At 71.9% G+C, this 55,923-nt stretch carries 53 protein-coding genes (2 of these 53 only partly in view); 25 read left to right on the top strand and 28 right to left on the bottom strand.

All coding sequences use genetic code 11. The features are described 5' to 3' along the window. The 5 genes from ACFYR0_RS00925 to ACFYR0_RS00905 all read right to left on the bottom strand — a co-directional run. Window positions 1-2,291 carry the 5' portion of a S8 family serine peptidase gene (locus ACFYR0_RS00925; protein WP_389320177.1) on the bottom strand. It extends 1,009 nt beyond the left edge of the window, so 2,291 of the gene's 3,300 nt are visible here — the first part of the coding sequence; its start codon is at window positions 2,289-2,291; its stop codon lies beyond the left edge, outside the window. A 185-nt stretch (window positions 2,292-2,476) separates the two neighbouring features. Further along, a complete protein-coding gene (locus ACFYR0_RS00920; RefSeq protein ID WP_389320174.1) occupies window positions 2,477-3,160 on the bottom strand; it encodes an ABC transporter ATP-binding protein in 684 nt (227 codons plus the stop codon). 207 nt (window positions 3,161-3,367) lie between these two features. Continuing rightward, on the bottom strand, window positions 3,368-4,831 hold the full coding sequence (locus ACFYR0_RS00915; RefSeq protein ID WP_389320172.1) for an ABC transporter permease: 1,464 nt from the start codon (window positions 4,829-4,831) through the stop codon (window positions 3,368-3,370). Between the two features lie 182 nt (window positions 4,832-5,013). Continuing rightward, entirely contained in the window at window positions 5,014-6,276 is a 1,263-nt protein-coding gene (locus ACFYR0_RS00910) for an Ig-like domain-containing protein (RefSeq protein ID WP_389320169.1), read from the bottom strand. A gap of 210 nt (window positions 6,277-6,486) precedes the next feature. Beyond that, window positions 6,487-6,894 (bottom strand): hypothetical protein, encoded by a 408-nt coding sequence (locus ACFYR0_RS00905; protein ID WP_389320166.1) that lies wholly within the window; start codon window positions 6,892-6,894, stop codon window positions 6,487-6,489. A gap of 110 nt (window positions 6,895-7,004) precedes the next feature. Between ACFYR0_RS00905 and ACFYR0_RS00900 the strand changes: the two genes are divergently transcribed. After that, window positions 7,005-7,307, top strand: coding sequence for a hypothetical protein (locus ACFYR0_RS00900; protein WP_389320164.1), 303 nt, complete (start codon window positions 7,005-7,007; stop codon window positions 7,305-7,307). 46 nt (window positions 7,308-7,353) lie between these two features. Then, entirely contained in the window at window positions 7,354-8,139 is a 786-nt protein-coding gene (locus ACFYR0_RS00895) for a hypothetical protein (protein WP_389320162.1), read from the top strand. 73 nt (window positions 8,140-8,212) lie between these two features. Here ACFYR0_RS00895 and hutH read toward each other — a convergent pair whose 3' ends face one another. The 3 genes from hutH to ACFYR0_RS00880 form a co-directional block, all read right to left on the bottom strand. Then, complete coding sequence (gene hutH, locus ACFYR0_RS00890) at window positions 8,213-9,751, bottom strand: histidine ammonia-lyase (RefSeq protein WP_389321077.1); 1,539 nt, start codon at window positions 9,749-9,751, stop codon at window positions 8,213-8,215. 117 nt (window positions 9,752-9,868) lie between these two features. Beyond that, on the bottom strand, window positions 9,869-11,011 hold the full coding sequence (locus ACFYR0_RS00885; RefSeq protein ID WP_389320159.1) for a diguanylate cyclase domain-containing protein: 1,143 nt from the start codon (window positions 11,009-11,011) through the stop codon (window positions 9,869-9,871). Window positions 11,012-11,079: 68 nt separating this feature from the next. After that, window positions 11,080-11,883 (bottom strand): enoyl-CoA hydratase/isomerase family protein, encoded by an 804-nt coding sequence (locus ACFYR0_RS00880; protein WP_389320156.1) that lies wholly within the window; start codon window positions 11,881-11,883, stop codon window positions 11,080-11,082. Between the two features lie 299 nt (window positions 11,884-12,182). On the opposite strand from ACFYR0_RS00880, the gene ACFYR0_RS00875 reads away from it, so the two are divergent. After that, window positions 12,183-12,806: a hypothetical protein gene (locus ACFYR0_RS00875; RefSeq protein WP_389320154.1), complete on the top strand. Its 624-nt coding sequence runs from the start codon at window positions 12,183-12,185 to the stop codon at window positions 12,804-12,806. Here ACFYR0_RS00875 and ACFYR0_RS00870 read toward each other — a convergent pair. Together ACFYR0_RS00870 and ACFYR0_RS00865 are read right to left on the bottom strand one after the other, a co-directional pair. Beyond that, window positions 12,781-13,911, bottom strand: a complete 1,131-nt coding sequence (locus ACFYR0_RS00870; protein WP_389320151.1) for an adenylate/guanylate cyclase domain-containing protein — start codon at window positions 13,909-13,911, stop codon at window positions 12,781-12,783. The two genes, ACFYR0_RS00875 and ACFYR0_RS00870, sit on opposite strands and share 26 nt — an antisense overlap. Before the next feature lie 195 nt (window positions 13,912-14,106). Beyond that, window positions 14,107-14,964 (bottom strand): biotin--[acetyl-CoA-carboxylase] ligase, encoded by an 858-nt coding sequence (locus tag ACFYR0_RS00865; protein WP_389320149.1) that lies wholly within the window; start codon window positions 14,962-14,964, stop codon window positions 14,107-14,109. A 110-nt stretch (window positions 14,965-15,074) separates the two neighbouring features. Between ACFYR0_RS00865 and ACFYR0_RS00860 the strand changes: the two genes are divergently transcribed. The 4 genes from ACFYR0_RS00860 to ACFYR0_RS00845 all read left to right on the top strand — a co-directional run bounded on the left by ACFYR0_RS00860 (window position 15,075) and on the right by ACFYR0_RS00845 (window position 18,181). Then, a complete protein-coding gene (locus ACFYR0_RS00860; protein WP_389320146.1) occupies window positions 15,075-16,670 on the top strand; it encodes an acyl-CoA carboxylase subunit beta in 1,596 nt (531 codons plus the stop codon). Between the two features lie 21 nt (window positions 16,671-16,691). Beyond that, the gene (locus ACFYR0_RS00855; RefSeq protein WP_389320143.1) at window positions 16,692-16,901 is read left to right on the top strand and encodes an acyl-CoA carboxylase epsilon subunit; all 210 of its coding nucleotides are present in this window, start codon (window positions 16,692-16,694) and stop codon (window positions 16,899-16,901) included. A gap of 504 nt (window positions 16,902-17,405) precedes the next feature. Beyond that, window positions 17,406-17,534 (top strand): morphogenic membrane protein MmpB, encoded by a 129-nt coding sequence (mmpB, locus tag ACFYR0_RS00850; RefSeq protein WP_389320140.1) that lies wholly within the window; start codon window positions 17,406-17,408, stop codon window positions 17,532-17,534. 38 nt (window positions 17,535-17,572) lie between these two features. Beyond that, window positions 17,573-18,181, top strand: a complete 609-nt coding sequence (locus tag ACFYR0_RS00845) for a Maf family protein (RefSeq protein WP_389320137.1) — start codon at window positions 17,573-17,575, stop codon at window positions 18,179-18,181. 92 nt (window positions 18,182-18,273) lie between these two features. Here the strand turns inward: ACFYR0_RS00845 and ACFYR0_RS00840 are convergent, their stop codons facing one another. Then, entirely contained in the window at window positions 18,274-18,744 is a 471-nt protein-coding gene (locus ACFYR0_RS00840) for a hypothetical protein (protein WP_389320134.1), read from the bottom strand. Between the two features lie 380 nt (window positions 18,745-19,124). Between ACFYR0_RS00840 and ACFYR0_RS00835 the strand changes: the two genes are divergently transcribed. After that, window positions 19,125-20,897 carry an acetyl/propionyl/methylcrotonyl-CoA carboxylase subunit alpha gene (locus ACFYR0_RS00835; RefSeq protein WP_389320130.1) on the top strand — a complete coding sequence of 591 codons (1,773 nt, stop codon included), beginning with the start codon at window positions 19,125-19,127 and terminating at the stop codon, window positions 20,895-20,897. Window positions 20,898-21,223: 326 nt separating this feature from the next. Here the strand turns inward: ACFYR0_RS00835 and ACFYR0_RS00830 are convergent, their stop codons facing one another. After that, window positions 21,224-22,177 carry a DeoR/GlpR family DNA-binding transcription regulator gene (locus tag ACFYR0_RS00830; RefSeq protein ID WP_389320127.1) on the bottom strand — a complete coding sequence of 318 codons (954 nt, stop codon included), beginning with the start codon at window positions 22,175-22,177 and terminating at the stop codon, window positions 21,224-21,226. A 206-nt stretch (window positions 22,178-22,383) separates the two neighbouring features. Beyond that, window positions 22,384-23,832, bottom strand: a complete 1,449-nt coding sequence (locus tag ACFYR0_RS00825; protein WP_389320125.1) for an NAD(P)H-quinone dehydrogenase — start codon at window positions 23,830-23,832, stop codon at window positions 22,384-22,386. Window positions 23,833-23,949: 117 nt separating this feature from the next. Between ACFYR0_RS00825 and ACFYR0_RS00820 the strand changes: the two genes are divergently transcribed. From ACFYR0_RS00820 to ACFYR0_RS00805, 4 genes are all read left to right on the top strand, one after another. Next, window positions 23,950-24,387 (top strand): gamma-glutamylcyclotransferase, encoded by a 438-nt coding sequence (locus ACFYR0_RS00820; RefSeq protein WP_386377524.1) that lies wholly within the window; start codon window positions 23,950-23,952, stop codon window positions 24,385-24,387. A gap of 52 nt (window positions 24,388-24,439) precedes the next feature. Beyond that, window positions 24,440-24,724, top strand: coding sequence for a hypothetical protein (locus tag ACFYR0_RS00815; RefSeq protein WP_389320122.1), 285 nt, complete (start codon window positions 24,440-24,442; stop codon window positions 24,722-24,724). A gap of 105 nt (window positions 24,725-24,829) precedes the next feature. Next, window positions 24,830-25,654: a purine-nucleoside phosphorylase gene (locus ACFYR0_RS00810; RefSeq protein WP_389320119.1), complete on the top strand. Its 825-nt coding sequence runs from the start codon at window positions 24,830-24,832 to the stop codon at window positions 25,652-25,654. Between the two features lie 84 nt (window positions 25,655-25,738). Then, window positions 25,739-27,370, top strand: a complete 1,632-nt coding sequence (locus ACFYR0_RS00805; RefSeq protein WP_389320116.1) for a phospho-sugar mutase — start codon at window positions 25,739-25,741, stop codon at window positions 27,368-27,370. Window positions 27,371-27,547: 177 nt separating this feature from the next. On the opposite strand, the gene ACFYR0_RS00800 is transcribed toward ACFYR0_RS00805, so the two are convergent. Together ACFYR0_RS00800 and ACFYR0_RS00795 are read right to left on the bottom strand one after the other, a co-directional pair. Continuing rightward, window positions 27,548-29,224, bottom strand: coding sequence for a hypothetical protein (locus tag ACFYR0_RS00800; protein ID WP_389320113.1), 1,677 nt, complete (start codon window positions 29,222-29,224; stop codon window positions 27,548-27,550). A gap of 81 nt (window positions 29,225-29,305) precedes the next feature. Then, entirely contained in the window at window positions 29,306-29,938 is a 633-nt protein-coding gene (locus tag ACFYR0_RS00795; protein WP_389320111.1) for a PH domain-containing protein, read from the bottom strand. A gap of 567 nt (window positions 29,939-30,505) precedes the next feature. Here ACFYR0_RS00795 and deoC point away from each other — a divergent pair. The 3 genes from deoC to ACFYR0_RS00780 are packed head-to-tail and all read left to right on the top strand — an operon-like array spanning window position 30,506 to window position 33,787. Next, window positions 30,506-31,465 (top strand): deoxyribose-phosphate aldolase, encoded by a 960-nt coding sequence (gene deoC / locus ACFYR0_RS00790; RefSeq protein WP_389321073.1) that lies wholly within the window; start codon window positions 30,506-30,508, stop codon window positions 31,463-31,465. Continuing rightward, complete coding sequence (locus ACFYR0_RS00785) at window positions 31,465-32,901, top strand: aldehyde dehydrogenase family protein (RefSeq protein ID WP_389321069.1); 1,437 nt, start codon at window positions 31,465-31,467, stop codon at window positions 32,899-32,901. Before deoC ends, ACFYR0_RS00785 begins: the two co-directional genes overlap by 1 nt. Beyond that, window positions 32,894-33,787 (top strand): aldehyde dehydrogenase family protein, encoded by an 894-nt coding sequence (locus ACFYR0_RS00780; protein WP_389320108.1) that lies wholly within the window; start codon window positions 32,894-32,896, stop codon window positions 33,785-33,787. The genes ACFYR0_RS00785 and ACFYR0_RS00780 overlap by 8 nt, the downstream gene beginning before the upstream one ends. Before the next feature lie 183 nt (window positions 33,788-33,970). On the opposite strand, the gene ACFYR0_RS00775 is transcribed toward ACFYR0_RS00780, so the two are convergent. Then, entirely contained in the window at window positions 33,971-34,405 is a 435-nt protein-coding gene (locus ACFYR0_RS00775; RefSeq protein WP_389320105.1) for a hypothetical protein, read from the bottom strand. 124 nt (window positions 34,406-34,529) lie between these two features. On the opposite strand from ACFYR0_RS00775, the gene ACFYR0_RS00770 reads away from it, so the two are divergent. Beyond that, window positions 34,530-35,165, top strand: coding sequence for a uridine kinase (locus ACFYR0_RS00770; RefSeq protein WP_389320102.1), 636 nt, complete (start codon window positions 34,530-34,532; stop codon window positions 35,163-35,165). Window positions 35,166-35,536: 371 nt separating this feature from the next. Here the strand turns inward: ACFYR0_RS00770 and ACFYR0_RS00765 are convergent, their stop codons facing one another. Next, window positions 35,537-36,319 (bottom strand): SigE family RNA polymerase sigma factor, encoded by a 783-nt coding sequence (locus ACFYR0_RS00765; RefSeq protein ID WP_389320099.1) that lies wholly within the window; start codon window positions 36,317-36,319, stop codon window positions 35,537-35,539. Between the two features lie 283 nt (window positions 36,320-36,602). On the opposite strand from ACFYR0_RS00765, the gene afsQ1 reads away from it, so the two are divergent. The 5 genes from afsQ1 to ACFYR0_RS00740 all read left to right on the top strand — a co-directional run bounded on the left by afsQ1 (window position 36,603) and on the right by ACFYR0_RS00740 (window position 40,733). After that, a complete protein-coding gene (gene afsQ1, locus ACFYR0_RS00760; protein WP_073940367.1) occupies window positions 36,603-37,280 on the top strand; it encodes a two-component system response regulator AfsQ1 in 678 nt (225 codons plus the stop codon). After that, complete coding sequence (locus ACFYR0_RS00755) at window positions 37,277-38,848, top strand: ATP-binding protein (RefSeq protein WP_389320096.1); 1,572 nt, start codon at window positions 37,277-37,279, stop codon at window positions 38,846-38,848. The genes afsQ1 and ACFYR0_RS00755 overlap by 4 nt, the downstream gene beginning before the upstream one ends. After that, window positions 38,845-39,444 (top strand): hypothetical protein, encoded by a 600-nt coding sequence (locus ACFYR0_RS00750; protein ID WP_389320094.1) that lies wholly within the window; start codon window positions 38,845-38,847, stop codon window positions 39,442-39,444. Before ACFYR0_RS00755 ends, ACFYR0_RS00750 begins: the two co-directional genes overlap by 4 nt. Window positions 39,445-39,895: 451 nt before the next feature. Next, complete coding sequence (locus tag ACFYR0_RS00745) at window positions 39,896-40,471, top strand: VanZ family protein (protein WP_389320091.1); 576 nt, start codon at window positions 39,896-39,898, stop codon at window positions 40,469-40,471. A gap of 61 nt (window positions 40,472-40,532) precedes the next feature. Further along, window positions 40,533-40,733 (top strand): PspC domain-containing protein, encoded by a 201-nt coding sequence (locus tag ACFYR0_RS00740; RefSeq protein WP_389320088.1) that lies wholly within the window; start codon window positions 40,533-40,535, stop codon window positions 40,731-40,733. Window positions 40,734-40,809: 76 nt separating this feature from the next. Here the strand turns inward: ACFYR0_RS00740 and ACFYR0_RS00735 are convergent, their stop codons facing one another. Further along, window positions 40,810-41,136 carry an ATP-binding protein gene (locus ACFYR0_RS00735; RefSeq protein WP_389320085.1) on the bottom strand — a complete coding sequence of 109 codons (327 nt, stop codon included), beginning with the start codon at window positions 41,134-41,136 and terminating at the stop codon, window positions 40,810-40,812. 141 nt (window positions 41,137-41,277) lie between these two features. Continuing rightward, window positions 41,278-42,441 (bottom strand): adenosine deaminase, encoded by a 1,164-nt coding sequence (locus ACFYR0_RS00730; RefSeq protein ID WP_389320082.1) that lies wholly within the window; start codon window positions 42,439-42,441, stop codon window positions 41,278-41,280. Between the two features lie 114 nt (window positions 42,442-42,555). Here ACFYR0_RS00730 and ACFYR0_RS00725 point away from each other — a divergent pair, with 114 nt between their 5' ends. Then, window positions 42,556-43,320 (top strand): alpha/beta hydrolase family protein, encoded by a 765-nt coding sequence (locus ACFYR0_RS00725; protein WP_389320080.1) that lies wholly within the window; start codon window positions 42,556-42,558, stop codon window positions 43,318-43,320. 27 nt (window positions 43,321-43,347) lie between these two features. Here ACFYR0_RS00725 and ACFYR0_RS00720 read toward each other — a convergent pair whose 3' ends face one another. Then, window positions 43,348-44,301, bottom strand: coding sequence for a LysR substrate-binding domain-containing protein (locus ACFYR0_RS00720; RefSeq protein ID WP_389320077.1), 954 nt, complete (start codon window positions 44,299-44,301; stop codon window positions 43,348-43,350). Window positions 44,302-44,364: 63 nt separating this feature from the next. Here ACFYR0_RS00720 and ACFYR0_RS00715 point away from each other — a divergent pair, with 63 nt between their 5' ends. Both ACFYR0_RS00715 and ACFYR0_RS00710 read left to right on the top strand, forming a co-directional pair. Further along, window positions 44,365-45,639: an MFS transporter gene (locus ACFYR0_RS00715; protein WP_389320074.1), complete on the top strand. Its 1,275-nt coding sequence runs from the start codon at window positions 44,365-44,367 to the stop codon at window positions 45,637-45,639. A 614-nt stretch (window positions 45,640-46,253) separates the two neighbouring features. Further along, window positions 46,254-47,267 (top strand): sigma-70 family RNA polymerase sigma factor, encoded by a 1,014-nt coding sequence (locus ACFYR0_RS00710; protein WP_389320071.1) that lies wholly within the window; start codon window positions 46,254-46,256, stop codon window positions 47,265-47,267. Here the strand turns inward: ACFYR0_RS00710 and ACFYR0_RS00705 are convergent. After that, on the bottom strand, window positions 47,151-47,495 hold the full coding sequence (locus ACFYR0_RS00705) for an STAS domain-containing protein (protein ID WP_389320068.1): 345 nt from the start codon (window positions 47,493-47,495) through the stop codon (window positions 47,151-47,153). The genes ACFYR0_RS00710 and ACFYR0_RS00705 overlap by 117 nt on opposite strands. Before the next feature lie 180 nt (window positions 47,496-47,675). On the opposite strand from ACFYR0_RS00705, the gene ACFYR0_RS00700 reads away from it, so the two are divergent. Further along, window positions 47,676-48,596: an AEC family transporter gene (locus tag ACFYR0_RS00700; protein ID WP_389320065.1), complete on the top strand. Its 921-nt coding sequence runs from the start codon at window positions 47,676-47,678 to the stop codon at window positions 48,594-48,596. A 69-nt stretch (window positions 48,597-48,665) separates the two neighbouring features. Here the strand turns inward: ACFYR0_RS00700 and ACFYR0_RS00695 are convergent, their stop codons facing one another. The 7 genes from ACFYR0_RS00695 to ACFYR0_RS00665 form a co-directional block, all read right to left on the bottom strand. Then, the gene (locus ACFYR0_RS00695; RefSeq protein WP_389320062.1) at window positions 48,666-49,943 is read right to left on the bottom strand and encodes a thymidine phosphorylase; all 1,278 of its coding nucleotides are present in this window, start codon (window positions 49,941-49,943) and stop codon (window positions 48,666-48,668) included. An 81-nt stretch (window positions 49,944-50,024) separates the two neighbouring features. After that, complete coding sequence (locus tag ACFYR0_RS00690) at window positions 50,025-50,414, bottom strand: cytidine deaminase (protein WP_386377497.1); 390 nt, start codon at window positions 50,412-50,414, stop codon at window positions 50,025-50,027. Then, window positions 50,411-51,676, bottom strand: a complete 1,266-nt coding sequence (locus tag ACFYR0_RS00685) for an ABC transporter permease (RefSeq protein WP_389320059.1) — start codon at window positions 51,674-51,676, stop codon at window positions 50,411-50,413. The genes ACFYR0_RS00690 and ACFYR0_RS00685 overlap by 4 nt, the downstream gene beginning before the upstream one ends. Further along, the gene (locus ACFYR0_RS00680) at window positions 51,676-52,800 is read right to left on the bottom strand and encodes an ABC transporter permease (protein ID WP_389320056.1); all 1,125 of its coding nucleotides are present in this window, start codon (window positions 52,798-52,800) and stop codon (window positions 51,676-51,678) included. Before ACFYR0_RS00680 ends, ACFYR0_RS00685 begins: the two co-directional genes overlap by 1 nt. Then, window positions 52,800-54,347 (bottom strand): ABC transporter ATP-binding protein, encoded by a 1,548-nt coding sequence (locus ACFYR0_RS00675; RefSeq protein WP_389320053.1) that lies wholly within the window; start codon window positions 54,345-54,347, stop codon window positions 52,800-52,802. The genes ACFYR0_RS00680 and ACFYR0_RS00675 overlap by 1 nt, the downstream gene beginning before the upstream one ends. Before the next feature lie 210 nt (window positions 54,348-54,557). Continuing rightward, window positions 54,558-55,607, bottom strand: a complete 1,050-nt coding sequence (locus ACFYR0_RS00670) for a BMP family protein (RefSeq protein ID WP_389320051.1) — start codon at window positions 55,605-55,607, stop codon at window positions 54,558-54,560. A 286-nt stretch (window positions 55,608-55,893) separates the two neighbouring features. Further along, window positions 55,894-55,923: the 3' end of a BMP family protein gene (locus ACFYR0_RS00665; RefSeq protein WP_389320048.1), read on the bottom strand. It continues 1,017 nt past the right edge of the window; only the last 30 of its 1,047 coding nucleotides appear in the window; its start codon lies off the right edge, out of view; it ends in the stop codon at window positions 55,894-55,896.

The following is a 55,923-nucleotide window of genomic DNA, read 5'->3' as shown; positions in this document are numbered from 1 at the left end:
CCGGTGCCCTTGGTCCACTGGCCGTTCCAGGTCTGGTTCAGACCGGTGACCGTGGGGCCGAGGTGGGCCATGCGCAGGTCGGCGAAGGACGGACCCATGAAGCCGATGCCGAAGCCGCCGGTGTCGTAGGAGTAGTTGATCGTCGCCGACAGCGGCTTGGCCGTGGCGTCGGGCACCGTGATGTCCGCCGCCTTGCCGGTACGGGCGTCGAGCGTCAGCGTGGCGTTCCTGGTGACGCTCAGCCTCGGCTGGACCAGCCAGTCGAGGCCGCCCTCGAAGGTGACGAAGTCCTTCACGATCCAGGCGTCGAGGCCGTACGTGCCGCGGGGCAGACGCAGGGTGGTGACACCGGACTCGGCCTGCGGGACGTCGACGACACGGCCGGAGCCGACGCCGCTGTAGCCGAGCAGGACGGTGCTGTACTTCGACGTCGGCAGGCCGTCCCTGCCGATGTGCTTGACGGTGACGTCGTAGGACTCGATCTCACGGTTGACCGCGGCGGCCGTGCGGACGGTCTGCCCGCCGCCGGTCGCGACCACGTACGCGGAGTACGCGCCGTCGACGGTGCCGCCGAGGCGGGTGTCGGCGGTGACGTTCACGGAGGCCGTGCCGCCCGCCGGGACCGTCACGGTGGAGGCGCTCAGCTTGAAGAAGCCGGCCGGGGCCGCGGCGCCGTTCGGGTTGGTGGCGGTGGCCTTGAGGGCCAGCGTCACGTCCGTGGTGCCGAGGTTGCGGTACGTCAGCGGCTTGGTGACCGGCGTGTCGTCGGTGTGCGGCCACTGCTGGGTGCCGAGGCTGACCGACACCGGCTCGGCGACGACGGTCTGCTTGAGGGCCTTGTCGATCTGGATGCGGCCCGAACCCTGCTGGAACGCGGTGTACTTCCCGCCCTTGGTGGAGGCGGTGAGCGCGCCCTTGATCTGGGTGTACGTCCAGGTCGGGTGCTGCTGCTTGAGGATCGCGGCGGCGCCCGCGACGTGCGGGGTGGCCATCGAGGTACCGGAGATGGTCAGGTAGCCGGCCGGGTTCTCGCCGACCTCCTGCGCGATGACGCTGCCCTTGGCGGACGCGGCGGTGATGTCCACGCCCGGACCGGTGACGTCCGGCTTGATGGCACCGTCGCCGGCGCGCGGGCCGGTGGAGGAGAACGGGGCGAGCACGTCCGCGTCGTCGACCGCGCCGACGGTGAGCGCGGAGTCCGCGCTGCCCGGCGAACCGACCGACTCCGGGCCGGAGTTGCCGGCCGCGATCGCGAACAGGATGCCCTTCTCGGCGGAGAACTTGTCGACCGCCGCCTCCAGCGGGTCGACACCGGGTCCGTCCGGGCCGCCGAGGCTGAGGTTGACGACGTCGGCGCCTTCGGCGGCGGCCCACTCGATGCCGGCGATGATGCCGGAGTCGTCACCGGAGCCGGAGTCGTCGAGGACCTTGCCGTTGAGGACGGTCGCGCCCGGCGCCACCCCCTTGTACTTGCCGCCCGACTTGGCGCCGGTACCGGCCGCGATGGACGCGACGTGGGTGCCGTGGCCGAACTTGTCGGAGGCGTCGGCGGCGGGCGTGAAGTTCTTCGACGCCGTCACCTGGGTCTTCAGGTCCGGGTGGGTGGTGTCCACACCGGTGTCCAGCACGGCGATCTTGACGCCCTTGCCGGTGTACCCGGCGGCCCAGGCGACGGGAGCGCCGATCTGCTTGGTGGACTTGTCGAGCGTGACCCGGCGGACGCCGTCGAGCCAGACGTGCGCGACACCGGCGGCGGTCTTGTCGCCGTTGGTGACCGCGTCCCACAGCTCGGGGGTGTCCGACTCGGGGGTCTGCACCGCGTCGGCGTTCAGGGTGCCGAGGCTGCGGCGCAGGGTGCCCGCGTCACGGACGTCGGCCTTGGCGGCCGAGGCGGCCCCCTTGTAGCCGACGATGACCTTCAGGCCGTTCCTCTGGGACTTGCGGGTGGCGGACTTGTTCAGTTCGGTGATGTCGAACAGCCGCTGGTCCAGCTTGCCTTCGGCGACCAGACGCGCCGCGTCGGCGGGGATGACCAGCGTGTGGCCCTGGAACTTGCGAACCGACACGGGTATGTTCTCGCGGCCCTCGGCGCGCTGGAGGCCGACGATCCGGCCCTTGGCGTCGACGGAGACACGGTCACCCGTGATCAGCGTGATGCGGTGGTGAGCCGTCAGCTTGGCCGCGGCCTCCCGGTGCTGCGACTCGGCGTCGGCCGCCGCCGGGCTGGTCAGACCCGCGGCGAGCGCAACGGCCGCGGCGCCTGCGACAGTTGCCGCACCGACCTTTTTCACTTGTCTGCGCAAGACTCCCCCTGGGAGATCGAATGCCGGGCGAATTCCCCGTTCACCCGGCCGGGGGCCATCCCGTACACACGCGCGTACACCCCCCGGAGGACGAAGTATGCCGGGAGGTGATCAGCGGCCTCAACAAGGGGTCTGTCACGAGTCCGTCATAAAAGCGGGTGACAGCAGCGATTTCAGGACACAGCGCGCTCGGTGACCGTAATGGCCCCCTTGCGGATGGTCGCGAGCCGGGGTGCCCGCCCGGCGATGGCGGAGTCGTGGGTGACCATCACGAAGGTCAGCCCGTGCTCCTTCCACATCGTCTCCAGCACGTCCATCACCTCGTCGCGCATCGACTCGTCGAGGTTGCCGGTGGGCTCGTCGGCGAGCAGCACCTTGGGGCGCTTGACGAGCGCGCGGGCGATGGCGACGCGCTGCTGCTGGCCGCCGGACATCTCCCCGGGCAGATGCCCGAGACGTTCGCCCAGGCCGACCGACTCCAGTGCCCCGGCGGCGCGTTCGCGGCGCTCCTTGGCCTTCACGCCGAGCGGGACGAGGGCCGTCTCCACGTTCTCCTGGGCGGTGAGGGTGGGGACGAGGTTGAAGCTCTGGAAGACGAAGCCGATGTTCTCGCTGCGTACGCGGGTGAGGCGGGCCTCGGGCAGGGCGGCGAGGTCGGTGCCGTCGAGGACGACCTGGCCCGAGGTCGGGCGGTCGAGACCGCCGAGCATCTGGAGCAGGGTGGACTTGCCGCCGCCGGTGGGACCCTGGATGACGAGGCGGTCCCCGTCGGCGATGGTGAGGTCGATGCCGGCCAGGGCCTTCACGGTCTCCTTGCCTCGCGTGTAGTGCTTGGTCACTGCGGTGAGGTCGTACATGGTGTTCCTTCGTCTGCGGGATTTCGGTGGCTGGTCGCGCCCACGCGGCGCAGCCGTACGTCGGTACGGCCCCGCCCCCTGGGCCGGGCGGTCGGACCCCCCTCACGGCAACAGGGCACGCGCCGGACCGTGCCGCGCCCACGCGGCGCAGCCCCACGTCGGTACGGCCCCGCGCCGCTGAAAGCGGGGCGGCTGCGGCCCCGCCCGTCACTCGACGCGGCGGAGGGCGTCGGCGGGGCGCAGCCGCGATGCCCGCCAGCCTCCGAAGGCGCCCGCGATCAGGCCGCCGGTCACCGCGAGCCCGACCGCGAGGGCGATGGTCGTCAGGCTGACCGGCGCGGTCAGGGCGACTTCGAGGGACCTGCCCGCGGACTGGGGGCCGCCGGGGCCGCCCAGCACCAGGCCCGGTCCGCCCTGGCCCGGGCCACCGCCGGTGGCGCCGCCGAGGTCGGCCTCCAGCGTCGGGCTCACCGCCGTCACCGCGTACGCCCCCGCCAGGCCGAGGGCGATGCCGAGGGCGCCGCCCACCAGGCCGTTGACGACGGCCTCGCCGACCACCTGGCCGGTGACCCGGCCCGAGCGCCAGCCGAGGGCCTTGAGGGTGCCGAACTCCCGCACCCGGCGGGAGACCGCCGAGGAGGTGAGCAGTCCGGCCACCAGGAACGCGGCGACCAGGACCGCGACGGACAGCCACTTGCCGACCTTCGTGGCGAGGCCGGAGGCGGTGGACAGGGAGCCGGACACGGTGTCGGCGAGGTCGGCGGACGTCGTCACCGTCGTGCCCGGGACGTTCTTGCTGACGGCGGACTTGACGGCGTCGATCCGCTGGGAGTCGGTGGCCTTGACGTAGATCGTGGTGACCTTGTTCTTCGCGCCGGCGAGGGTCTGGGCCTGTGTCAGCGGGATGTACAGGTTGGCCGCGGAGTCGCCGCTGTCGGCGGTCGCGACGCCGATCACCTTGTACTCGACGCCCTTGACGGTGACGGTCGAACCGACCTCGTACTTCTTCTCCTTGGCGTACGCCGAGTCGACCACGGCGACCCTGCTGTTCGTCTCGGTGGTCTTGAAGGTACGGCCGCTGGTGATCTTCGAGGAGGTCAGCGGGCCGAGGGCGGGCTCGGTGACGTCGGTGCCGTAGACGGAGAAGTTGTTGACGCCGAAGTCGGCGCCGCCGCCCTCCACCCGGCCCTGCGGGGCCTGCTGCCCGGCTTCGGGGCCGCCGCCCTGGCCGCCGCCCTCCTGCTGCTGGAACTGGCCGCGGGTGAACTCGCCGCTGACCCTGATGACCTGGAGGCTGAGCCCGCCGACCGCGTCCGCGACACCGTCCTGGTCCGCGACCTTGCCGACGGTGGAGGAGGCGAGGGTCTGGAAGCCCTGGACCATGACGCGGTCGCTGCTCTGCTCGTCCTCGGAGTCGTCGTCGCGGGCGTCGAAGCGGAAGCGGGGGCCGCCGCCCTGCTCGCCGGTCCGGGCCGCGGCGGCCTTGGTGACCGTCATGTCGGTGCCGAGCCCGTACAGCGACTGGAGGACCTTGTCCTGCGCCCTGCTCATGCCGGAGGACACGGAGGTGACCACGATGACGAGCGCGATGCCCAGCGCGAGGCCGGAGGCGACGACGAGGGCCGCCTTTCTGCGGCGGCGCAGTTCGCGCCTCAGGTAGGTGAAGAACATGCGCCGCAAGCTAGAGAGGCACCCTGATGGACTGATAAGTGCCGCATAAGAGGAGTATGAGAACCCCTGACGGAGCGTCACAGCAACCCCACAGCACGCACCCGGAAGGGGCGAGCCAGGAAGGCCGGAAAACGCCGATGCCGCCCTCGGGGAGGGCGGCATCGGCAGGGCTTCGTGCGGGATCAGACGGCGGAGCCGGCCTTCCACTGCGCCCAGTCCAGGTTCCAGCCGTTGAGGCCGTTGTCCGGGGAGACGGTCTTGTCGCCGGTGTTCTGCACGACGACCACGTCACCGACGATCGAGTTGTTGAAGAACCACGCGGCCTCGGTGTTCGGGTCGCCGGCACCCTTGGTGTCGTTCAGGCCGACACAGCCGTGGCTGGTGTTGACGTTGCCGAAGACCGAGTCGGCACCCCAGTAGTTGCCGTGGATGAAGGTGCCCGAGGTGGTCAGGCGCATGGCGTGGGGCACGTCCTTGATGTCGTACTCGCCCTTGCCGTCGTCGTCGGTGAAGCCGACGGTGGCGCCGTTCATCCGGGTCTCCTTGAACTTCTCGGAGATCACCATCTGACCTTCGTAGGTCTTGTTCTCGGGCGAGCCGGCGGAGATCGGGATGGTCTTGACGACCTTGCCGTTCCGCGTGATCTTCATCTGCTTGCTGTTGGCGTCGACGATCGAGACCTGGTTGCGGCCGATCTTGAAGGTGACCGTCTTCTGCTGGACACCCAACACACCGTCCGCGCCCTCGACACCGTCGAGCGCGAGCTTCAGCGTGACGGTGGAGTTCTCGGTCCAGTAGTTCTCGGGGCGGAAGTCCAGGCGGTTGGCGTTGAACCAGTGGCCGACGACCTCCTGCCCGCTGCTGGAGCTGACGGTGATGCCCTTCTGGACGTCCGCCTTGTTGGTGATCGCCTTGTCGAAGTTGATCGAGACCGGCATGCCGACGCCGACGGTGGAGCCGTCCTCGGGCGTGAAGCTGCCGATGAAGCTGTTGTCCGGGGAGACCGTGGTGAAGGAGGCGTTCTCGTGGGCGTCACGGCCCTTCGCGTCCTTCGCGGTCACCGCGATCTTGTAGGTCGTCGAGCGCTCGAGCTGGGCGCTGGGCTTCCAGCTGGTCTTGTCGGCGGATATCTCGCCGGAGACCTCCGTGCCGTCCGAGGTGGTCATCGACACCTCGGTGAGCGTGCCCTTGCTCACGGTGACAGCGGCGGAGTTGTTGATGGAGGCGTTGGCCGTGCCGTCCTTGGGCGTGATCTTGATCTGGGCCTCGGAGGTCTTCTGCGCCGCCGCCTCGTCGACCTTGGCCTGCGAGGTGTCGCCACCCCCGTCGGCCTTGGCCTCGTCGCCGCCGGAGCAGGCCGAGAGCACCAGAACACCGCCGAGCAGTGCGGACGCGACCGTCAGGCCCCTGCGCCGCTTACTGTTCGTCATCACACGCTTCTCCATCGTTGCCGATTCCCCAGTAACCCCGGGAGTTCCCCGCCGTGAGCTATCAACGCTACGACCGGTTCGTCCCGTTCCACATGCCCTGATCGTGTGGGGCACGCCACTTCCCGCCAGGGCCGGTGGTAACGGCTGTCGGTCGGTGCGTCCCCTGAGACGACGAAACCCCGGACGACGGTTGCCGTCCAGGGTCACGATTTCCCCACAACCGGCTCAGCGCGACGCGCGTTCCCCGTCGCCCTTGTCGTCCGTCTCCTCTTCGCCCTCTTCGCCTTCGTCGCCCTCTTCGTACTCCTCGAACTCCTCCTCGCCATCATCCTCGTCCAGATCCCAGTCCGGAGAGTCGGGGTCGTACTCGATCAGCTCGCTGCTCCAGGAGGCCTGCTGGAGCTCGACCCCGGGCACCTCGCCCACCAGGTCGAACGGGTCCACCAGGTAGGCGAGCGCCTCGGCTGTGTCTTCCCTCACCGCGCTCTCGGCATGCGCACGCTCGGAGCCGGGCATCTCCCCGTCCTCCGCGACACGCTCCAGCGCCGCCTCCGTGACCGCGTCCACGTCGTCCACCTCGAGGACGAGTTCGACGCGAAGCCGTACAAAACGTGATGTCTCTGGGGTGCTCATGCCCCGGAGCGTACGGCCGGCACCCGAGATGGCTTTCCCGCGACCCGCCCCTTTCATTAGCATCGCTGCACACGGCCAATTCGCCAGCGTCACAAGGGGATCGATATTCCGTGTCATCCGCTCGCCGTCCGTTGCTGACCGCCACCGCCGCGGCAAGCCTGCTGGGCGCCCTGTGGTTCGTCCCGTCCGCGAACGCGACGGGCGACTCCGCCGCGGGACGCCCGCCCGCGGCGACCACGACGACGCAGGCCAGAGCCGTCGCCGCGAGCACCGAGAGCTCGTCCGGCGGCACCGAACTCGCCGACACCGGAAGCTTCGACAGCACGCCCTATGTCGTGGGCGGCACGTTCTGCCTCACGCTCGGCGCCGGGTTCGTGGTGTATTCGGTGCGAAGAGAGCGGCTTGGGTTCTGAATACCTCAGCTTGACTCGTGTTTGACCGAACACTCATAGTCCGCTCATGAACAGATCAACGGGGGCGCGTCTGTGCGCCACGGCTGTCGTCGGCGCGCTGTCGCTGGCGCTGCTCACGGGGTGCTCGGACAGCGGCTCGGACGACACCAAGGGTTCCGGCGGCAACGGCAAGACGTACAGCAAGGCCGAGCTGGACAAGCTGCTCATCGCACAGGGCGACGTCGACGGCTACAAGGTCGAGCCGGTCGAGGACTCGCTCAAGTCCGACAAGAAGAAGCTCAAGGGCGACGAGAAGTGCCTGCCGCTCATCTACGTCATGAGCGGGCTCGCGCCGACGGACGCGCCGGCCGAGGCCAACACCATGGCCTCGCAGGAGAAGAAGCCGAGCGACGCCGCCTCCAAGTCCGTCGAGGACCTGGCGGAGGGCGAGATCGAGGACGCCATGGCCGAGGCCCTGAACGCCGACGTGACGGTCGTCGCGCTGTCCTCGTACGAGGGTGACGGCGCCTCGGAGGCCTTCAAGAAGGTCTCCGAGGCGGTCAAGGACTGCTCGGGCGGCTTCGAGGTCTCCGACGGCGGCGAGCCGACGAAGATGACCAAGGTCGCCGAGGAGGACGCGGTCGGCGCCGGCGGGGACGAGACGCTGGCCTTCGTCACGACCGGCGAGATGGACGCGGAGGCCGGCCAGACCGGCACGGTCCACACCCAGGTCGTGCGGCACGGCAACACCCTCGCCTCGTACTTCACGATGAACATCGGCGCGATGATGAGCGAGAAGCAGTACAAGGTCCCGGCGCCGGTCGTCGACGCCCAGGCCGGCAAGCTCAAGTAACACGGCACGTACTCGCCGAAGGGCCCCGTCCGCGGTCGCGGACGGGGCCCTTCGGCATGCGCGGGGCGGGCCGCTAGCGCAGCGGGCCGGTCACCGTCTCCGCCGCCGTGACCAGGGAGCCGTCGCGGACGAAGGCGTCCGCCGCGGCCAGGTCGGGCGCGAGGAAGCGGTCCGGGCCGGGGCCTCCGACGCCGGCCGCGCGGGCGGCGTCGATGACGGCACGGCTGGCCGGGGCCGGGGCGAGGCCCTCGCGCAGCTCGACCGCGCGGGCGGCGGCGTAGAGCTCGACGGCGAGGACGCGGGTCAGGTTGCCGACGGCCGTGCGCAGCTTGCGCGCCGCCGACCAGCCCATGGAGACGTGGTCCTCCTGCATCGCCGAGGACGGGATGGAGTCGGCCGAGGCGGGCACGGCCAGCCGCTTCATCTCGCTGACCAGGGCGGCCTGGGTGTACTGGGCGATCATCAGGCCGGAGTCGACACCGGCGTCGTCCGCGAGGAACGGCGGCAGGCCGTGGCTGCGGTTCTTGTCCAGCAGCCGGTCGGTGCGGCGCTCGGCGATGGACGCCAGGTCGGCGGCGGCGATGGCGAGGAAGTCCAGCACGTAGGCGACGGGCGCGCCGTGGAAGTTGCCGTTGGACTCCACCCTGCCGTCGGGCAGGACGACCGGGTTGTCGACGGCCGAGGCCAGCTCGCGCTCGGCGACCAGACGGGCGTGCGCGAGGGTGTCGCGGCCGGCGCCGGCCACCTGCGGGGCGCAGCGCACCGAGTAGGCGTCCTGCACGCGCGGGGCGTCGTCCTGGTGGTGCCCGGTGAGGCCGGAGCCCTTGAGCACGGCCAGCATGTTCGCGGCCGAGTCGCCCTGGCCCGGGTGCGGGCGGATGGCGTGCAGCTCGGGCGCGAGGACCTTGTCGGTGCCGAGCAGGGCCTCCAGGGAGAGGGCGGCGGTGACGTCGGCCGTCTTGTAGAGGGTGTCGAGGTCGGCGAGGGCCATGATCAGCATGCCGAGCATGCCGTCGGTGCCGTTGAGCAGGGCGAGGCCCTCCTTCTCGCGCAGCTCGACGGGGGCGAGGCCGTGCTCGGCGAGCAGTTCGCCGGCGGGGCGGACGGTGCCGTCCGGGCCCTCCGCGTCGCCCTCGCCCATCAGCGTCAGGGCGCAGTGGGACAGCGGGGCCAGGTCGCCGGAGCAGCCGAGCGAGCCGTATTCGTGCACGACCGGGGTGATGCCGGCGTTGAGCAGGTCCGCCATGGCCTGCGCGACCTCGGGGCGGACACCGGTGTGACCGGAGCAGACGGTCTTCAGCCGCAGGAACATCAGCGCGCGCACGACCTCGCGCTCGACGCGCGGGCCCATGCCGGCCGCGTGCGAGCGGACGATGTTGCGCTGGAGCTGGGCGCGCAGTTCCGCGCTGATGTGCCGGGTCGCCAGGGCGCCGAAGCCGGTGCTCACGCCGTAGACCGGCTCGGGCTTGGCGGCCAGCGCGTCCACGATCTCGCGCGCCGCCGCGAGGGCCGCCACCGCCTGCTCGGAGAGCTCGACGCGGGCGCCGCCGCGCGCGACGGCCAGAACGTCGGACGCGGTCGTGCCGGAGGTCCCCACCACCACAGTGTGCATATCCATATTCAGGAGCGTACGCAGTGAATTCGAAAATGTCACCAGTGGCCACGGGGTTCGCCCCTTACCGACCGGACCCCCGCGACCCGCCGACCGGACCCCCCGCCGGTACGTCCGTCAGCTGCGGCCGCGGAAGCTGCGGCGCTCCGCCCCCGCCTCCCGGGAGGGCGCGTCCGCCAGCCGGACGACCGGATCGTCCGGGCCCGCCCGGCCGGCCACCACCGGTCTCGCCGCGCGCACCGCCTTGGCCCGGTACTGGGCGGCGTCCGCGAGCCGGAACAGCCGGCGGGCCGAGCGCACCGGACCGATCGGGTCCTCGGTGGACGCCACCCCGCAGGCCACCCCGTCGCCCAGTTCCAGTTCGGCGGCCCGGCGGCACAGCTCGTCGGCGACCTTCACCACGTCGTCCGCGGGCGGGCCGGCCGCCACCAGACAGAACTCGTCCCCGCCCAGCCGGGCCGCCAGCGTGCCCGGCAGCATCGCGCCGCACAGCGACAGCACCGAGCCGAAGCGTTCCAGCAGCCGGTCGCCGACGGCGTGGCCCTGGCTGTCGTTGACCCGCTTGAGGCCGTTGAGGTCGCAGACCACGAGGCTGACGACGACACCCTCGGCGCGGTACCGCTCGATCGCCTCCTCCAGGCGCATGTCGACGGCCCGGCGGTTGGCGAGGCCGGTCAGCGCGTCGGTGAAGGCCAGCCGGCGGGCCTCCTCCAGCCGCTCGGTCTGCGCGATGCCCGCGGCGACGACGGCGGCCAGCACGGTGGCGAACCCGGCGTCGGACGGCTCGAAGACGTCGGCTCCCGCCGGGCGCGCCACATACAGCTCGCCCCACGCCCGCCCGTGCAGCACGACCGGGGCGACGACACAGCTGCCCCGGCCCCGGCGGCGCAGCGCGGCGACCCGCTGGTGCACATAGCCGGGGCGGCCCGCGGCGGGACCGTCCGCGGTCTCCACCCAGGCGTGGGGACCGCCCCCGCCCGCCCAGCGCTCATGGAGGAACTCGGTGATCTCCGGGAACTGATGGACGGGGTACGTCTCGTCGTCGGGGAACTCCACCTCACCGGCGGCGCGCTCCCCCACGTTCACCAGGACCCGCAGGCGGCCGAGGTCCCGCTCCCACACCGACAGGGCGGCGAAGCTTCCGTCCAGGGCGTGGCAGGCACCGTGCGCCGCCGCGTGCCAGGACTCGCGTGGAGTGTGGGCCGCCGCCATGCCCTGCGCCAGCGCGACCACCGCCGACAGTCGCTCGTCCTCGCCCATTGCTCCAGGTTAGGGACCTTTTTCTCGCTATGGGGTGTTTGTGTGGCGAACAGGTGGGGAAACCCGCCTCACTCGCCCGGCCACCGGGGCTTGCGCTTCTCGTTGAACGCCCGCACGCCCTCCGCCCGGTCCCCGGAGAAGGCGACCGAGCGCCAGGCCGCGTCCTCCACCTCCAGGCCCGCCCGGAGGTCCAGGCCGTGCCCCAGACGCAGGGCACGCTTGGCGGCCCTGAGGCCCACCGGGGAGTTCCCGGCGATCCGGGCGGCGAGGGCGAGGGCCTCCTCGCGGTCCCGGCCGTCGTCGACGAGGACGTCGACCAGTCCGAGCTCGCGCGCCTCCCCGGCCTCCACACGGCGGGCCGTGAAGATCAGCTCGGCCGCCCGCGCCGCGCCCACCCGGCGCGGCAGGAGCTGGGTGCCGCCGCCGCCCGGGATGACGCCCACCGAGACCTCCGGCAGCCCCACCACGGCCGTGCCGTCGGCCACGATCACATCGCAGGACAGGGCCAGCTCGAAGCCGCCGCCGAGCGCGAACCCGTGCACCGCGGCGACCGTCGGCACGGGCAGCTCCAGGACTCCCGTGTAGGCGCCGCGCGCGACCGGGCGCTGGCGGACCAGCTCGGCGTCGGTGAAGGAGTTCCGCTCCTTCAGGTCGGCCCCGACGCAGAAGGCGCGCTCGTGCGTGGAGGTCACCACCACGACGCGCACCTCGCGGTCGGCGCCCAGCGCCGCGCAGGCCTCGCCGATGGAGCGGGCCATCTCGCTCGACACGGCGTTCATCGCCTTGGGCCGGTCCAGGGCCAGCTCGGCCACATGGCCGCCGTCCCCGTGCCGCCGTACGGCCACGAACTCCCCGAACCGCTCCTCGCCCATGACGCCCTCCGGTTAACGCGGGTTAACACCAACGCCCCAGATCATCGCAGCCGGCCCCGGCTGAGCCAAGGGGGAAAGGACCACGGGACGTCGGCGGCCTACGGCTCGGCCGCCCGGGTGTCCCGGTCGGGCCCCGGAAGGGGGATCGCACGGAGGAAGGACCATCACACACCCGTTCGTCGCACAAGACCCGACACCCCATTCGAGTGACATCACGCCCAACTCCCTCCCGGACCGCCACAAGCGCGCATAACGTCCGCCAGGGCGCGAAGGGGGCGCACGCATCGGGGAGGGACGCGATGACGACACACATCACCAGCACCATCCGCCCGCGGGGACGGCACCGGCGGCCCCGCCCCCGCGGGGTGCTGCTCACCGCGGGCGGCCTCGCGCTGGCCGCCGGCGCGCTGAGCCTCGTACGACTGGCCCCGGACTCCGGTCTCGGCGGGATCGATACGGCGGAGGCCGAGCCGAGGGTCAACCCCTACCGGGGCACGGAGCGCGCGTCCCACGCGGCCGCCACCGACACCGGCACCCCGCGGCCGAGCCCCTCGGCCACCGCGCCCCTCGGCGGAGCCGCCGCGTCGCCGCTGCCCTCCGAAAGCCCCGCGCCCGCCGCGAGCGAGGCCGCCCCGAGGTCCTCCGCGAACCGCCCGGCCCCGGCCGGAACCGGCATCCCCCAGGCACCCAGCACACCCACGCCCCGCACTACGCCGCCCCGGACACCGCCGGCGAGCGCACCGCCGTCACGGCCGGAACCGACGCCCGCACAGCCCTCCGCCCCGCCGACCCCCGCCCAGCCCGCCCAGCCGCCCGGACTGTGCATCCCGGTCATCGGGCTGTGCATCGGGCAGGACGACCAGGACGAGCAGCATGCGCGCCACGGGCACGCTCGGACTACGCCGTCCCGTCCCGGCGGGTGAGCAGCCACGGCTCGACCACGCCGAGGCCACGCACCGGGCGCTGCCACATGGGCTGGAGGGCGAACCGGTAGGCGGGCGGTTCCTCGCCCTCCTTCTCCGCGGCGGCGGCCGCCTCCGCGGCCTCGGACTCCGAGGCCGGGGCCTCGCCCGCGCGGATCAGCTCCTCGGCGAAGGCGCTGTCGACGAGGACGGCGTCCCGGGGAGCTATCGAAGTGAGCCGGGAGGCCAGGTTCACCGTCGTACCGAAGACATCGCCCATCCGGGTGGTGACCGTGCCGAACGCGATGCCCACGCGCAGCTCCGGCATGGTCTCGTCGTTGGCCATCGTCTCGACGAGCAGCAGGGCGATCTCCGCGGCCGTCCCGGCGTCGTCGGCGGCGTACAGGACCTCGTCGCCCAGCGTCTTGATCAGGCGGCCGCCGCGGGCCGCGACGAGGTCCGCCGCGGTCGTCTCGAACGCCTCGACCAGCTCGCCCAGTTCCTCCTCCTCCATGCGGCGGGTGAGGCGGGTGAAGCCGACGAGGTCGGCGAAGCCCACGGCGAGGCGGCGGTCGACCATCTCCTCGTCGTCGGCGGCCTGCACGACCCGGCCGGTCGCCGCGGCGAGCTGGCGGCGCCAGACGTAGACGAGGAACTCCTCCAGCTCCGGCAGCAGCAGCTCGACCAGCGGATACGTGACCTCGGTACGGGTCATGCCCGGCTCGGGCGGCTCGGTCAGGCCCTCCAGGAAGGAGTCGATCTGCCACTCGGCCAGCCGGGCGGTGGTCTGGCCGGTGGAACGCGCCACCTGCACGGCCATGGCCTCGCTGAGCAGGCCCGCCTCGACGAGGCCCGCCAGCCGGCGCAGGGCCAGCACATCGGCCTCGGTGAGCGCCTTGGCCTGGCCGATGTCCGCGAAGCCCATCGCCCGCCAGAAACGGGACGCCAGTTCCATGGAGACACCCGCGCTGCGGGCGGCCTGGAAGGGGGTGTAGCGGCGCTCGGCGCCGAGGATGAGCCCTTCCAGGCGGAGCGCGAGCGGGTCCTCGCCGTTGTCGCTGCCCGTGCCGTTGCCGTCGGGCGCTGGGGTACGACCCATGCCGGAGCCCGTGTCGTCGACGGTCACGCCTGCTGCCCTTCCGATCTGCCGCGGTCAGGTATCGACCGGCCTCAACTGTACGGGCTCACTCCGTTGGGTTTCGCCGTTCGGGGCCGCATGTGCCGGGATTCGTCGCCGGGCCGGGTGCGGGTCGTGACCGCTGCCCGCGGCCCGCGGCGAAGCCGCCGGCAGTCGCGGCCCGCGCCCCTGGGGCACGCGCTCCTAAGCGGGCCTCAAGTGCACGATGTCGCCTGCTCCCACAGGTTCCTGCACGCCCTCCTCCGTCGCCAGGACCAGGCGGCCGTCGCCGTCGAGCGCCACCGCCTCGCCCACGATCGAGCGGTCGCCCGGCAGTTCCGCCCGGACGACTCGTCCCAGCGTCGCGCAGCCCGCCGCGTACGTCTCCTGGAGACCGGAGGCCACGGGGTCGCCGCCCGCCTCGCGCCAGCGGCCGTACCACTCCTCCAGGGAGCGCAGCACGGCCCGCAGCAGCGGGTCGCGGTCGATGCTCGTCGCGCCCGCGAGAGCGAGCGATCCGGCCTGGGGCACCGGGAGTTCGTCCTCACGCAGAGTCACGTTGACGCCGACGCCGACGACCACCGAGTCCCCCCCGGCGCGCTCGGCGAGGATGCCCCCGGCCTTGCGTTCCTCGCCACCGACGGTGACCAGGAGGTCGTTGGGCCACTTGAGTGCCGTGTCCACCCCGGCCGCCCGCGACAGACCCGTCGCCACGGCCACCCCGGTCAGCAGCGGCAGCCAGCCCCAGCGCGCCACCGGGACCTCGGCGGGCCGCAGCAGCACGGAGAAGAACAGGCCCGAGCGGGGCGGGGCGGTCCACTCCCGGTCGAGCCGGCCGCGCCCGGCGGTCTGCTCCTCGGCGACCAGGACGGCGCCCTCCTGCGCCTTGCCCGCGACGGCGAGGGCCACCAGGTCGGAGTTGGTGGAGCCGGTGCCGCGCACCACCTCCACATCGCGGTAGAGCCCGCCCTCGCGCACCAGCCCGCGGCGCAGGGCCGCGCCGTTCAGGGGCGGGCGGTCGAGGTCGGACCAGCGGTCGTCTGAGGCATCTCGCGGAGTCATGCAAGCCACACTAGGTGTGTTGTACGCCGCACTGCCGATCGGTAGGGCCGCCACTACGCTACGGATGAGTAATCGTCCCCCCTTTTGAGCAGGCAGGGAGCCGCATCCCGATGTCCGAGCCGGAAGAGATCGACATCCACACCACCGCGGGCAAGCTCGCGGATCTCCAGCGTCGCGTCCAGGAGGCGACGCACGCGGGCTCGGCTCGTGCCGTGGAGAAGCAGCACGCGAAGGGCAAGCTGACGGCCCGTGAGCGGATCGGGCTGCTCCTGGACGAGGACTCGTTCGTGGAGCTGGACGAGTTCGCCCGGCACCGCTCCAGCAACTTCGGGCTGGACGCCAACCGCCCCTACGGTGACGGGGTGGTGACCGGCTACGGCACGGTCGACGGGCGTCCGGTGGCGGTGTTCTCGCAGGACTTCACGGTGTTCGGCGGTGCGCTGGGCGAGGTGTACGGGCAGAAGATCGTGAAGGTGATGGACTTCGCGCTGAAGACCGGCTGCCCGGTGATCGGGATCAACGACTCCGGCGGCGCGCGGATCCAGGAGGGCGTCGCCTCGCTGGGCGCGTACGGGGAGATCTTCCGCCGCAACACGCACGCCTCCGGGGTGATCCCGCAGATCAGCCTGGTGGTGGGGCCGTGCGCGGGCGGCGCGGTGTACTCGCCCGCGATCACCGACTTCACGGTCATGGTCGACCAGACGTCGCACATGTTCATCACCGGCCCGGACGTCATCAAGACGGTCACCGGCGAGGACGTCGGCTTCGAGGAGCTGGGCGGCGCGCGCACCCACAACTCCGTTTCCGGCGTGGCGCATCACATGGCCGGCGACGAGAAGGACGCGATCGAGTACGTCAAGCAGCTGCTGTCGTACCTGCCGTCGAACAACCTCTCCGAGCCGCCCGCGTTCCCCGAGGAGGCGGACCTCGCGCACACCGCCGAGGACCTCGAACTCGACACGGTCGTGCCGGACTCGGCGAACCAGCCGTACGACATGCACACGGTGATCGAGCACGTCCTGGACGACGGCGAGTTCTTCGAGACCCAGCCGCTGTTCGCGCCGAACATCCTCACCGGCTACGGCCGCGTGGAGGGCCACCCGGTCGGGATCGTCGCCAACCAGCCGATGCAGTTCGCCGGCTGCCTGGACATCACCGCCTCCGAGAAGGCCGCCCGCTTCGTGCGCACCTGCGACGCCTTCAACATCCCCGTGATCACGTTCGTCGACGTGCCCGGCTTCCTACCCGGCGTCGACCAGGAGCACGACGGCATCATCCGCCGCGGCGCCAAGCTCATCTACGCCTACGCCGAGGCCACCGTGCCCCTGATCACCGTGATCACCCGCAAGGCGTTCGGCGGCGCCTACGACGTGATGGGCTCCAAGCACCTGGGCGCCGACCTCAACCTGGCCTGGCCAACCGCCCAGATCGCCGTCATGGGTGCCCAGGGCGCCGTCAACATCCTCCACCGCCGCACCCTCGCCGAAGCCGAAGCGAACGGCGAGGACCTCGAGGCGGTCCGCGCCCGCCTGATCCGCGAGTACGAGGACACCCTCCTCAACCCCTACGTCGCGGCCGAACGCGGCTACGTCGACGCCGTCATCGCACCCTCCGACACCCGCCGCCACATCGTCCGCGGCCTGCGCCAGCTGCGCACCAAGCGCGAGTCCCTGCCGCCCAAGAAGCACGGCAACATCCCCCTGTAGAGCGCCTGGAGAGGAGCCGCTGTGACCATCAAGGTCGTACGGGGCAACCCCACCCCCGAGGAACTCGCCGCCGCACTGGCAGTGGTCCGAGCCCGCGCCGCGGCGGCCGACGCCGCGGCACCGGCCGCCCCCGCTCCCCGCGCCGCCTGGTCCGACCCCTCAAGAATCGCCCTCCACCGCCTCCCCCACCCGAGCAGGACAGCCTGGACCAGATCCACCTGGCCGAGCTGACAGACCCCGCGCCCCCGAGGGGGGCGCGGGGTTTCACCCACCCGCGACTCCCCACACGACCGCGGGGCTGCACCCACATGCGGCTCCGGCCGCGCGGACGCAAAAGGCGACCCCACGGGCCACCGGCCCACGCCACACAACCACCCTTCCCGAGGGGCGCGGGAAACTGCGCAAAAAGCGACCACACGCGTCACAGGCCCACGCCTCACAACCACCCCCGAAGGGGCGCGGGGAACTGCGCAAAAAAGCGACCACGGGGGGGGCACCGGTCCACAACGCGCAACCACCCCGAGGGGGCGCAGGGCCGCATCCACCTGCGGCTCCTACCGCGCGGGCGCGATCAACGACCCTCCAAGGGGCGCGGGGAACTGCGCAAAAAGCGACCACACGCGTCACAGGCCCACGCCGCACAAGAACCCCACGCGTAGCCGAAGTGAAACCCGGCCGTACAACTTGAGTACGAGTACTCAGGCCCCTCCCCCACCCAAGCCCCACGCTAGTGGCATGCTGTGGTCCGACCCCGAGAACGAGCCCCCGGAAGAACTCCGCGAGATGCAGGAGATGCTGCGGCGGCTCGGCATCCTCATGGCGGTCGCCATGGTGCTGGCGATGATCGCCATCGGCCTCCGCTGAGCCCGACGCGACCCCGGCCCCGCCGATACGCTGACCGCATGACAGACAAGCCCAGCCGCCGCCTCGTCCTCGCCTCGCAGAGCCCCGCCCGGCTCAACCTCCTGCGCCAGGCCGGCCTGGCCCCCGAGGTGATCGTCAGCGGGGTCGACGAGGACGCCGTCACCGCGCCCACCCCGGCAGAACTGGCCCTCGCCCTCGCCGAGGCGAAGGCCTCCGTCGTGGCGGCCCGCCCGGACGTCCGCGGCGCGCTGGTGATCGGCTGCGACTCGGTGCTGGAGCTCGACGGCCAGGCGCTCGGCAAGCCCGCCGACGCCGAGGAGGCCACGGCCCGCTGGAAGACCATGCGCGGACGCGCCGGCGTCCTCCAGACGGGCCACTGCGTCTGGGACACCGCGTCGGGCCGCTACGCCTCGGCGACCGCCTCCACCGTGGTCCGCTTCGGCGAGCCCACCGACGACGAGGTCGCCGCGTACGTCGCCTCGGGCGAGCCCCTCCACGTGGCGGGCGCCTTCACCCTGGACGGCCGCTCGGCCCCGTTCATCGACGGCATCGACGGCGACCACGGCAACGTGATCGGCATCAGCCTCCCCCTGCTCCGCCGCCTCTTGAACCGCCTGAACGTCTCGATCACCGACCTCTGGGCGTGACACCGGACGGCCTCGCCTGAGCGCGCGGCCCGGACGGCCACCGCGGCAGCGGTCGGTCCGGGTTCAGACCCCGGCCCGGACGGCGGCCGCCCTCACGCGGTCGCGGGCCCCTTCGCGGGCGACGTGGGCGCCGGGTCGGCGGGCTCGGGCGCGGCCGGGGCCTCCGTCGTCTCGGGGCGGTCGTAGGAGACCAGCAGCAGGACTATGAGCGCCAGCACCACGATCATGAACGTGAAGACGGCCGGCCCCACCAGGCCCCAGGTGACCGCGCCCAGCAGCCCGTGCACGACCGCCGCGCTGACCAGTGCGACACGCCCGAGACCGGCCGGGGCGCGGTCGCGCAGGGCGACGAGCAGCGCGGTATAGGCGCACAGCAGGAAGTACAGGCCGAAGACCACTCCGCCGATCTTCGAGGACAGGGACATCACGTCCGGGTCGAGGCCGCCCATCGACATGCGCTGGCGCTCGACGACATGTCCGAGGAACCAGTTGATCGCGGCGATGCCCAGCCCCTCGACGAGAAGCACGACCGCCAGCAGCCACGCCACGGGTCTGCGCACCACGGGTCCCCACCCTCTTCCGCGCGTTCGAGTGCCGCCCGGTCGGCGGCGTTACCTCAAGTACGTTCGAGCCATCGCGAACGCTACTAACGGGTAAACCTCCGGACAAGGGTTCTGTGACAGGCAAAGAATCATTGGGCCATTCGTAGGGACTCCACAAAGAAACGGAGTGGGGCGCGGCACGCTCTCACAGAGACCTTGACCACATGGGCGGGCTAGGGTTTTCCGGTGGAGTCCTGCGCCCCAAGGCGCGACAAGGGATTTCGCGGGTCGAGCAAGCCTCGAATCACGCTCCGTGTGGGCAAGCTCACCATTGGGGACGGGTCGAACTGTCGTGTCGGCAGTCCCTAAACTCGGCTTGTTTCAAGGAGGGAGCCTCAATCGTGCGCAAGGTGCTCATCGCCAACCGTGGCGAAATCGCTGTCCGCGTGGCCCGTGCTTGCCGGGACGCCGGGATCGGCAGCGTGGCCGTGTACGCCGACCCCGACCGGGACGCTCTGCATGTCCGCGCGGCGGATGAGGCGTTCGCCCTGGGCGGTGACACACCGGCCACCAGCTATCTGGACATCGACAAGGTCCTGAACGCGGCCCGGGAGTCCGGGGCCGACGCCATCCACCCCGGGTACGGCTTCCTCTCCGAGAACGCCGACTTCGCCCAGGCCGTGCTGGACGCCGGACTGATCTGGATCGGCCCGCCCCCGCAGGCCATCCGCGACCTCGGCGACAAGGTCGCCGCCCGGCACATCGCCCAGCGCGCCGGTGCCCCCCTCGTCGCGGGCACCCCCGACCCGGTGAGCGGCGCGGAGGAGGTCGTGGCCTTCGCGAAGGAACACGGCCTGCCCATCGCGATCAAGGCCGCCTTCGGCGGCGGCGGCCGCGGCCTGAAGGTCGCCCGCACCCTCGAAGAGGTCCCCGAGCTCTACGACTCCGCCGTGCGTGAGGCCGTCGCCGCGTTCGGCCGCGGCGAGTGCTTCGTCGAGCGCTACCTCGACAAGCCCCGCCACGTCGAGACCCAGTGCCTGGCCGACCGCCACGGCAACGTCGTCGTCGTCTCCACCCGCGACTGCTCCCTGCAGCGCCGCCACCAGAAGCTCGTCGAGGAGGCCCCCGCGCCGTTCCTGTCCGAGCAGCAGGTCGCGGAGCTGTACTCCTCCTCGAAGGCCATCCTGAAGGAGGCCGGCTACGTCGGCGCCGGCACGGTGGAGTTCCTCGTCGGCATGGACGGCACCATCTCCTTCCTCGAGGTCAACACCCGCCTCCAGGTCGAGCACCCGGTCACCGAGGAGGTCGCCGGCATCGACCTGGTCCGCGAGATGTTCCGCATCGCCGACGGCGAGGAGCTCGGCTACGACGACCCCGCCCTGCGCGGCCACTCCTTCGAGTTCCGCATCAACGGCGAGGACCCCGGCCGCGGCTTCCTGCCCGCCCCCGGCACCGTCACCCGCTTCGACGCCCCCACCGGCCCCGGCGTCCGCCTCGACGCCGGCGTCGAGTCCGGCTCCGTGATCGGCCCCGCCTGGGACTCCCTGCTCGCCAAGCTCATCGTCACCGGCGCCACCCGCGAACAGGCCCTGCAGCGCGCCGCCCGCGCCCTGGCCGAGTTCCACGTCGAGGGCATGGCCACCGCCATCCCCTTCCACCGCGCGGTCGTCGCGGACCCGGCCTTCGCCCCCGAGCTGACCGGCTCCAAGGACGCGTTCACGGTCCACACCCGCTGGATCGAGACCGAGTTCGTCAACGACATCAAGCCCTTCGCCGCCCCCGCCGAAGCCGAGGGTGACGAGGAGGCGGGCCGCGAGACGGTCGTCGTCGAGGTCGGCGGCAAGCGCCTGGAGGTCTCCCTGCCCTCCTCGCTGGGCATGTCCCTGGCCCGCACCGGCCTCGCCGCCGGCGCCAAGCCCAAGCGCCGCGCCGCGAAGAAGTCCGGTCCCGTCGCCTCCGGCGACACCCTCGCCTCCCCCATGCAGGGCACGATCGTCAAGATCGCCGTCGAGGAGGGCCAGGAGGTCAAGGAAGGCGACCTCGTCGTCGTCCTGGAGGCCATGAAGATGGAACAGCCCCTCAACGCCCACAAGTCCGGCACCGTCAAGGGCCTCACCGCCGAAGTCGGCGCCTCCCTCACCTCCGGCGCCCCCATCTGCGAGATCAAGGACTGACCCCACCCCCAGACACAAAGTGCCCCGCACCCCCCTCAAGGGAGGGCGCGGGGCACAGTCATCCACGGCTCCGCCGCCGCGCGCGCAACCAGCCACAACGGCCCAGCGCCCGCACAAGCACGCCAAGCCTTACGGACCTGAGGGGCGCGGGGAACTACGCGACCACCCACAACGCCGCAGCACAGCCCGAACACGCTAAGCCCCACGGACCTAAAGGGGCGCGGGGAACTGCGCGACCAGCCACAACGGCCCGGCACAGGACAAACGCACCCCCGCCCCACGGCGAAGAACACAGCCGGCCCGCGGCAAGCGCCCCGCCCCGCCCCCTACCGCCGCCGCATATCCGCAACCCGGGCAGCCCGCTGCTCAGGCCCCCCGGCCGAAGGGTCGGTCATCACAGCAGCCCCCCGCAGTGACGCCGCGCCGGGGACGCCACGCCGGGGCGCAGGCAGCGGAACGTCACGCCGCTGCGGCCGCGCCGCGGTGGCATCACCCCCCGGCCCCCCACCCGCCGCGCCCCCCTGGGCGTTTCCCGACGTACCGGTGACAGCGATCTGCACACCCTGGTCGGCGAGCGCCTGGAGCTCGGTCGCGGCCCGGTCGTCGTGCGCCGGCGGCTCGTCGGTGACGAGCCGGGTGATCACATCCGTCGGCACGGTCTGGAACATGGTGTCCGTGCCGAGCTTGGTGTGGTCGGCGAGCACCACGACCTCGGCGGCGGCCTGCACCAGGGCCCGGTCCACGGACGCCGAGAGCATGTTGGACGTGGACAGGCCGCGCTCGGCGGTCAGCCCACTGCCCGACAGGAAGGCCTTGGACACCCGCAGCCCCTGGAGGGACTGCTCGGCGCCGGAGCCGACGAGGGCGTAGTTGGAGCCGCGCAGGGTGCCGCCGGTCATCACGACCTCCACGCGGTTGGCGTGGGCGAGGGCCTGGGCGACCAGCAGGGAGTTGGTGACGACGGTCAGCCCCGGGATACGGGCGAGCCGGCGGGCCAGTTCCTGCGTGGTGGTTCCCGCACCGACCACGACGGCCTCGCCCTCTTCGACGAGGTTCGCGGCGAGGTCGGCGATGGCCGTCTTCTCGGCGGTCGCGAGATGCGATTTCTGCGGAAAGCCGGACTCGCGCGTGAAACCGCCCGGCAGTACCGCACCGCCGTGCCGGCGGTCGAGGAGTCCTTCTGCCTCCAGTGCCCGCACATCCCGTCGTACGGTCACTTCTGAGGTCTGGACGACGCGGGCGAGCTCACGGAGCGACACTGCTCCGTTCGCTCGCACCATTTCTAGGATCAATTGGCGACGTTCTGCAGCGAACACGAAACTGACAGTAACCCCAACGACCGTCTGGTTTCAGCAGTTTGCGCCGAATAGCAGAAGTTGTTCGCACAGGGCAGCGGGTAGTGGTATACGGGCATACTCCCGCCGCCCGTGCCAGCCGCAGAGGCCGCGACTCCCCGTGACGGACGGGGAGTCGGTTCCGGCCGCGGTCAGGCCTCGCCGGTCGCCTTGCGCGTGTGCAGCTGCCGCGCCACCTCGGCGATCGAGCCGGACAGGGAGGGGTAGACGGTGAACGCGTTCGCGATCTGCTCGACCGTCAGGTTGTTGTCGACGGCGATCGAGATGGGGTGGATCAGCTCCGAGGCGCGCGGCGCGACGACCACACCGCCGACCACGATGCCCGTGCCGGGACGGCAGAAGATCTTGACGAAGCCGTCGCGGATGCCCTGCATCTTCGCGCGCGGGTTGCGCAGCAGCGGCAGCTTGACGACCCGCGCCTCGATCTTGCCCGCGTCGACGTCGGCCTGGCTGTAGCCGACGGTGGCGATCTCGGGGTCCGTGAAGACGTTCGAGGAGACCGTCTTGAGGTTCAGCGGGGTCACCGCGTCGCCGAGGAAGTGGTACATGGCGATACGGCCCTGCATGGCGGCGACCGAGGCCAGCGCGAAGATGCCGGTGACGTCACCGGCGGCGTACACGCCGGGCGCGCTGGTGCGGGAGACCCGGTCGGTCCAGATGTGCCCGGAGTCCTTGAGCCTGACCCCGGCCTCCTCCAGGCCCATCCCCTCGGTGTTGGGGATGGCGCCGACCGCCATCAGGCAGTGGGAGCCGGTGATCACACGGCCGTCGGCGAGGGTGACCTCGACGCGGTCGCCGACGCGCTTGGCGGACTCGGCGCGCGAGCGGGCCATGACGTTCATCCCGCGGCGGCGGAAGACGTCCTCCAGGACCGCGGCGGCGTCCGGGTCCTCGCCCGGCAGCACCCGGTCGCGGGAGGAGACGAGCGTGACGCGGGAGCCCAGCGCCTGGTAGGCGCCCGCGAACTCCGCGCCGGTGACGCCGGAGCCGACCACGATGAGCTCCTCGGGGAGCTCGGTGAGGTCGTAGACCTGCGTCCAGTTCAGGATGCGCTCGCCGTCCGGGCGGGCGTCGGGCAGCTCGCGCGGGTGGCCGCCGGTCGCGATCAGGACGGCGTCGGCGGTGAGGGTCTCCTCGGTGCCGTCGGCGGCGGTGACGACGACCTTGCGGGAGCCGTCGAGGGCCTGCATGCCCTCCAGGCGGCCGCGGCCGCGCATCACACGGGCGCCGGCCCGGGTGACGGCGGCGGTGATGTCGTGCGACTGCGCGAGCGCGAGCCGCTTCACACGCCGGTTGACCTTGCCGAGGTCCACGCCGACGACCCGCGCGGGGGTGTCGATGTGCGGGGTGTCGTCGGCGACGATGATGCCCAGCTCCTCGTACGAGGAGTCGAAGGTGGTCATCACCTCGGCCGTAGCGATAAGGGTCTTCGACGGCACGCAGTCGGTCAGTACCGACGCTCCGCCCAGACCGTCGCAGTCGACGACGGTCACCTCCGCGCCGAGCTGAGCGCCCACCAGGGCAGCTTCGTAGCCGCCGGGTCCGCCACCGATGATCACGATCCGAGTCACGTACTCCATTGTCCCGCACGCTTCAAGGTGGTACTGCCCCGGGGGCCCGGGCGGGGTACCCGGGCCCCCGGACGGGACCGGGGAAGACGGGAGTGACGGACGTTCCGGCTGCCGTACCCTCTGTGCATGTCGCTCTATGCCGCCTACGCCGGCAATCTCGACGCGCGGCTGATGACCCGCCGCGCCCCGCATTCGCCGCTGCGCGCCACCGGCTGGCTGAACGGGTGGCGGATGACCTTCGGCGGTGAGCAGATGGGCTGGGAGGGCGCGCTCGCGACGATCGTCGAGCAGCCCGCCGCCCAGGTCTTCGTCGCGCTCTACGACCTCGCCCCCATGGACGAGGAGTCCCTGGACCGCTGGGAGGGCGTCGGCCTCGGCATCTACCGCCGGATGCGGGTGCGCGTCCACACCCTGGACGGCGAGGAGTCCGCCTGGACGTACGTCCTCAACGCCTACGAGGGCGGCCTGCCCTCGGCCCGCTACCTCGGCGAGGTGGCCGACGCGGCGGAGTCCGCGGGCGCTCCGCACGACTACGTGATGGAGCTGCGGAAGCGTCCCTGCTGACGGGGCCCGGCCTCTAGACTCGACGGGGATCGGCGCACGAACGGAGACTCCCATGCCCGAGGCACGGCGCACCTACCAGGTCTTCTACACCGAGCAGGCCGCGACGGCACGGGACAGGCTCGACGACCGGCAGCGCGCCGCGTTCGACAAGGGGATCGCCGTGCTGGCGCGGGACCCCTTCCTCCCGGCGTCCCGCGCCATAAGTTCCACGGGCGACGACCGCACGGTCCGGCTCACGCAGAACATCCTGGTGGAGTACACGCTCAGCCTGGGCCGGCTCCTGGTCTTCATCGTCGAGGTCTTCAACGACAAGGACGTCGTCATCACCGAGGAGTGACCGCCCTCCGGCGCGGCCTTTCGTCGGAAACGACAAGACAACGATCGCCATACCGTGAGCTCTGTCATCTACGCGCGTAGGTAATAACCGGCTACTCTCGTCGACGTGAACGCATCTCTTCTTCCGGACGACATCCAGGGCGACCCGTACGCCGCCGCCGACGCCGCCGCCGCGCGCCTGCGCGAACTGACCGGCGCCGAGTCCCACGACGTCGCCCTCGTGATGGGCTCCGGGTGGGCCCCGGCCGTGGACGCGCTCGGCGAGCCCGAGGCCGAGTTCCCGGTCACCGAGCTGCCCGGCTTCCCGCCGCCGGCGGTCCAGGGCCACGGCGGCAAGGTCCGCTCGTACAGGATCGGCGAGAAGCGGGCCCTGGTGTTCCTGGGCCGCACCCACTACTACGAGGGCCGCGGCGTCGCCGCCGTCGCCCACGGCGTGCGCACCGCGGTCGCGGCCGGCGCGAAGACCGTGGTGCTCACCAACGGCTGCGGCGGACTGCGCGAGGGCATGCGCCCCGGTCAGCCGGTGCTGATCAGCGACCACATCAACCTCACCGCCACCTCCCCGATCGTCGGCGCGAACTTCGTCGACCTGACGGACCTGTACTCCCCGCGGCTGCGCGCCCTGTGCAAGGAGATCGACGCCACCCTGGAGGAGGGCGTCTACGCGCAGTTCCCCGGCCCGCACTACGAGACGCCGGCCGAGGTCCGCATGGCCCGCGTGATCGGCGCCGACCTGGTCGGCATGTCGACCGTGCTGGAGGCCATCGCGGCCCGTGAGGCGGGCGCCGAGGTGCTCGGCATCTCCCTGGTCACCAACCTCGCCGCGGGCATGACCGGCGAGCCGCTGAACCACGAGGAGGTCCTCCAGGCCGGCCGTGACTCGGCGGCCCGGATGGGCGCCCTGCTGACCCAGGTGCTCGGCCGCCTGTAGATCCCCGGCCCCCGAAGGCGCAACGGGGTGGGCCCCCTGGGAGCCGGGCCCGCCCTCACCCCCCACACGAGAGGTTGACCGCAGGTGACCGACGATTCGCTGGCACGGGCCGAGGCGTGGCTGGCCGAGGACCCCGACCCCGAGACCCGCGAGGAGCTCAGGGCGCTCATCGACGCCGGGGACGTCGCCGAGCTGACCGCCCGCTTCGGCGGCACCCTCCAGTTCGGCACCGCCGGTCTGCGCGGTGAGCTGGGCGCGGGACCGATGCGCATGAACCGTTCGGTGGTCATCCGTGCCGCCGCCGGACTCGCCGCGTACCTCAGGGCCGAGGGGCGGGCCGGCGGGCTCGTCGTCATCGGCTACGACGCCCGCTACAAGTCCGCCGACTTCGCCCGCGACACCGCCGCCGTGATGACCGGCGCGGGGCTGCGGGCGGTCGTGCTGCCCCGGCCGCTGCCCACGCCCGTCCTGGCGTTCGCGATAAGGCATCTGGGCGCGGTCGCGGGTGTGGAGGTCACCGCCAGCCACAACCCGCCGCGGGACAACGGCTACAAGGTCTACCTGGGCGACGGCTCACAGATCGTGCCGCCCGCCGACGCCGGCATCGCCGCCGAGATCGACGCCGTCGCGGCCCTCGCCGACGTACCGCGTCCCGAGGGCGGCTGGGAGACCCTCGACGACGGCGTCCTGGAGGCCTACCTGGCCCGCACGGACGCCGTGCTGGCCGAGGGGTCGGCACGCACCGCCCGGACCGTCTACACGGCCATGCACGGCGTCGGCAAGGACGTCCTGCTGGCCGCGTTCGCCCGGGCGGGCTTCCCCGAGCCGGTCCTGGTCGCCGAGCAGGCCGAGCCCGACCCGGCGTTCCCGACCGTGGCCTTCCCCAACCCGGAGGAGCCCGGCGCGATGGACCTGGCGTTCGCCAGGGCCCACGAGACGGACCCGGACCTGATCATCGCCAACGACCCCGACGCGGACCGCTGCGCGGTGGCCGTCGAGGACGGCGGCGAGTGGCGCATGCTGCGCGGCGACGAGGTCGGCGCCCTGCTCGCCGCCCACCTGGTGAGGCGCGGCGCGCGCGGCACCTTCGCCGAGTCGATCGTCTCCTCCTCCCTGCTCGGCCGTATCGCCGAGAAGGCGGGACTGCCGTTCGAGGAGACCCTCACCGGCTTCAAGTGGATCGCCCGCGTCGAGGGCCTGCGCTACGGCTACGAGGAGGCGCTCGGCTACTGCGTCGACCCCGAGGGCGTGCGCGACAAGGACGGCATCACCGCCGCCCTGCTGGTCACCGAGCTGGCCTCGGAGCTCAAGGAACAGGGCCGCACCCTGCTCGACCTGCTGGACGACCTCGCCGTCGAGCACGGCCTGCACGCCACCGACCAGCTCTCGGTGCGCGTCCAGGACCTGTCGGTCATCGCCGACGCCATGGGGCGCCTGCGCGAGCGGCCGCCGACCGCGCTGGCGGGCCTGGCCGTCACCCGCGCCGAGGACCTCACCAAAGGGACCGGGACGCTGCCGCCCACCGACGGTCTGCGTTACACCCTCGACGGCGCCCGCGTCATCGTCCGCCCCAGCGGCACCGAGCCGAAGCTGAAGTGCTACCTGGAGGTCGTCGTGCCGGTCGCCGGCCACGCCGGCCTGCCGGCGGCCCGCGACCGCGCCGCCGGGCTGCTGGCGGACATCAAGCGCGACCTGTCGGCCGCGGCCGGCATCTGAGCCCGGGGGCGCCTCCCCCGTCCGGGAGGCGCCCCCGTACCTCCTCCGCTCCCTCACCCGCCCGGCGGCACCCGGTCGGGCGAATCCCCGGCGACGGCCGACGCGACCGCGGCCCGTCCCGAGCGGCCCCGGGCGGCTCTGCGGCGGGCTCGTCGCCCACGGCACCACGAACGGCGGCTACGGAACCAGGAACAGCAGCGCGGTCCAGACGAGGGCGGTGGCCACGGCGTACGGCCACAGGGTGCGGCCCCGGTGGCGGGCGGCGGCGGGCTCCGCCGGGCGCCTGGCCTCGTCCTTCCACAGGGCGTCGATCTCGGCGGCCATCCGGTCCAGCCGGTGCACCCGGCCGAGGCGTCGCTCCAGCCTCCGCCAGCGGGGACTGAACAGCGTCCACTCCACGAAGTCGCGCCGGGTGCTGTCGATCTTCAGCTCGGACCCGACGGCCTTCACCACCCGCAGGTGCTCCCAGGCGACGTGCCGCGGCCCCTTCATGCCGTCGAACCACAGCCCGTCGCGGTCGGCCGTGACACGCCAGGCGACGATGTGCGGCAGGGCGCTGACGCCGAGCAGGCCCACGACCAGGCCGGGTATCCAGCGCCACAGACCGCTCTCGTCCACGATCACGTTGGGGGCGAGGAACAGGGCGACCAGGCCCATGGCCCAGTCGCGCGGGCCGGCCCGCCATCGCCGTACCCGCCCGCCCGTCACCGACGCGGTGAGCGCGTCCAGCCGCTCCCGGTCGGCCCGCTCGTCGGCCGCGGCCCGCGTCGCCCGGGTCGCGCGGCGCCGTGCCGCGTGCTCGGACAGCGGCCGGACCGGGCCCGTCGAGGCCTCGGTCACGGGCGGCTCGCCGGGCGTCTCGGCGGCGCTGACCAGGACGATCTCGGCACCGTCGTACGGGACGCCGTACAGGACGGCCTCGCGCAGCGGTCCGGGCTGTTCCTCGTCGATCCGGTCGAGCAGGTCCTGAAACTCCCGGGCGGCGGCTTCCTCGTCCTTGTCGCCGTCGTCAAGATGCTCGCCGTCGTCCTCGTCGTCCTCCTCGAGGAGGGCCGTGCCCACGGTGAACAGGGGGCGCAGGGCCGCGCCGTCGGCGGCGGCGAAGACCTCGGTGTCCATGTCGGCGCCCTCCCGCACCAGCACCCGCAGCACGGGCACCGGCGCTGTGCGCAGCGCGCCGGCCCGGCTGCGGGCCAGCAGGCCGGACAGCAGCACCGTGAGTCCCAGCCCGAGGACACCGGCCGCGACCGCCGGGACGGCCTGCCGGTCCTCGGCCAGGTCCCAGGCGTCCTGGAAGGCGAACAGCAGGGCTGCGCCCACGACGACGAGCACCCCGGCCCCGGTCATGAACCGCCCGCGCCGCACGGGCGCCCGCCCGCCGGGCGCGGCGGCCGTGACGCCCCCGGCGGCCGCTTCGGCCGCGGCCCGCTGCCGGGCCCGGGCCCGCACCCGCGTCAGGGCCAGACCCCACACCACGGCCAGGACGACGACCACGGCGAGCCGCACCGCGAGCGGCGCCCCCTGCGGCATCACGAGCAGCAGCACGGCCGTGAGCGGCGCGGTCGGCACCGCCGCCTCGGGCCGCGCGGGCAGCCAGACCAGGTGCAGCGCGACGAGCGCGGCGGCGAACGCGGGCAGGCCCGCGTAGAGGCAGAGGGCACCGCTCGCGACGAGCGCGCCGACGCTCACGGCGAAGGTCGCGCCGCCGGTGGCGCTGCGCGCGGGAACCCGGCGCGGCGGCAGCGCCGCGGTCCACCGGCGCGCCGCCTGGGCGTCCAGGGCGGGGCAGCCGTCGGGAACGAGGGCGGCGGGCAGGGGCAGCGGGCCGTCGCCCTTGGTGTATGTGCTGGTCATCGCTTGTCTCAGACGTACGGAAGGACGAGGCGGTTGTAAGGAGCGGAGCGGAGCGCGCCGGGCGGGTCGCTCCGGTCGCGGTCAGCCCAGCGCGCCGAACACCACGAGGAGTACGACCCCGACGACCGTGGGCGCGATGATCTCGTACGCCCAGCGCACGGTGACCTCGCCCTGCGAGGTGTTCGCCTTCTCGCGGGCCTCGTGCATGGCGCGCAGTTCGTCCATGATCTTGTCGCTCTGGTCGCGCAGCGGACCGTCGTCGACGTCGCCGCCCGGTCCGAAGAGGCTGCCGCGGACCCGCTTGCCCTGTGCGGCGGCGGACTCCTGGGCGTCGCGCCGCTGCTGGCGCCTGGCGGCCCGCTTGCGCCCGCGCAGCGACACGGGGATGGCCCACAGCTGGACCTTCCTGCCCTCCTTGTCGACGGCCTCGTTGGTGTAGCCGGCGCGCAGCGAGACGATCTCGCCCCAGGGCAGCGTGACGACCCGCAGCGGGTTGCGCACGCGCAGGCGGTTGTCGTCGGCGAAGACGGCCGGGCGGAGGGTGAAGGCGACGACGACCGGCACGAAGGTGAGCAGTCCGCCCAGCGCCTGCCAGGGTGTGTTTCCCTCACCCTGGACCATGGCGTCGATCCCCAGCCACGCGGCGAGGGCGAGCAGCAGCACGCCGCCGACGAGGGCCATGGGTGAGCGGTAGATCCGGTCGTTGGTGGTCATGCCGCCGATTATGCACGCGGCCCCACCCGCCCCGTCCGCCCCGGCCCCACCCGCGCCCCCGCGCGCCTGCCTTGTGCGCGTTGCCCGGTGCGGGTCCGTCGTGGCTGTTCGCGCAGTTCCCCGCGCCCCTTCAGGTGAGCCCGTGCTGCCCCGCTTCGAGAGCCACGGGACCACCCCGCCCAGGAGGGCGGAGACCCACGCAAACCCGCACCCGCGCACCCAGGGCCACCCCCTCAGGGGCGCGAGGAACCGCGCGACCAGCCACCGAGAACCCGCACCCACACACGCACGATCCCCCAAGGGGCGCGGGGAACTGCGCGAACAACCACCGACGAGCCCGCACACGCACACACACCGCCACCCCTCCAGGGGCGCGGGGAACTGCGCGAACAACCACCGACGAGCCCGCGCACGCACACGCACCGGCACCCCCCAGGGGCGCGGGGAACTGCGCGACCGGCCGAGTACACCCGCACACGCAGTCCGGACAAATGCCCCGCGGAAGAAGAAGCGGAACCTCGCCCCCTGTACAGCCGCTACGCGCGTAGATATGCTCGTCTGGTGACCATGCCCACCAATGCACCCTCCGCAGCAAACGCCCTCCCGGACGTGACGTCGTCAGACACCACGCTGCGCCGCTTCCTCCACGGGCTGCCCGGCGTAGACGCGGTCGGCCTGGAGGCACGCGCCGCTTCCCTCGGCACCCGTTCCATCAAGACGACCGCCAAGGCGTACGCCATCGACCTCGCCATCTCGATGGTCGACCTGACGACGCTGGAAGGCGCGGACACCCCGGGCAAGGTCCGGGCGCTCGGCGCCAAGGCGGTCCTCCCCGACCCGACCGACCGCTCCACCCCCACCACGGCCGCGGTCTGCGTCTACCCCGACATGGTGGCCGTCGCCAAGGAGGCCGTCGCCGGCTCCGGCGTCAAGGTCGCCTCGGTCGCCACCGCCTTCCCGGCCGGCCGCGCCGCGCTGGACGTGAAGCTGGCCGACGTGCGCGACGCCGTCGCCGCGGGTGCGGACGAGATCGACATGGTCATCGACCGCGGGGCCTTCCTCGCAGGCAGGTACATGAAGGTCTACGACGAGATCGTCGCCGTGAAGGAGGCCTCGGGCGCCGCCCGTCTGAAGGTCATCTTCGAGACCGGTGAGCTCTCGACGTACGACAACATCCGCCGCGCCAGCTGGCTCGGCATGCTGGCCGGCGCCGACTTCATCAAGACCTCGACCGGCAAGGTCGCCGTCAACGCGACCCCCGCGAACACGCTCCTGATGCTGGAGGCGGTCCGCGACTTCCGCGCCCAGACCGGGGTGCAGGTCGGCGTGAAGCCGGCCGGCGGCATCCGCACCACCAAGGACGCGATCAAGTTCCTGGTCCTGGTCAACGAGACCGCGGGCGCGGACTGGCTGGACAACCACTGGTTCCGCTTCGGCGCCTCCTCGCTGCTGAACGACCTGCTGATGCAGCGCCAGAAGCTGGCCACCGGCCGCTACTCCGGCCCCGACTACGTGACGGTGGACTGATCGACATGACTTTTGAGTACGCACCGGCGCCCGAGTCCCGCTCGGTCGTCGACATCGCCCCGTCCTACGGCCTGTTCATCGACGGCGAGTTCACCGAGGCGGCGGACGGCAAGGTCTTCAAGACCGTGTCGCCGTCCTCCGAGGAGGTGCTGTCCGAGATCGCCCAGGCCGGCGAGGCGGACGTGGACCGGGCGGTCAGGGCCGCCCGCAAGGCGTTCGAGAAGTGGTCCGCGCTGCCCGGCTCCGAGCGCGCGAAGTACCTCTTCCGCATCGCCCGGATCATCCAGGAGCGCAGCCGCGAGCTGGCCGTCCTGGAGACGCTGGACAACGGCAAGCCGATCAAGGAGACCCGCGACGCGGACCTCCCCCTGGTCGCCGCGCACTTCTTCTACTACGCGGGCTGGGCCGACAAGCTCGACCACGCGGGCTACGGCGCGAACCCCAAGCCGCTGGGCGTGGCCGGCCAGGTCATCCCCTGGAACTTCCCGCTGCTGATGCTGGCGTGGAAGATCGCCCCCGCGCTCGCCACCGGCAACACGGTGGTGCTCAAGCCCGCCGAGACGACCCCCCTGTCCGCGCTCTTCTTCGCGGACATCTGCCGCCAGGCGGGCCTGCCCAAGGGCGTCGTCAACATCCTCACCGGCTACGGCGACGCGGGCGCCGCGCTCGTCGCGCACCCCGACGTGAACAAGGTCGCCTTCACCGGCTCCACGGCCGTCGGCAAGCAGATCGCGCGGTCGATCGCGGGCACCCACAAGAAGGTCACCCTCGAACTGGGCGGCAAGGGCGCCAACATCGTCTTCGACGACGCCCCGGTCGACCAGGCCGTCGAGGGGATCGTCAACGGCATCTTCTTCAACCAGGGCCAGGTCTGCTGCGCGGGCTCGCGCCTGCTGGTCCAGGAGTCGATCCAGGACGAACTGCTGGACTCCCTCAAGCGCAGGCTCTCCACGCTGCGCCTCGGCGACCCGCTGGACAAGAACACCGACATCGGCGCGATCAACTCCGAGGAGCAGCTGAGCCGTATCACCTCGCTCGTCGAGCGCGGCGAGGCCGAGGGCGCCGAGCGCTGGTCCCCGGCCTGCGAACTGCCCGAGAGCGGCTACTGGTTCGCCCCGACGCTCTTCACGAACGTCAGCCAGGCGCACACCGTCGCCCGTGACGAGATCTTCGGCCCGGTCCTGTCGGTGCTGACCTTCCGTACGCCCGACGAGGCTGTCGCCAAGGCGAACAACACGCCGTACGGCCTGTCCGCGGGCATCTGGACCGAGAAGGGCTCTCGCATCCTGGCCGTGGCGAACAAGCTGCGCGCGGGTGTCGTCTGGTCCAACACGTTCAACAAGTTCGACCCGACCTCGCCGTTCGGCGGTTACAAGGAGTCGGGCTTCGGCCGCGAGGGCGGCCGCCACGGCCTGGAGGCGTACCTCGATGTCTGACCCGACCCGACTCTCCGTCTTCAAGACCTACAAGCTGTTCGTGGGGGGCAAGTTCCCCCGTTCCGAAAGCGGCCGGGTGTACGAAGTGACCGACTCCAAGGGCAACTGGCTGGCGAACGCTCCGCAGGCGAGCCGCAAGGACGCCCGTGACGCGGTGGTGGCCGCCCGCAAGGCCTTCGGCGCCTGGTCGGGCGCGACCGCGTACAACCGCGGCCAGATCCTCTACCGCGTCGCCGAGATGCTGGAGGGCCGCCGCGAGCAGTTCGTGCGCGAGGTCGCCGAGGCCGAGGGCCTGTCCAAGTCCAAGGCCGCCGCGCAGGTGGACGCGGCGATCGACCGCTGGGTCTGGTACGCGGGCTGGACCGACAAGATCGCCCAGGTGGTCGGCGGCGCCAACCCGGTGGCGGGCCCGTACTTCAACCTCTCCTCCCCGGAGCCGACCGGTGTCGTCGTGGTCGTCGCCCCGCAAAAGTCGTCCTTCCTCGGCCTGGTCTCGGTGATCGCCCCGGTGATCGCCACGGGCAACACGGCCGTGGTCGTCGCCTCGGAGAACGCCCCGCTCCCCGCCCTGTCCCTGGGCGAGGTGCTGGCCACCTCCGACGTCCCCGGCGGAGTGGTCAACGTCCTGTCCGGCCGTACGGCGGAGATCTCCGCCCCGCTGGCCGCCCACCAGGACGTCAACGCGATCGACCTCGCGGGCGCCGACGAGGTGCTCGCCAAGGAGCTGGAGATCGCCGCGGCGGACAACCTCAAGCGGGTTCTCCGTCCACAGCCTGTGGACGACTGGTCCGCCCCGGCGGGCACGGAGCGCATGACGGCGTTCCTGGAGACCAAGACGGTCTGGCACCCGACGGGCAGCCTGGGCGCCTCGGGCTCCGCCTACTGACACCCCGAACGCAACGGTTCCCCGCACCCCACACAGGGGGGCGCGGGGAACCGCCCTCAAGGGGCGCGGGGAACTGCGCGAACAGCCACACACGGCCCGGACACGCACAACGGCCCCAGCCACCCCAGGGGCGCGGGGAACTGCGCGAACAGCCACGTACGCGCAGAAGCCCGACTCAGCCGCTCACTTGCCGAGCAGGCCCACCGCCTGGCCCACCAACGGGATCGACCCGATCGACTCCGCCTGGGCCACCGGCCCCGTCACCATCTGGGACGTCAGCGGCCGAAAGTCCGCCAACTGCGTCCCGATGCCGTTGTCCAGCGGATCGGCACCCGTGCCGGCCAGCGGATTCGGCTTGAGCGAGGACACCGTCCCGGTGGCGTACCGCAGGGACAACGTCAGCGCGTCCACCCCCGACTGCGGGTCGATCTGGCCGAGCGCGGTCGGAGACGTCCGCATCGCGTCCACCACGGGTTCGCCGTCCGCCGCCGCGGCCGTCGTCGCGGACGCGCCGAGCGCCACACCGGCCGTCGCCAGCGCGGCCAGCGCCCGCCGTCCGGTGGAGTGCGGATTCCTTTCGGCCTTGCCGGTCATTTCGGTCCTGCCGTGTCGGGCCATCGCTGCCACCTTCTGCTGCGTAAGGTAATCGGTTCGACACGAAGGGTAGTTGAGGTGTGATGCGGGCTTCAAAGCCGACCCGCGAGTGGGTGAACGGCGCGTGAATGCCTCAGACTGGTGTCCCGTGAGCTCCCATCCGCCCATACCCACGCGCGTCGTGCTGCTCTGCGGCCCGTCCGGCTCCGGCAAGTCCCTGCTGGCCGCCCGCTCCGGTCTCCCGGTGCTCCGGCTCGACGACTTCTACAAAGAGGGCGACGACCCGACGCTGCCGAAGGTGGCCGGGAGCTCCGACATCGACTGGGACCACCCCGAGTCCTGGGACGCGGACGCCGCCGTCGCCGCGATCACCGAACTGTGCCGCACGGGCCGTACCGGCATTCCGGTCTACGACATCTCGCTCAGCGCCCGCACCGGCACCGACTCCGTCGACATCGGGCGCACGCCGCTGTTCATCGCGGAGGGCATCTTCGCCGCCGAGATCGTGCGGCGCTGCCAGGAGCTCGGGGTGCTCGCCGACGCGCTGTGCCTGAGCCGCGGGCCGGTCAGAACCTTCCGGCGGCGGTTCCTGCGGGATCTGCGGGAGGGTCGCAAGTCCGTGCCGTTCCTGCTGCGCAGGGGCTGGCGGTTGATGCGGGACGAGCGGTCCATCGTGACCCGGCAGACCTCGCTGGGGGCGTACGCGTGCGGTCGTGACGAGGCGTTGGGCCGGCTGGCGGCTGCGGCGGCGGGGCGGTGTGCGGCTTCGCGGTCTGCGGCGTGAGCCTGCTGCGGCTCGGCGGCTGTTCGGTGCGGTGTGTGGGCGGGTGCGGGTGCGTCGTGGCCTGTCGCGCGGTTCCCCGCGCCCCTGAGGGCGGTGGCGGGCGGGCGTCGCGGTAGCACTGTCGCGTTGCGCGGGGTGCGTGGGCGGATGCGTCGTGGTCTTTCGCGTCGCTTGAGTGGGAACGCGGAAGCGGGACTGGTTGGACCCCCCGGCCCTCCAGTCCCGCTTCCTTTGTGCTCCCCCGTGCATTCCCCCGTCGGTCTTGCTTCCCCCGTGTCCCCCTGATCCCTCCCCCGTGGTCCCCCCGGACCTGTGAGCAAGACCCCCGTACCGTCCCCCTGATACACCTCTCGGGGAACTTTTTTCGCGCTTCAGGCGACCAGCTCGCCGAAGGCGTCCTCCTCGTCACGGCCGAAGCTGAGGACCTCGTCCTCGCGCAGCCGGCGCAGCGAGCGCCAGATGCTGGACTTCACCGTGCCGACACTGATGCCGAGGATGTCCGCGATCTCCGGGTCCGTGCGGCCCTCGTAGTAGCGCAGGACCAGCATGGTGCGCTGGAGTTCGGGCAGCCGGGTGAGCGCCTGCCACAGGACCGCGCGCAGCTCGGTGCCGCGCATCGCGTCCGTGTCGCCGGCCGTCTCCGGCAGCTCCTCGGTCGGGTACTCGTTCAGCTTGCGGCGCCGCCAGGCGCTGATATGCAGGTTGGTCATGGTGCGGCGCAGGTAACCGCCGACCGCCGCCTTGTCGCTGATCCGGTCCCACGCGCGGTAGGTCGAGAACAGCGCGCTCTGCAGCAGGTCCTCGGCCTCGAAGCGGTCACCGGTCAGGTGGTAGGCGGTGGCGTACAGGGAGGCGCGGCGCTCCTGGACGTAGGCGGTGAACGCCGCTTCGGCGTCCGTGGCCTGCGACCGGGAGTGACGCTCCCCCGATTCCTCCCTGTACGCGGCTCCCCCGTGCGTCTCCCCCGTGAGACCTTCCACCACCGCCATGTACGGCCGCTTGGCCTGCGGCGCATGTGCGGTGTGCTGACGCCCGGTGCCGCGAGCGCACCCCCGCCCGCTCACGGCACCGGACTTCTCGGAACCCCGGTGCGCGTTCACGTCGTGCAGACGCGTGATCACTGCGCTGGTGCTCATACCGTGCAGCGTGTTCATCTCGCGCCCCCCGTCGTGGACTTGCCGGTGTTCGGTCTGCGTTCTTCCTTGTGCCGAAAAGCTTGCCGGGGCCACTTCATCGCCGTGTCCGCCGACTGTCACAGACCTGTCACAGGGGTCGTCCCCGGGAAGAGAGGGGCGGGAGGAGGGCGGCGGGAGCGGCGGGAACGGCCCTCGCGCCGGGGCCGGAAAGGGAGATCACTCAGCGGAATCGCGCGTAAGGGCTGCGTTCCATCGGCTCCACAGGTTCATCCGTACGGCATCCATGGGCCAGAATGAGCCCGTGCCTTCCCTGTTGCTGATCGAGGACGACGACGCCATCCGGACGGCCCTGGAGCTCTCACTGACGCGCCAGGGTCACCGCGTGGCGACCGCTGCCAGCGGTGAGGACGGTCTGAAGCTGCTGCGCGAGCAGCGCCCGGATCTGATCGTGCTGGATGTGATGCTGCCCGGCATCGACGGCTTCGAGGTGTGCCGGCGCATCCGGCGCACGGACCAGCTGCCGATCATCCTGCTCACCGCGCGCAGCGACGACATCGACGTCGTGGTGGGCCTGGAGTCCGGCGCGGACGACTATGTCGTCAAGCCCGTGCAGGGGCGGGTCCTCGACGCCCGCATCCGGGCCGTGCTGCGGCGCGGCGAGCGCGAGTCCAACGACGCGGCGGCCTTCGGCAGCCTGGTCATCGACCGCGCGGCGATGACCGTCACGAAGAACGGCGAGGACCTCCAGCTGACCCCGACCGAGCTGCGGCTGCTGCTGGAACTGAGCCGCCGCCCCGGTCAGGCGCTGTCGCGCCAGCAGCTGCTGCGGCTGGTGTGGGAGCACGACTACCTCGGTGACTCGCGGCTCGTGGACGCCTGTGTGCAGCGGCTGCGCGCCAAGGTGGAGGACGTGCCGTCCTCGCCGACCCTGATCCGTACCGTGCGCGGCGTGGGCTACCGGCTGGATCCGCCTCAGTGACGACGAAGCAAGGGGGTCTCCGCGGCTGGGCCGCGGATCGCAAGGGAGCTTTCTCAAGGCTGCGCTTCACCAGTCTGCGGCTGCGGCTCGTCGTCGTGTTCGGCCTCGTCGCGCTGACCGCCGCCGTGTCCGCGTCGGGCATCGCCTACTGGCTGAACCGGGAGGCGGTGCTCACCCGCGCCCAGGACGCGGTGCTGCGCGACTTCGAGCAGGAGATGCGCAGCCGCGCGGGCGCCCTGCCCGAACACCCCAGCCAGGACGACCTCCAGCGCACCGCCGGCCTGATGGCGGGCGGCAGCCAGCACTTCACGGTCCTGCTGGTCGCCGAGGACCCCAACGGCAAGACGGTGTACGGCGGTTCGGGCGGGCTGAACGGCTTCGAGCTCGGTGACGTGCCCGAGTCCCTGCGGACCGCGGTGAACCGCAAGCAGCCGCTGACCTCGGCCAACGACGCCGAGTACCACCTGTACTGGCAGCGTGTCGTCGACGACGGCACCCCGTACCTGGTGGCCGGCACCCGGGTGATCGGCGGCGGTGCGACCGGCTACATGCTCAAGTCGCTGGAGCCGGAGGCCAAGGACCTCAACTCCCTCGCCTGGTCGCTGGGCATCGCCACCGGCCTCGCCCTGATCGGCTCCGCGCTGCTCGCGCAGGCCGCGGCGACGACCGTGCTGAAGCCGGTGCACCGGCTCGGGGTCGCCGCCCGGCGGCTCGGCGAGGGCAGACTCGACACCCGGCTGAGGGTGTCGGGCACCGACGAACTGGCGGATCTGTCACGGACGTTCAACAACGCCGCCGAGGCCCTGGAGAAGCGGGTCGCCGACATGGCCTCCCGCGACGACGCCTCGCGGCGGTTCGTCGCCGACATGAGCCATGAGCTGCGTACCCCGCTGACCGCGATCACCGCCGTCACCGAGGTGCTGGAGGAGGAGCTGGACTCCGAGGCCGGCGGCATCGACCCGATGATCGAGCCCGCGGTGCGGCTCGTCGTGAGCGAGACGCGGCGGCTGAACGACCTCGTGGAGAACCTGATGGAGGTCACCCGCTTCGACGCGGGTACGGCCCGGCTGGTGCTGGACGACGTCGACGTCGCCGATCTGATCACCGCCTGCATCGACGCGCGCGCGTGGCTGGACGCGGTGGATCTGGACGCCGAGCGCGGGATCCACGCGCAGCTCGACCCGCGCCGGCTGGACGTGATCCTGGCCAACCTGATCGGCAACGCGCTCAAGCACGGCGGGTCGCCCGTGCGGGTGGCCGTGCGGGCCGCCGCCGACGAGGTCGTCATCGAGGTCCGCGACCACGGGCCCGGCATCCCCGAGGACGTGCTGCCGCACGTGTTCGACCGCTTCTACAAGGCGAGCGCGTCCCGGCCGCGGTCGGAGGGCAGCGGGCTCGGGCTGTCCATCGCGCTGGAGAACGCGCACATCCACGGCGGGGAGATCACCGCCGCCAACTCCCCCGACGGCGGCGCGGTGTTCACGCTGCGGCTGCCCCAGGACGGGACGGAGGCCGCGGAGCCGGCCGTGCGGGAGACCGGGCAGGACACGAGGGGGGACGCGTCGTGAACGCGCGCCGGGCGCTGGCGCTGGGGCTGCTCGTCGGGACGGTGGCGGGGTGCGGGATCCGGGCCACGGAGGTGCCGACCGACTACGGCGCGGCGCCGTCGCGGGCCCACTGTTCGCTGTCCGCGCCGGACGTGGCCACGCAGTCCGCGCGGGGGCTGGCGGTGCAGGTGTTCCTGCGCTGTGGCGCCTCGCTGGTGAGTGTGGACCGGTCGGTGAACATTCCGGAGGGGACGGCGGACTCGGCCCGGCGGGTGCTGCTCGCGCAGGGGCTGCTGAACGAGCTCGCGGAGCGGCCGTCGGCGGAGGAGCGGCTGGCCGGGTACACGACGGACGTGCCGTCCCGGATCAAGTCGGGCGGGCCCCGGGAGGGTGATCCGGAGGACACGCTGCGGCTGAGCGTCGCTCCCGACCGGCTGTCGTCCTACGCGCTGGCCCAGATCGTGTGCACCTTCTCCGACTCCGAGGCCGCGGAGGGCGACGGGTCGGTCATCCTCGGCGGGCCGTCGGGGGCGGCTCGGCGCTACGAGTGCACGTCCGAGGTGCGGACGGATCCGGGGGGCGTGCGGCCGCCGAGCACTTTGGTTGCGGCTGGGTGACGCCTCCGCTGGGCGGGCGGTAGTGCCTAGGGTTTGTGGGTGGTGCGGGGCCGGGGCGGGGGGTGTCCGTCCTCGGTCCGCCGGACCGGCCTCCTACGGGGGTTCTGGCCTTTGACGGCGGCCGCTGCGGGCGGACACCCCCCGCCCCGTCCCCTCCCCGCCGTACGCGGGCTGCGCGCCGCCCTAGCCGCGGGCATGCGTGCCGCTAGGGGCGGCACGGGTGGGCGCGGCGGCGCCTCACTGACGCCGAGCTGCGTGACGCCCCCGCCCCAGCGACGACCCAGCGGCACTTCCTGACGCCGGGTCGCGCGGCGCCCCGCCCTCAGCGACCACCGGGCGGTACGTCGCTGACGCCGAGTTGTGCGCCGCCCGAGCATCGGCCGGAATGTGGCGTAGGCCTCACACCTGTTGTGGCGGAACCGTTTGCGCGGGACGCCGCGTCTTGGGGGGCGTGCAGCGTCAAGGCTCCATGGGCGGCAACGCCGCGTTCCGCATCCGTGTGACCGGAGGTGTCCTCCTCGTCGCACATCTCGCGCTCGTCGCCTGGTTCACGCTGCGGCCGCTCGACGTCCCCTGGGTCATGCCCGCGAACCTGCGCCCGTTCGCCGGCATCCGCGCGGACCTGGCGCTGGGCGGTCTCGAAGCCGCCCGCAGGATCGGCGAGGGGCTGGTGCTGCTGGCGCCGCTGGGCGTCCTGCTGCCGGTCGCGAGCGGCAGACTGACCGTCTCCCCGCTGGGCTCCCTGCTGCGTACCGCGACCGCGGGCGCCCTGATCTCCCTGGCCATCGAGCTGCTCCAGACGGGCGTACCCGGCCAGGTCACGGACGTCGACTCGCTGCTGCTGAACACCGCGGGCGTCGTGCTCGCGCATCTCGCGGTGGTCCCGCTGGGCCGCGCACGGCTGCGCCGTCTGGCCGAGGGGCGGGAGGAGCGGCCGCATGAGGGGCCCGCTCAGGGTCGGACCCCGACGATTCCCAGGGTCGGGATCGCCCCGTGGAGCGACGCTATGCCCCCTTCGTCTCCGTAGCGTTGAGAGCAGATGAGGCAGCCACCGGGGCCGCCTCGGATCAGCTCACGAAGGAGCCGCCATGTCCCGCCCTGCCCGCCCCGCGAACGGCCGGATGATCGGCGGAGTGTGCGCCGCGCTGGCTCGGCGCTTCGGCATCTCCGCCACCGCGATGCGCGTGATCTTCCTGGCGTCCTGTCTGCTGCCGGGTCCGCAGTTCCTGCTGTACATCGCGCTGTGGATACTCCTCCCCTCGGAGAACAAGGTCCGTACGGCCTGGTGAGCCGCCGCCTGCGCGTACGCCGTCGGGGCGCGCCCGGAGATCCGGGACGCGCCCCGACGGCGCAGGGGTATCTGGGTCAGCCCAGCGGGAGGCCGTTCACGGGCAGGCCCTTGGTGGGCAGGCCACCCACCGGCAGACCGCCGAGCAGGCCCGCGGCCGGCTTGGTCGGACCGTCGGCGAGCGCCTTCTCGGCAACGGGCTGCGCGGCGGCGACGCCGGCGGCGAGGGCGGGCTGTGCCTGGCTGAGGGCCTCACCGGCACCCGGCAGGACCTGGGCGACGGTGCCAAGCGCCTGGCCGGCGTCGGGCAGGGCCGGGGCGGCGTTCGCGGCGCCCGCGCCGGTCGCGGCGAAGGCGGCACCGAGCGCGGCGACACCGAGGGTCTTGGCAGCAGACTGCTTCATCGTTAAATGCGTCCTTGACTGAAATCGAAGACTGAACGGGGGACGGAAGCGGTTCCCGAACGTAAACACGCCGCAGGGCCGACCGCAAACACCGAAATGCGGACGGCTTGTGAAAGCCCGCCCGCATTCCCCGTCTCCCGATCAGCCCTCCGACGACCCAGAACCGCTGGTCGAAGCGGTCTGTTGAAACAGCCATTCGGACTTCAGCTCGGCGTAACCGGGCTTGATGACGTCGTTGATCATCGCCAGTCGTTCATCGAAAGGAATGAACGCTGATTTCATCGCATTGACGGAGAACCACTGGAGGTCGTCGAGCGTATAACCGAACGCCTCGACGAGATGCTCGAATTCCCGGCTCATACTCGTGCCCGACATAAGTCGGTTGTCGGTATTTACCGTGGTGCGGAAGTGGAGGCGGCGCAGCAGCCCGATGGGGTGCTCGGCGTAGGAGGCGGCGGCGCCGGTCTGGAGGTTGGAGCTCGGGCACATCTCCAGCGGAATGCGCTTGTCGCGGACGTAGGAGGCGAGGCGGCCGAGGTGGACCGTGCCGTCGTCCTTGACCTCGATGTCGTCGATGATGCGCACGCCGTGCCCGAGCCGGTCGGCGCCGCACCACTGGAGGGCCTGCCAGATGGAGGGCAGCCCGAAGGCCTCACCGGCGTGGATGGTGAAGTGGTTGTTCTCGCGCTTGAGGTACTCGAAGGCGTCGAGGTGCCGGGTGGGCGGGAAGCCCGCCTCCGCCCCGGCGATGTCGAAGCCGACGACGCCGAGGTCGCGGTAGCGGTTGGCGAGTTCGGCGATCTCCAGGGCTCGGGCGGCGTGCCGCATGGCGGTGAGCAGCGCCCCGACCCGGATGCGGTGGCCGTTCTCGCGGGCGGTGCGCTCGCCCTGCCGGAAGCCCTCGTTGACGGCCTCGACGACCTCTTCGAGGCTGAGGCCGCCCTCCAGATGCTGTTCGGGGGCGTAGCGCACCTCGGCGTAGACGACGCCGTCCTCGGCGAGGTCCTCCGCGCACTCGCGGGCGACCCGGACGAGGGCGTCGCGGGTCTGCATGACGCCGACGGTGTGCGAGAAGGTCTCCAGATAGCGTTCCAGGGAGCCGGAGTCGGCGGCCTCGCGGAACCAGAGGTCCAGTTCGGCCGGGTCGGTCTCGGGGAGCGCGGAGTAGCCCTGTTCCTGGGCCAGTTCGACGATCGTGCCGGGCCGCAGCCCGCCGTCGAGATGGTCGTGCAGCAGTACCTTGGGTGCCCGGCGGATCTGGTCCGGGCTCGGGGTGGTCCCCATCCGGTCAGTCTGGCTCGTCATTTCCGCACTCTAACTCCTACGCGCGTAGATCGCCCGTCGCCGCAACTCGGCCGATACGCAACGGTGACCCCACGGACGGGTGGCGTACACGCACGCTTCTGACACTGTTCTGTCATGGCACAGCATGCGACGCCGGTTCGCGAAGCCCGGCTGGGACGGGCGTTCGGTCCGGAACCGACGGCGGTGAGCGGGGTGGTGCTGCTGCTCCCGGGCGGCGACGAGCGGTCGACCCGCCGTCCGTCCGCCCTGCTCGCGGCGGGCTCCGTCCGCGCGCTCGGACGCCGTCTGGCCCGTGCGGGACGGCAGGAGGGCCTGGCCGCGCACGTCGTCCACTACCGCTACCGCGGCTGGAACGGCAGCGAGGCGCACCTCGCCCGCGACGCCTCCTGGGCCGCCGGCGAGGCCGTACGCCGCTACGGCGACGTCCCCGTGTGCCTGGCGGGCATCGACATGGGCGGCCGGGCGGCGCTGCACGCGGGCGGCCACGAGGCCGTCAACTCCGTGGTCGCGCTCGCCCCTTGGCTGCCCGAGGAGGACATGGCCGCACCACCCGAACCGGTGAAGCAGCTCGCCGGACGCCGGGTGCTGATCGTGCACGGCACCAACGACGAGCGCACCGACCCCGAGCTGTCCTTCCGGCTCGCGACGCGCGCGAAGAAGGCGAACCGCGAGGTGTGCCGCTTCGAAGTCCACTCGGACCGGCACGCCTTGCAGCAGCATCGCGACGAAGTGATGTGCCTGACCGAGGACTTCGTGATGGGCGCCCTGTTCGACCGCGCCTTCTCCCGCCCGGTCGAGGACGCCCTCGCCGCCCCGCCGCCGCTCGGGCTGCGCATGCCCCTGGCGTCCGGGTTCGGACGGTCGCTGCGGCATCACTAGGGCCGCCAGAAGGGCCTCGGGCACGTCTCACTCGTGCAGCAGGCGGCCCCGCCTGGACAGCAGGAACTTCTTGAACGCCGCCACGGGCGGGGTGTCCGGCCGCCCCTCCAGCCAGGCCACGCCGATCTCGCGGGCAGCGCGGGGGGCCGTCACCGTCAGTTCGGCGACGCCCGGCCGGGGCACGGCCGGCGGCGGCAGCAGGGCGACGCCCAGTCCGGCGGCGACCAGGCCCCGCAGGGTCTCCGCCTCCTCGCCCTCGAAGGCGATCCGGGGCCGGAAACCTGCCTCCTTGCAGAGGTCGTCGGTGATGCGGCGCAGTCCGTAGCCGGGTTCCAGGGTCACGAACGCCTCGTCGGCGGCCTCGGCGAGCCGTACCCGCCTGCGTGCGGCGAGACGGTGGTCGGCGGGCACCACCAGCCGCAGCTTCTGCTCGTCCAGCCGGCGCCCGACCAGGTCGGGGGCGTCCGGGACGGGCGAGGTCAGACACAGGTCGAGCTCCCCCGCGCGCAGCCGCTCCAGCATGGCCTCGCCGTAGTTCTGCACCAGGCTGAAGCGGACCCGGGGGTGGTCGGCGCGGAAGGCGTGGATCAGTCCCGGCACGGTCTCGGCGCCCATGGTGTGCAGAAAGCCGAAGGCGACCTTGCCCGCCGCCGGGTCGGCGTCGGCGCGCACCTCCTCGGCCGCCCGTTCGATCTCGGCGAGGGCCCGTTCGACGGAACCGAGGAAGGTGCGGCCGGCGGGCGTGAGCAACACGGTCCGGCCGCGGCGGGCGAACAGGTCCACGCCCAGGTCCTGTTCGAGCCGGACCATCGCGCGCGACAGCGTCGACTGGGGGACGTTCATCTCCTGCGCGGCCCGTGTCACGTGCTCGGTGCGGGCGACCCCGGCGAAGTGCGCGAGGCGCGGCGCGAGCAGGGCGACGATGTCTTCTGTGTCACCACTCGGTGACAGGCGCTGACCTGACCTCTGCTGATGCATCACGGGAACGATTATGCCGATTCCATGCATTGGACGGATGAGCGGCGATCTCCGTACGGTCGAAGCATGAATCCCGCCGATACCGGGGCGTCCACCGTCGTGGACGCCGCTCCTCCGTCCCCCGCCGCACCCACCGCCGACTCCCGGATGACTCCGGGCGGTCCCGGTTACCGGCGGATGAGCCTCGCGCTCTTCCTGGCCGGTGTGGCGACGTTCGCCCTGCTGTACGCCACGCAGGCGCTGCTGCCGCTGATCTCCGCCGACTTCGGGGTGAGCGCGGGACAGGCGAGCTGGACGGTGGCGGCCGCGACGGGCGGCCTCGCGGTGTTCGTGCTCCCGATGAGCGCGCTGTCCGAGCGGTTCGGACGGCGTACGGTCATGACCTGGTCGCTGGCGGTCGCCGTGACCGTGGCGGTCCTCGTCCCCCTCGCGCCCTCGCTGCCCGCCCTGGTGGCGCTGCGCGCGGTGCAGGGCGCGGCGCTGGCGGGCCTGCCGGCCTCGGCGACGGCGTATCTCGCTGAGGAGGTCCGGCCGCGGGCGCTGGTCACCGCGATCGGTCTGTTCGTCGCGGGCAACAGCGTCGGCGGGATGAGCGGGCGGGTCGTCACGGGCTGGGTGGCCCAGGAGTGGGGCTGGCGGGCCGCCCTCGGTGTGATCGGTGTGCTGGCGGTGGCCTGCGCGGTCGCCTTCCGGCTGCTGCTGCCCGCGCCGAAGCACTTCACGCCGGGCTCGCTGCGTCCTGCGGTGCTCGTGCGCACGGTCCGCGGCCATCTCGCCGATCCGCTGCTGCGCCGGCTCTACGCCATCGGGGCGCTGTTCATGACGGTGTTCGGCGGGGTGTACACCGCCATCGGCTACCGCCTGACGGATGAGCCGTTCTCCCTGCCGCAGGGCGTCGTCGGCTCGATCTTCCTGGTCTACCTCGTGGGTACGGTGTCGGCGTCCACCGCCGGCCGTCTTCAGGGGCGGGTGGGCCGCCGGGGCGCGCTGTACCTGGCCGGCGGCACGACCGCGGCGGGGCTGCTGCTGTCCCTCGCCGACTCCCTCGTCCTCGTCCTGCTGGGCCTGGTCCTCGTCACGGCCGGCTTCTTCGCGGGGCACGCGGTGGCGTCCTCGGCGGTCAGCAGGACGGCGACGCGGGGGCGTGCGCAGGCTTCCGCGCTCTACCAGTCCGCGTACTACGTCGGCTCCAGTGTCGGCAGCACAGTCGGGGCGGTGGCGTTCCACGCGGGGGGCTGGGGCGGGACGGTGGGGGTCGGCGTCGCCGCGGTGGTGGGGGTTGTGGGGATCACCCTGGCCGGCACGAGAGCGGCATCGCTTGCGGCGGGCCGGGCGGCGTAAGGGGGCCCCGTCCCCTCTTCATCGCCGGGTGCGGGTGCGTCGTGGCCGTTCGCGCAGTTCCCCGCGCCCCCAAGAAGGCGTGGTGGATCCACCCCCTCCCCGGCCGGGTGCGGCCCGCATGTGGCTGGTCGCGCGGTTCCCCGCGCCCCTAAAAGCGACCACGCCCGCCGCCCCACCGACGCAAGGACGACCAAAGGGTCACGAGGAACTGCGCGACCAGCCACGACGGACCCGCACATTCAAGGGGCGCGGGGAACTGCGCGAACGGCCACGACGGACCCGCAGACTCAAGGGCCGCGAGGAACTGCGCGAACGGCCACGACGCACCCGCAGACTCAAGGGCCGCGAGGAACTGCGCGAACGGCCACAACGCACCCGCGCCCGGAAGCGCACAGGAGCGAGGGCGCCGGCCGCGCAGGCCAAAAGGGGCGCGGGGAACTGCGCGAACGGCGGCGGCGGACCTGCACCCCGCAACGTGCAACAGGCAGGGAAGGGCCCGTTGACCAGCTGTTTTGCTGGGGCGGCGGGCCATTGTCAGTGGGCTGGGGTAGCTTCCGAAGTGCTGGACGCAATGAGGCGTACGACACAGGACCGGCCACAGGGGTGGGTGGACGATGGGCGACACCGCGACGACGACAGACCTCGACGTCGAGTTGGAGAAGCACCGCGTCGAGCTGACGGGCTACTGCTACCGCATGCTCGGCTCCTCCTTCGAGGCCGAGGACGCGGTCCAGGACACACTCGTGCGGGCCTGGCGCAGCTACGACAGGTTCGAGGGCCGCTCCAGCCTCCGGTCCTGGCTGTACCGGATCGCGACGAACGTCTGCCTGGACATGCTGACCGCGGGCAACAAGCGGGCCAGACCGATGGACCTGTCGGAGGCGACCCCGCTGGCGCGGGCCGCGCTCTCCCCCCGCCCCGACCACACCTGGCTGGAGCCCATGCCGGACACCCGGGTGCTGCCCACGACCGCCGACCCGGCGGAGGCGGCCGTCGCCAAGGAGTCGGTGCGGCTGGCGTTCATGGCCGCCCTCCAGCAACTGCCGCCCAAGCAGCGCGCGGTGCTGATACTGCGCGAGGTGCTGGCGTGGCGGGCGAGCGAGGTGGCAGAGCTGCTCGGCACCTCGGTCGCCTCCGTCAACAGCGCCCTCCAGCGGGCCCGCGCCACGCTCTCGGAGCGCTCCGAGTCGGGCGCCGACGCGGCCGTGTCGGACCCGCTGGACGAGGAGCAGAAGAAGCTCCTGGAGCGCTATGTCGCGGCCTTCGAGGGCTACGACATGGCGGCGCTGACGGCGATCCTGCACGAGGACGCCGTCATGACGATGCCGCCGTTCGACCTGTGGCTGGTGGGGACGGACGACATCACCGGCTTCATGACCACGCTCGGCGCCGGCTGCGCCGGTTCGCGGCTGCGCGCGGTCGAGGTCAACGGCCTGCCCGGCTTCGCGCACTACAAGCCGGACGAGGAGAGGGGCGGCTACACCCCCTGGGCGATCCAGGTGCTGGAGATCTCAGCGGGCCGGATCACCGGTTTCCACTTCTTCCTCGACGTCGAACGGTGGTTCCCGCTGTTCGGGCTGCCCCCACACCTCGAAGCGGAGTCCGACGAGATCGAGCAGCGCGCATAGCGCCGGGTCGGGGTCGCGCAGCCGTATCCGGCCGCCGGTCCTGCGTGCGGTGAGCTGCATCCGCGCCAGCAGGTCGACGGCCGCGAGCCCCGGCGGCCCGATCCCGGCCACGTCGCACTCCACGACCCCGGCGCGGGTCGACTCCAGCGCGCCGCGCACGGCGTCGCACCACCCCGTCACCTCGCTCCGGATGACGGGGCCTGCGATCACGAGTACGGCGGGTCTCATGGCGTCCACGTGCGGTAGACCGCACGGACTCCGGGAACTCATCGCGGCGCCCTCGTAGTCGGCGTCACATTGACCGGGGCCCGAGCCCTGCCCAAGGGTTGCTGCCGTGCCCCGACCACCACAGCCGCCCATGCCGTACGCCTGTCCCGAAGCCGACCGCCGACCCGCCGGAGAGGCGCCGTGCAGGGGGTACTGAGCGGCTTCGCCGTGATCGTCGTGGTGATCGGCGTCGGGTATGTGATCGGTTTGCGGGGCTGTCTGGGCGGGCAGGGCCGTGACGTCCTCACCAGGCTCGCCTTCCACGTGGCGACCCCGGCGCTGCTGTTCACGGTGCTGGCCCGGGCCGATCTGTCGGTGGTCTTCTCGACCCGGCTGCTGGTGACGGCCCTGAGCACGGCGGCCGTGGCCGGGCTGTTCGTGGCGGCGGGTGTAGTACGCCGGTGGGGGGTGGCCCGTACGACGATCGGCGCGCTGTGCGCGGGGTACGTCAACTCGGGGAACCTGGGCATACCGATCGCGGTGTACGTCCTCGGCGACGCCTCACTGGTGGCGCCGGTGCTGCTGTTCCAGCTGGTCGGCGTGACGCCGGTGGCGGTGACGGTGCTGGACCTGGCGAGCGGCGGGGCGAAGCGTCCGCTGGTGCAGCGGGTGCTGACGCCGCTGCGCAACCCGATAGCCGTGGGATCGCTGGCCGGGGTGGCGGTCTCGGCGGCGGGCCTGCGGGTGCCGGCCCCGGTACTGGACCCGCTCACGCTCATCGGCAACATGTCCGTGCCCGCCGCGCTGCTGGCCTTCGGTATCGCCCTGCGCGGCAGCTCCCTGCCACTGCGCGGCGCGGAGCGGGCGCCGGTCCTGCTGGCCGTCGGTCTCAAGACGCTCGTGCAGCCCGTGACCGCCTGGCTCCTGGCGGCGGGCGTCTTCGGCCTGCGCGGGGCGCCGCTGCTGGACGTGGTGGTGACCTCGGCGCTGCCCGCCGCGCAGAACCTCTTCACGTACGCGAGCACATACCGGGTCGGCGAGGTGCTGGCCCGGGAGGCGATCCTGCTGTCGACGGTGGTGTCGGTGCCGGTCCTGGTGGTCGTGGCGGCGCTGCTCGGCTGACGGCCGGCATGCCGAACGGGACCGGCGCGAGGGCACGGTCCCGTTCGGGCGGGAGAGCGGGACTCCCGGTCAGGCGATGCGCTCCAGCACCACCGGCGAGGCCGTGAAGGCCGTGCCCGGGGCGGCGACGTCGTAGGAGCCCTCGACCGCCTGGAGGGCGTACTCGAAGCGCTCGGGCGTGTCCGTGTGCAGGGTCAGCAGCGGCTGGCCCTCGGTGACGGTGTCGCCGGGCTTGGCGTGCATCTCGACGCCCGCGCCCGCCTGCACCGGGTCCTCCTTGCGGGCGCGGCCCGCGCCGAGGCGCCAGGCGGCGACGCCGATGCCGTACGCGTCGAGGCGGGTGAGGACGCCCGAGGAGGGCGCCTTGATCACGTGCTGCTCGCGGGCGACGGGCAGCACGGCGTCCGGGTCGCCGCCCTGCGCGGCGATCATGCGGCGCCAGACGTCCATCGCGGAGCCGTCGGCCAGTGCCTTCGCCGGGTCGGCGCCCTTCACTCCGGCCGCGTCGAGCATCTCGCGGGCCAGGGCGACGGTCAGCTCGACGACGTCGGCCGGGCCACCGCCCGCGAGGACCTCGACGGACTCGCGGACCTCCAGGGCGTTGCCCGCGGTGAGGCCGAGCGGGGTCGACATGTCGGTGAGCAGGGCGACCGTCCTCACGCCGTGGTCGGTGCCGAGGCCGACCATGGTGGAGGCCAGCTCGCGGGCGTCCTCGATGGTCTTCATGAAGGCGCCGGTGCCGACCTTCACGTCCAGGACCAGGGAGCCGGTGCCCTCGGCGATCTTCTTCGACATGATCGAGGAGGCGATCAGAGGGATCGCCTCGACCGTGCCGGTGACGTCGCGCAGGGCGTACAGCTTCTTGTCGGCCGGGGCCAGGCCGTCGCCCGCCGCGCAGATCACGGCGCCGGTGGTGTCGAGGACGTGCAGCATCTCCTCGTTGGAGAGCAGGGCGCGCCAGCCGGGGATCGACTCCAGCTTGTCCAGGGTGCCGCCGGTGTGGCCGAGGCCGCGGCCGGACAGCTGCGGGACGGCCGCGCCGCAGGCGGCGACCAGCGGGGCGAGCGGGAGGGTGATCTTGTCGCCGACGCCGCCGGTGGAGTGCTTGTCGGCAGTCGGGCGGGACAGGGAGGAGAAGTCCATGCGCTCGCCGGAGGCGATCATCGCCGCGGTCCAGCGGGCGATCTCGCGCCGGTTCATGCCGTTGAGCAGGATCGCCATGGCGAGCGAGGACATCTGCTCGTCGGCGACCTCGCCGCGGGTGTACGCGTCGATGACCCAGTCGATCTGCTCGTCGCTGAGCTCACCGCGGTCCCGCTTGGTGCGGATGACGGAGATGGCGTCCATGGCCATGGCTTTCCTTCCGACGTTCTGAAGAAAGTCGCGGCCCCTCTGAGCGGGTGTTCTCAGAGGGGCCGCGGGGTGGTGTCACTTGCTGAGATGGTCCGGCCCGAAGGCCTGCGGCAGCATCCGCGACAGCGGCAGGATCCCCGCCGGCGTCTCCAGCAGCAGGTCCGGCCCGCCGAACTCGTAGAGCAGCTGGCGGCAGCGGCCGCACGGGACGAGGATGTCGCCCTGGCCGTCCACACAGGTGAAGTGCGTCAGGCGGCCGCCCCCGGTGCGCTGGAGCTCCGAGACCAGCCCGCACTCGGCACACAGGCCGAGCCCGTAGGAGGCGTTCTCCACGTTGCAGCCGGAGACCGTGCGGCCGTCGTCCACGCGGGCCGCGACCCCGACCGGGAAGCCCGAGTAGGGCGCGTAGGCGTGGGACATGGCCTCCCGTGCCACGGCCCGCAGGGCCTCCCAGTCGAAGGTCACTTGCCTTGTCCCTTCCGGTACGGCATTCCGTCCGCCTTCGGCATGCGCAGACGCTGCGCGGACAGGGCCAGCACGACCAGGGTGATGACGTACGGCGTGGCGGCGACGACCTGGTTGGGGACCTCGTTGGTGCCCAGGTACCAGGCCAGGACCAGCGCGCCGATCACAGCGGTGATCATCGACGAGGGGTACTTCTTGGAGATCACGAGCCAGACGGCGCCGATGAGCAGCAACAGCGCGCCGAGCAGCAGCAGGGCGTGGACGTTCTCCGAGCCGCCGCGCAGGTTGAGGCTGTCGGTGTAACCGAACAGGCCGGCACCCAGGGCGAGGCCGCCCGGCATCCAGTTGCCGAAGATCATCGCGGCGAGACCGATGTAGCCGCGGCCCGCGGTCTGGCCCTCCAGGTAGAAGGGGTTGGCCACGATCGACAGGAACGCGCCGCCGAGGCCGGCCAGGCCGCCGGAGATGATCACGGCGATGTACTTGTACTTGTAGACGTTCACACCGAGGGACTCGGCCGCGACCGGGTTCTCGCCGCAGGAGCGCAGGCGCAGGCCGAACGCGGTGCGCCACAGCACCCACCAGGTGCCGGGGATCAGCGCGATGGCGATCAGGGTCAGCCAGGAGACGTTGGTGACCAGGCCGCCGAGGAGACCGGCGACGTCCGAGACGAAGAACCAGCCCTCGTTGTTGAGGTCACGCAGCCAGTCGGAGAGTCCGGGCACCGTGAAGTGGCCGAGGGAGTCCACCGGCGGGGACTGCTTGGCCGAGCCGCCCGAGTGGCCCTCGAAGGCCAGCGGGGCCAGGTAGCGGGTGGCGCCGAGGGCGAGGATGTTGATCGCCACACCGGAGACGATGTGGTTGACGTTGAACGTCACGGTGACGAAGGCGTGCAGCAGGCCGCCGAGGGCGCCGCCGAGGATGCCGACCACGACACCGGTCCAGGGGCCCCACTGGAAGCCCGCCCAGGCACCGAACCAGGTGCCCAGGATCATCATGCCCTCGAGGCCGATGTTGACGACGCCCGCGCGCTCGGCCCACAGACCGCCGAGACCGGCGAGGCCGATCGGCACGGCGAGCTGCAGGGCGGTGGACATCTGGCTGACGTTGGTGATGCCGTTGGCGTCCGTGATGAGGCGGACGATCGAGGTCAGCGCCAGGCCGCCGGCGATGACCAGCATCAGGACCGGCAGGGACATACGGCGGCCGGCCGGGGCCGCGGGCTCCAGCGTGGGCTGGTTGACGTCGGTCGCGGTGGTCATCAGCCCGCCACCTCCTTCTTCACGTTGTTGTCGGTGGCGCCCAGGACGTGCCCGGCGGCCAGCTCGGCGCCGACGCGGCGCTGCTGGCGGCGCAGACCCCACTCGCGTACGACCTCGTAGGAGACGACCACCGCGAGGACGATGATGCCCTGCATGATGACCGCGATCTCCTTGTCGTAGTCGTAGAAGTCCAGCTCGGGGGAGGCCTTGTCGAGCCAGGCCCACAGCAGCGAGGCGAAGAGGATGCCGACCGGGCTGTTGCGGCCGAGCAGCGCGATGCCGATGCCGAGGAAGCCGATGCCGGTGGGGAAGTTCAGGTTGTAGGTGTGCGTGCTGCCCATCAGGATCGGCAGACCCGCCAGACCCGCGATGGCACCGGACAGCAGCATGGCGCTGAGCACCATGCGCTTGGGGTTCACGCCGCTGGCCGTGGCGGCCGACTCGGAGGCGCCGGAGGCGCGCAGGTCGAAGCCGAAGCGGGTGCGGTTGAGGAGGACCCAGTAGCCGATGCCGAGCAGCGCGGCGAGGACGACGAGGCCGTAGATCTCGCCGGCGTCACCCAGGTCGAAGCCGGGGATCCAGCCGGACTCGTACATCTCGCCGGTGGTGTTGTTGTTCCCCTGCTTCACGCCGAGGACGTCGGGCAGCCACAGGTAGGAGATGACGGAGACGGCGATGGCGTTGAGCATGATCGTCGCCACGACCTCGCTCACTCCACGGGTGACCTTGAGGACACCGGCGATACCGGCCCACAGCGAGCCCGTCGCGGCGGCCGCCAGGAGCAGCAGCGGGACCTGGATCACCGCGGGCAGGTTCATGTGCGCGCCGACGATCGCGGCGATCATGGCGCCGAGCTGGTACTGGCCGTCGACGCCGATGTTGAACAGGTTCATCCGGAAGCCGATGGCCACCGCCAGGGCCGCGATGTAGTACAGCGAGGCCTGGTTGATGATCAGGACCTGCTTGTCCGAGTAGCCGAGCTGCTCGAACATGATCTGGAACGGCTCGACCGGGTTCTTGCCGGAGGCGAGCAGCACGACGGCGCTGATCACGAAGGCCACGGCGAGCGCCATGGCCGGACCGGCCACGGCGAGGAGCACGCGCTCCTTGTCGAACTTCTTCATCAGCGGGCCTCGTCTTCGGGGGCTTCCGGCGTCTCTTCGTGCTCAAGGTGTCCGGCGGCGGCGCCGGTCATCGCCGAGCCCAGCTCCTCGGGGGTGATGGTGGCCGGGTCGGCGTCCGCGACCAGCTTGCCGTTGTAGATCACCCGGAGCGTGTCGGACAGGCCGATCAGCTCGTCGAGGTCGGCGGAGATCAGCAGTACGGCCAGGCCCTCGCGGCGCGCCTCGCGGATGTGGTCCCAGATCGCCGCCTGCGCGCCGACGTCCACACCGCGGGTGGGGTGGGAGGCGATCAGGAAGCGCGGCTTGGAACTCATCTCGCGGCCGACGATCAGCTTCTGCTGGTTGCCGCCGGACAGGGAGGCCGCGGTGACGTCGATGCCCGGCGTGCGGACGTCGTACTCCGTCACGATCCGCCGCGTGTCCTCCTGGGCCGCCTTCGGGTCCAGCCAGATGCCCTTGGCGTTGGGCCTCTCGGTGACGTGGCCGAGGATGCGGTTCTCCCAGAGGGGGGCCTCCAGGAGCAGTCCGTGGCGGTGGCGGTCCTCGGGGATGTAGCCGATGCCCTGCTCACGGCGCTTGCGGGTGGCCCAGCCGGTGATCTCCTCCTCGGCGAGGGTGATCGTGCCGGAGTCGGCGCCCTTGAGGCCGATGAGCGCGTCGACCAGCTCGGTCTGGCCGTTGCCCTCGACGCCGGCGATGCCCAGGACCTCACCGGCGTGGATGGTGAAGGTGACGTCGTCGAGGAGCGCCTTGCCGCCCTCGGCCTCGAGCCGGAGCTTGTCCACGGTGATCACGGGCCGGTCGGTGACCGTCGACTCGGCCGTCTCCGGGGTGGGCAGTTCGCTGCCGACCATCATCTCGGCGAGCTGACGCGGAGTCGTCTCCGAGGGAACCGCGGTCCCCACGGTCGTACCGCGCCGGATGACGGTGATGTCGTCGGCGACGGACAGGACCTCGCCCAGCTTGTGGGAGATGAAGATGACCGACAGGCCCTCGGCCTTGAGCTCGCGGAGGTTGTCGAAGAGCGCGTCGACCTCCTGCGGGACGAGCACCGCGGTGGGCTCGTCGAGGATCAGCTTGGTGGCGCCGCGGTAGAGGACCTTGAGGATCTCCACGCGCTGGCGGGCGGCGACTCCGAGCTCCTCCATGAGGCGGTCGGGCTCGACGCCGAGTCCGTAGCGGTCGGAGAGCTCCTTGATCCGGCGCCGGGCCTTGGCGCCGATGCCGTAGAGCTTCTCGCTGCCGAGGACGACGTTCTCCAGGACGGTGAGGTTGTCCGCGAGCATGAAGTGCTGGTGCACCATGCCGATGCCGCGCGCGATGGCGTCGGCCGGGGACGAGAAGCTCACCTGCTCGCCGTCGACCGCGATGGTGCCCTCGTCCGGCTTCTGCATGCCGTAGAGGATCTTCATCAGGGTCGACTTGCCGGCGCCGTTCTCGCCGACGAGGGCGTGGACGGTGCCCTTGCGGACGGTGAGGTGGATGTCGCGGTTGGCCACGACACCGGGGAATCGCTTCGTGATCCCGGCGAGTTCGACGGCGGTCACCGAATCGTTGACCGCCGCTCCGGCCGGAGGGCTGCTGGACGCGTTGATGGCGCACACTCCTGGGGACGGGGGTCGTCTACGCGCGTAGCGCCCCTACGGCATTTCAGGGGGCCACGCATCGCCGACAACCGGGTACGGGAAGCAAAGTCTCCCCGCACCCGGTCGAGCGAACGCAACCCCTCGGTCACACCCTGCTCAAGGTGTTTCCGCTCAGCTGCTCTTGACCTTGATCGCGCCGTTGATGATCTTCTCCTTGGCGGTCTCGACGGCCTTCTGGATCTCGGCATTGTCCGCGAACTCCGGGTTGGAGTTCGACAGGCTCACCTCGCCGCTCTTGAGATCGCCCCGAACGATACCGGTCACCGGCTTACCGTCCTCGACCGACTTCGCCAGGTTGTAGACCGCCTTGGCGACGTCCTTCATGGCGGAGGTCAGGATCGAGTCCTTGTACTTCGCCAGCGCTTCCTGGTTGTACTGGTCGGAGTCGACGCCGACCGCCCAGACCTTGTTGGCGGCGGCGGCCTCGATCACGCCCTGACCGGAGAGACCGGCCGCCGCGTAGACGACGTCGGCCTTCTTCTCGATCTGCGCCTCGGCGGCCGACTTGCCCTTGTCGGGGCTGGAGAAGCCGCCCTCTTCGGCCGTCTGGGTGAGGTACTGGGTGAGCACCTTGACCTGCGGCTTGGTGTCCTTGACGCCCTGCTCGAAGCCGGCCTGGAACTTGTGGATCAGCGGGATGTCCACGCCGCCCACGAAGCCGACCGTGTCGTTCTTGGTGGCCTTGGCCGCGGCGACACCGGCGAGGTAGGACGCCTCCTCCTCGGAGAAGACCAGGTCGGCGACGTTCTTCGCCTCGATCGTGGAGTCGTCCACGATGCCGAAGGTGGTCTTCGGGAACTTCTCGGCGGCGCCCTTCACCGCGGCGGCGTAGGCGTAGCCGACGCCGATCACCGGGTTGTAGCCCTGCTTGGCCAGGGACTCCAGACGCTGCTGCTTGTCGGCGTCCGTCTCACCCTCGGTGGGCTCGATGTCGGCCGTGTCGTAGCCGAACTCCTTCTTCGCCTGCTCCAGGCCCGAGAACGCGGCGTCGTTGAAGGACTGGTCGCCCTTGCCGCCGACGTCGTACGCGATGGCCAGGCCCAGGTCGCCCTTCGAGTCGGCGGACGAGCCCGACGTCGAGGTGCCGCCGCAGGCGGAGAGGGCGAGGGCCAGAGAGGCGGTCGCTGCGCCTGCGACCGTGATCCGGGAAATCCGGCGCATGTTGTGGTGCTCCTGTCGTACAAGCGCCGGAGGACGGTTCAGCTTCGGCGCTGGCTTCGCCGCAGATTAACGCGCGTAGACCTACCTGAAAACCCCTTCTGTCCACCTTGTTATGCGGCCGTGGCCAAGCTAACTCCGTGGCGCCCGCCGGGGCTTGCCGAACGCAAGGGGAAGGTGACGTAAGGCGACCGGGACCGAACGCAACGGAGCGGGCGGGTGCGAAGTCGCACCCGCCCGCTCGGAACCGCTGCGGCGCTGCCGGACACGGCCCGGCAACCACTCGGTACTACTCGGTCTTGACCTTGATCTGACCGCT

The sequence above is a fragment of the Streptomyces sp. NPDC005017 genome, from assembly GCF_042873115.1.
Classification (GTDB): domain Bacteria; phylum Actinomycetota; class Actinomycetes; order Streptomycetales; family Streptomycetaceae; genus Streptomyces.
This window is presented reverse-complemented; position numbering and strand designations above follow the sequence as displayed.

What these genes read in the sequence shown, in the direction of transcription:
- ACFYR0_RS00685 (WP_389320059.1), bottom strand. Translation starts at nt 51,676, where the DNA reads ATGACCACCGCGACCGACGTCAACCAGCCCACGCTGGAGCCCGCGGCC.
- ACFYR0_RS00715 (WP_389320074.1), top strand. Translation starts at nt 44,365, where the DNA reads ATGAATCCCGCCGATACCGGGGCGTCCACCGTCGTGGACGCCGCTCCT.
- ACFYR0_RS00695 (WP_389320062.1), bottom strand. Translation starts at nt 49,943, where the DNA reads ATGGACGCCATCTCCGTCATCCGCACCAAGCGGGACCGCGGTGAGCTC.
- ACFYR0_RS00820 (WP_386377524.1), top strand. Translation starts at nt 23,950, where the DNA reads ATGTCGCTCTATGCCGCCTACGCCGGCAATCTCGACGCGCGGCTGATG.
- ACFYR0_RS00905 (WP_389320166.1), bottom strand. Translation starts at nt 6,894, where the DNA reads ATGAGCACCCCAGAGACATCACGTTTTGTACGGCTTCGCGTCGAACTC.
- ACFYR0_RS00705 (WP_389320068.1), bottom strand. Translation starts at nt 47,495, where the DNA reads ATGAGACCCGCCGTACTCGTGATCGCAGGCCCCGTCATCCGGAGCGAG.
- ACFYR0_RS00775 (WP_389320105.1), bottom strand. Translation starts at nt 34,405, where the DNA reads ATGGCCCGACACGGCAGGACCGAAATGACCGGCAAGGCCGAAAGGAAT.
- ACFYR0_RS00710 (WP_389320071.1), top strand. Translation starts at nt 46,254, where the DNA reads ATGGGCGACACCGCGACGACGACAGACCTCGACGTCGAGTTGGAGAAG.
- ACFYR0_RS00800 (WP_389320113.1), bottom strand. Translation starts at nt 29,224, where the DNA reads ATGACCAGCACATACACCAAGGGCGACGGCCCGCTGCCCCTGCCCGCC.
- ACFYR0_RS00830 (WP_389320127.1), bottom strand. Translation starts at nt 22,177, where the DNA reads ATGGTGCGAGCGAACGGAGCAGTGTCGCTCCGTGAGCTCGCCCGCGTC.
- ACFYR0_RS00765 (WP_389320099.1), bottom strand. Translation starts at nt 36,319, where the DNA reads ATGAACACGCTGCACGGTATGAGCACCAGCGCAGTGATCACGCGTCTG.
- ACFYR0_RS00725 (WP_389320080.1), top strand. Translation starts at nt 42,556, where the DNA reads ATGGCACAGCATGCGACGCCGGTTCGCGAAGCCCGGCTGGGACGGGCG.
- ACFYR0_RS00880 (WP_389320156.1), bottom strand. Translation starts at nt 11,883, where the DNA reads ATGGGCGAGGAGCGGTTCGGGGAGTTCGTGGCCGTACGGCGGCACGGG.
- deoC (WP_389321073.1), top strand. Translation starts at nt 30,506, where the DNA reads ATGCCCACCAATGCACCCTCCGCAGCAAACGCCCTCCCGGACGTGACG.
- ACFYR0_RS00735 (WP_389320085.1), bottom strand. Translation starts at nt 41,136, where the DNA reads ATGAAGCAGTCTGCTGCCAAGACCCTCGGTGTCGCCGCGCTCGGTGCC.
- ACFYR0_RS00895 (WP_389320162.1), top strand. Translation starts at nt 7,354, where the DNA reads ATGAACAGATCAACGGGGGCGCGTCTGTGCGCCACGGCTGTCGTCGGC.
- ACFYR0_RS00815 (WP_389320122.1), top strand. Translation starts at nt 24,440, where the DNA reads ATGCCCGAGGCACGGCGCACCTACCAGGTCTTCTACACCGAGCAGGCC.
- ACFYR0_RS00885 (WP_389320159.1), bottom strand. Translation starts at nt 11,011, where the DNA reads ATGGGCGAGGACGAGCGACTGTCGGCGGTGGTCGCGCTGGCGCAGGGC.
- ACFYR0_RS00845 (WP_389320137.1), top strand. Translation starts at nt 17,573, where the DNA reads ATGACAGACAAGCCCAGCCGCCGCCTCGTCCTCGCCTCGCAGAGCCCC.
- ACFYR0_RS00875 (WP_389320154.1), top strand. Translation starts at nt 12,183, where the DNA reads ATGACGACACACATCACCAGCACCATCCGCCCGCGGGGACGGCACCGG.
- ACFYR0_RS00730 (WP_389320082.1), bottom strand. Translation starts at nt 42,441, where the DNA reads ATGACGAGCCAGACTGACCGGATGGGGACCACCCCGAGCCCGGACCAG.
- ACFYR0_RS00860 (WP_389320146.1), top strand. Translation starts at nt 15,075, where the DNA reads ATGTCCGAGCCGGAAGAGATCGACATCCACACCACCGCGGGCAAGCTC.
- mmpB (WP_389320140.1), top strand. Translation starts at nt 17,406, where the DNA reads ATGCTGTGGTCCGACCCCGAGAACGAGCCCCCGGAAGAACTCCGCGAG.
- ACFYR0_RS00865 (WP_389320149.1), bottom strand. Translation starts at nt 14,964, where the DNA reads ATGACTCCGCGAGATGCCTCAGACGACCGCTGGTCCGACCTCGACCGC.
- ACFYR0_RS00670 (WP_389320051.1), bottom strand. Translation starts at nt 55,607, where the DNA reads ATGCGCCGGATTTCCCGGATCACGGTCGCAGGCGCAGCGACCGCCTCT.
- hutH (WP_389321077.1), bottom strand. Translation starts at nt 9,751, where the DNA reads ATGCACACTGTGGTGGTGGGGACCTCCGGCACGACCGCGTCCGACGTT.
- ACFYR0_RS00920 (WP_389320174.1), bottom strand. Translation starts at nt 3,160, where the DNA reads ATGTACGACCTCACCGCAGTGACCAAGCACTACACGCGAGGCAAGGAG.
- ACFYR0_RS00825 (WP_389320125.1), bottom strand. Translation starts at nt 23,832, where the DNA reads ATGGAGTACGTGACTCGGATCGTGATCATCGGTGGCGGACCCGGCGGC.
- ACFYR0_RS00780 (WP_389320108.1), top strand. Translation starts at nt 32,894, where the DNA reads ATGTCTGACCCGACCCGACTCTCCGTCTTCAAGACCTACAAGCTGTTC.
- ACFYR0_RS00915 (WP_389320172.1), bottom strand. Translation starts at nt 4,831, where the DNA reads ATGTTCTTCACCTACCTGAGGCGCGAACTGCGCCGCCGCAGAAAGGCG.
- ACFYR0_RS00910 (WP_389320169.1), bottom strand. Translation starts at nt 6,276, where the DNA reads ATGGAGAAGCGTGTGATGACGAACAGTAAGCGGCGCAGGGGCCTGACG.
- ACFYR0_RS00795 (WP_389320111.1), bottom strand. Translation starts at nt 29,938, where the DNA reads ATGACCACCAACGACCGGATCTACCGCTCACCCATGGCCCTCGTCGGC.
- ACFYR0_RS00680 (WP_389320056.1), bottom strand. Translation starts at nt 52,800, where the DNA reads ATGAAGAAGTTCGACAAGGAGCGCGTGCTCCTCGCCGTGGCCGGTCCG.
- ACFYR0_RS00740 (WP_389320088.1), top strand. Translation starts at nt 40,533, where the DNA reads ATGTCCCGCCCTGCCCGCCCCGCGAACGGCCGGATGATCGGCGGAGTG.